Origin of the sequence: Actinomadura violacea (genome assembly GCF_017573465.1) — a bacterium.
Taxonomy (GTDB): Bacteria; Actinomycetota; Actinomycetes; order Streptosporangiales; family Streptosporangiaceae; genus Spirillospora; species Spirillospora violacea.
On sequence record NZ_JAGEPF010000013.1, the window covers coordinates 227,663 to 285,333 of the forward strand.

42 protein-coding genes and 1 tRNA gene (1 of these 43 cut by a window edge) are annotated in these 57,671 nt (G+C 69.0%); 19 read left to right on the forward strand and 24 right to left on the reverse strand.

The genetic code is table 11. The features are described 5' to 3' along the window. Window positions 1–160 carry the 5' end (the start) of a crotonase/enoyl-CoA hydratase family protein gene (locus J4709_RS22160; protein ID WP_208243688.1) on the reverse strand. It extends 605 nt beyond the left edge of the window, so the window shows 160 of its 765 coding nt (coding positions 1–160); its start codon is at window positions 158–160; its stop codon lies beyond the left edge, outside the window. Between the two features lie 8 nt (window positions 161–168). Further along, entirely contained in the window at window positions 169–942 is a 774-nt protein-coding gene (locus J4709_RS22165) for an SDR family NAD(P)-dependent oxidoreductase (protein ID WP_208243689.1), read from the reverse strand. Window positions 943–1,106: 164 nt separating this feature from the next. Between J4709_RS22165 and J4709_RS22170 the strand changes: the two genes are divergently transcribed. Further along, window positions 1,107–1,955, forward strand: coding sequence for an SDR family oxidoreductase (locus J4709_RS22170; protein ID WP_208243690.1), 849 nt, complete (start codon window positions 1,107–1,109; stop codon window positions 1,953–1,955). 7 nt (window positions 1,956–1,962) lie between these two features. Next, window positions 1,963–2,976 (forward strand): DNA topoisomerase IB, encoded by a 1,014-nt coding sequence (locus J4709_RS22175; RefSeq protein WP_208243691.1) that lies wholly within the window; start codon window positions 1,963–1,965, stop codon window positions 2,974–2,976. A gap of 133 nt (window positions 2,977–3,109) precedes the next feature. Here the strand turns inward: J4709_RS22175 and J4709_RS22180 are convergent, their stop codons facing one another. From J4709_RS22180 to J4709_RS22200, 5 genes are all read right to left on the reverse strand, one after another. After that, window positions 3,110–3,880, reverse strand: a complete 771-nt coding sequence (locus J4709_RS22180; RefSeq protein ID WP_208243692.1) for a metallophosphoesterase family protein — start codon at window positions 3,878–3,880, stop codon at window positions 3,110–3,112. Continuing rightward, window positions 3,877–4,113 (reverse strand): BON domain-containing protein, encoded by a 237-nt coding sequence (locus J4709_RS22185; protein WP_208243693.1) that lies wholly within the window; start codon window positions 4,111–4,113, stop codon window positions 3,877–3,879. The genes J4709_RS22180 and J4709_RS22185 overlap by 4 nt, the downstream gene beginning before the upstream one ends. Continuing rightward, window positions 4,110–4,751, reverse strand: a complete 642-nt coding sequence (locus tag J4709_RS22190) for a nucleotidyltransferase family protein (protein ID WP_307801428.1) — start codon at window positions 4,749–4,751, stop codon at window positions 4,110–4,112. Before J4709_RS22190 ends, J4709_RS22185 begins: the two co-directional genes overlap by 4 nt. Window positions 4,752–4,924: 173 nt before the next feature. Continuing rightward, window positions 4,925–5,320 carry an SCO5389 family protein gene (locus tag J4709_RS22195; RefSeq protein WP_208243695.1) on the reverse strand — a complete coding sequence of 132 codons (396 nt, stop codon included), beginning with the start codon at window positions 5,318–5,320 and terminating at the stop codon, window positions 4,925–4,927. A gap of 135 nt (window positions 5,321–5,455) precedes the next feature. Beyond that, window positions 5,456–6,805 (reverse strand): glycoside hydrolase family 1 protein, encoded by a 1,350-nt coding sequence (locus J4709_RS22200; RefSeq protein WP_208243696.1) that lies wholly within the window; start codon window positions 6,803–6,805, stop codon window positions 5,456–5,458. A 960-nt stretch (window positions 6,806–7,765) separates the two neighbouring features. On the opposite strand from J4709_RS22200, the gene J4709_RS22205 reads away from it, so the two are divergent. After that, on the forward strand, window positions 7,766–8,206 hold the full coding sequence (locus J4709_RS22205) for a C40 family peptidase (RefSeq protein ID WP_232383857.1): 441 nt from the start codon (window positions 7,766–7,768) through the stop codon (window positions 8,204–8,206). A gap of 115 nt (window positions 8,207–8,321) precedes the next feature. Here J4709_RS22205 and J4709_RS22210 read toward each other — a convergent pair whose 3' ends face one another. Then, the gene (locus J4709_RS22210; RefSeq protein WP_208243697.1) at window positions 8,322–9,395 is read right to left on the reverse strand and encodes an alkene reductase; all 1,074 of its coding nucleotides are present in this window, start codon (window positions 9,393–9,395) and stop codon (window positions 8,322–8,324) included. A 101-nt stretch (window positions 9,396–9,496) separates the two neighbouring features. Between J4709_RS22210 and J4709_RS55665 the strand changes: the two genes are divergently transcribed. Further along, entirely contained in the window at window positions 9,497–12,130 is a 2,634-nt protein-coding gene (locus J4709_RS55665) for an ATP-binding protein (RefSeq protein ID WP_208243698.1), read from the forward strand. Beyond that, entirely contained in the window at window positions 12,127–12,984 is an 858-nt protein-coding gene (locus J4709_RS22220) for an ADP-ribosylglycohydrolase family protein (RefSeq protein ID WP_208243699.1), read from the forward strand. Before J4709_RS55665 ends, J4709_RS22220 begins: the two co-directional genes overlap by 4 nt. On the opposite strand, the gene J4709_RS22225 is transcribed toward J4709_RS22220, so the two are convergent. Continuing rightward, window positions 12,981–13,679, reverse strand: coding sequence for a dienelactone hydrolase family protein (locus J4709_RS22225; protein WP_208243700.1), 699 nt, complete (start codon window positions 13,677–13,679; stop codon window positions 12,981–12,983). The two genes, J4709_RS22220 and J4709_RS22225, sit on opposite strands and share 4 nt — an antisense overlap. Before the next feature lies 1 nt (window position 13,680). Next, window positions 13,681–14,133, reverse strand: a complete 453-nt coding sequence (locus J4709_RS22230; protein ID WP_232383858.1) for a PaaI family thioesterase — start codon at window positions 14,131–14,133, stop codon at window positions 13,681–13,683. Between J4709_RS22230 and J4709_RS22235 the strand changes: the two genes are divergently transcribed. The 3 genes from J4709_RS22235 to J4709_RS22245 all read left to right on the forward strand — a co-directional run bounded on the left by J4709_RS22235 (window position 14,113) and on the right by J4709_RS22245 (window position 16,662). Continuing rightward, a complete protein-coding gene (locus J4709_RS22235; protein ID WP_232383859.1) occupies window positions 14,113–15,399 on the forward strand; it encodes a cytochrome P450 in 1,287 nt (428 codons plus the stop codon). The genes J4709_RS22230 and J4709_RS22235 overlap by 21 nt on opposite strands. Before the next feature lie 43 nt (window positions 15,400–15,442). After that, a tRNA-Lys gene (locus J4709_RS22240) sits at window positions 15,443–15,518 on the forward strand. Between the two features lie 982 nt (window positions 15,519–16,500). Continuing rightward, the gene (locus J4709_RS22245; protein ID WP_208243702.1) at window positions 16,501–16,662 is read left to right on the forward strand and encodes a hypothetical protein; all 162 of its coding nucleotides are present in this window, start codon (window positions 16,501–16,503) and stop codon (window positions 16,660–16,662) included. Window positions 16,663–17,383: 721 nt separating this feature from the next. On the opposite strand, the gene J4709_RS22250 is transcribed toward J4709_RS22245, so the two are convergent. After that, complete coding sequence (locus tag J4709_RS22250) at window positions 17,384–17,755, reverse strand: hypothetical protein (RefSeq protein ID WP_208243703.1); 372 nt, start codon at window positions 17,753–17,755, stop codon at window positions 17,384–17,386. A 66-nt stretch (window positions 17,756–17,821) separates the two neighbouring features. Continuing rightward, entirely contained in the window at window positions 17,822–25,084 is a 7,263-nt protein-coding gene (locus J4709_RS22255; RefSeq protein ID WP_208243704.1) for an RHS repeat-associated core domain-containing protein, read from the reverse strand. Between the two features lie 426 nt (window positions 25,085–25,510). Between J4709_RS22255 and J4709_RS22260 the strand changes: the two genes are divergently transcribed. Next, entirely contained in the window at window positions 25,511–29,782 is a 4,272-nt protein-coding gene (locus J4709_RS22260; RefSeq protein ID WP_208243705.1) for a ricin-type beta-trefoil lectin domain protein, read from the forward strand. Window positions 29,783–31,333: 1,551 nt separating this feature from the next. Here the strand turns inward: J4709_RS22260 and J4709_RS22265 are convergent. The 4 genes from J4709_RS22265 to J4709_RS22280 form a co-directional block, all read right to left on the reverse strand. Then, window positions 31,334–32,956: a tyrosine-type recombinase/integrase gene (locus tag J4709_RS22265; protein ID WP_208243706.1), complete on the reverse strand. Its 1,623-nt coding sequence runs from the start codon at window positions 32,954–32,956 to the stop codon at window positions 31,334–31,336. Beyond that, window positions 32,957–33,262 carry a hypothetical protein gene (locus J4709_RS53490; RefSeq protein ID WP_232383860.1) on the reverse strand — a complete coding sequence of 102 codons (306 nt, stop codon included), beginning with the start codon at window positions 33,260–33,262 and terminating at the stop codon, window positions 32,957–32,959. Between the two features lie 481 nt (window positions 33,263–33,743). Next, window positions 33,744–34,622, reverse strand: coding sequence for a TRM11 family SAM-dependent methyltransferase (locus tag J4709_RS22275; protein ID WP_208243707.1), 879 nt, complete (start codon window positions 34,620–34,622; stop codon window positions 33,744–33,746). Then, window positions 34,619–35,491 (reverse strand): hypothetical protein, encoded by an 873-nt coding sequence (locus J4709_RS22280; RefSeq protein WP_208243708.1) that lies wholly within the window; start codon window positions 35,489–35,491, stop codon window positions 34,619–34,621. The genes J4709_RS22275 and J4709_RS22280 overlap by 4 nt, the downstream gene beginning before the upstream one ends. 733 nt (window positions 35,492–36,224) lie before the next feature. Between J4709_RS22280 and J4709_RS22285 the strand changes: the two genes are divergently transcribed. The 8 genes from J4709_RS22285 (at window position 36,225) to J4709_RS22320 (ending at window position 46,371) form a co-directional block, all read left to right on the forward strand. Beyond that, window positions 36,225–36,554: a pilin gene (locus tag J4709_RS22285; RefSeq protein ID WP_307801429.1), complete on the forward strand. Its 330-nt coding sequence runs from the start codon at window positions 36,225–36,227 to the stop codon at window positions 36,552–36,554. Window positions 36,555–36,964: 410 nt separating this feature from the next. Then, a complete protein-coding gene (locus tag J4709_RS22290; RefSeq protein ID WP_208243709.1) occupies window positions 36,965–38,404 on the forward strand; it encodes a TrbL/VirB6 family protein in 1,440 nt (479 codons plus the stop codon). Beyond that, window positions 38,401–39,411, forward strand: a complete 1,011-nt coding sequence (locus J4709_RS22295) for a PrgI family protein (RefSeq protein WP_208243710.1) — start codon at window positions 38,401–38,403, stop codon at window positions 39,409–39,411. The genes J4709_RS22290 and J4709_RS22295 overlap by 4 nt, the downstream gene beginning before the upstream one ends. Further along, window positions 39,411–41,270, forward strand: a complete 1,860-nt coding sequence (locus J4709_RS22300) for a VirB4 family type IV secretion system protein (RefSeq protein WP_232383861.1) — start codon at window positions 39,411–39,413, stop codon at window positions 41,268–41,270. The genes J4709_RS22295 and J4709_RS22300 overlap by 1 nt, the downstream gene beginning before the upstream one ends. Next, window positions 41,267–43,789, forward strand: coding sequence for a DUF8128 domain-containing protein (locus J4709_RS22305; protein WP_232383862.1), 2,523 nt, complete (start codon window positions 41,267–41,269; stop codon window positions 43,787–43,789). Before J4709_RS22300 ends, J4709_RS22305 begins: the two co-directional genes overlap by 4 nt. 56 nt (window positions 43,790–43,845) lie before the next feature. After that, entirely contained in the window at window positions 43,846–44,712 is an 867-nt protein-coding gene (locus tag J4709_RS22310) for a replication-relaxation family protein (RefSeq protein ID WP_208243711.1), read from the forward strand. After that, window positions 44,712–45,671, forward strand: a complete 960-nt coding sequence (locus J4709_RS22315) for a C40 family peptidase (RefSeq protein WP_208243712.1) — start codon at window positions 44,712–44,714, stop codon at window positions 45,669–45,671. Before J4709_RS22310 ends, J4709_RS22315 begins: the two co-directional genes overlap by 1 nt. 13 nt (window positions 45,672–45,684) lie before the next feature. Beyond that, window positions 45,685–46,371 (forward strand): DUF2637 domain-containing protein, encoded by a 687-nt coding sequence (locus J4709_RS22320; protein ID WP_208243713.1) that lies wholly within the window; start codon window positions 45,685–45,687, stop codon window positions 46,369–46,371. Between the two features lie 28 nt (window positions 46,372–46,399). Here the strand turns inward: J4709_RS22320 and J4709_RS22325 are convergent, their stop codons facing one another. From J4709_RS22325 to J4709_RS22360, 8 genes are all read right to left on the reverse strand, one after another. Beyond that, a complete protein-coding gene (locus tag J4709_RS22325; protein ID WP_208243714.1) occupies window positions 46,400–46,822 on the reverse strand; it encodes a hypothetical protein in 423 nt (140 codons plus the stop codon). Between the two features lie 545 nt (window positions 46,823–47,367). Continuing rightward, window positions 47,368–47,571, reverse strand: a complete 204-nt coding sequence (locus tag J4709_RS22330) for a hypothetical protein (RefSeq protein WP_208243715.1) — start codon at window positions 47,569–47,571, stop codon at window positions 47,368–47,370. A gap of 114 nt (window positions 47,572–47,685) precedes the next feature. Further along, the gene (locus tag J4709_RS22335; protein ID WP_208243716.1) at window positions 47,686–48,081 is read right to left on the reverse strand and encodes a winged helix DNA-binding protein; all 396 of its coding nucleotides are present in this window, start codon (window positions 48,079–48,081) and stop codon (window positions 47,686–47,688) included. A 510-nt stretch (window positions 48,082–48,591) separates the two neighbouring features. Further along, window positions 48,592–50,556, reverse strand: a complete 1,965-nt coding sequence (locus J4709_RS22340; protein ID WP_208243717.1) for a VWA domain-containing protein — start codon at window positions 50,554–50,556, stop codon at window positions 48,592–48,594. Between the two features lie 82 nt (window positions 50,557–50,638). Next, window positions 50,639–51,901: an AAA family ATPase gene (locus J4709_RS22345; protein WP_208243718.1), complete on the reverse strand. Its 1,263-nt coding sequence runs from the start codon at window positions 51,899–51,901 to the stop codon at window positions 50,639–50,641. An 83-nt stretch (window positions 51,902–51,984) separates the two neighbouring features. Further along, the gene (locus J4709_RS22350; RefSeq protein ID WP_208243719.1) at window positions 51,985–53,025 is read right to left on the reverse strand and encodes a MarR family transcriptional regulator; all 1,041 of its coding nucleotides are present in this window, start codon (window positions 53,023–53,025) and stop codon (window positions 51,985–51,987) included. A gap of 813 nt (window positions 53,026–53,838) precedes the next feature. Continuing rightward, the gene (locus J4709_RS22355; protein ID WP_372442128.1) at window positions 53,839–54,423 is read right to left on the reverse strand and encodes an ATP-binding protein; all 585 of its coding nucleotides are present in this window, start codon (window positions 54,421–54,423) and stop codon (window positions 53,839–53,841) included. Window positions 54,424–54,544: 121 nt separating this feature from the next. Continuing rightward, complete coding sequence (locus tag J4709_RS22360; protein ID WP_208243721.1) at window positions 54,545–54,940, reverse strand: ATP-binding protein; 396 nt, start codon at window positions 54,938–54,940, stop codon at window positions 54,545–54,547. Between the two features lie 340 nt (window positions 54,941–55,280). On the opposite strand from J4709_RS22360, the gene J4709_RS22365 reads away from it, so the two are divergent. Together J4709_RS22365 and J4709_RS22370 are read left to right on the forward strand one after the other, a co-directional pair. After that, complete coding sequence (locus J4709_RS22365; protein ID WP_208243722.1) at window positions 55,281–56,492, forward strand: NsdA family TPR-like regulatory protein; 1,212 nt, start codon at window positions 55,281–55,283, stop codon at window positions 56,490–56,492. 85 nt (window positions 56,493–56,577) lie between these two features. Continuing rightward, window positions 56,578–57,417 (forward strand): aminoglycoside phosphotransferase family protein, encoded by an 840-nt coding sequence (locus tag J4709_RS22370; protein WP_208243723.1) that lies wholly within the window; start codon window positions 56,578–56,580, stop codon window positions 57,415–57,417. Window positions 57,418–57,671: the final 254 nt, after the last annotated feature.

The window sequence follows — 57,671 nt, forward strand, 5'->3', positions numbered from 1 at the left end:
TCAGGACGCCGATGGACAGGTCCTTGCGGGAGTCCAGCTCGTCCAGGGCCGCCGCGATCCCCTTCGCCACCTCGCCGTTGACCGCGTTGCGGGCCTCCGGCCGGTTGATGGTGATGATGAGGACGGCGCCGTCTTCCTCCGTCAGAACAGCGTCGGTCATTCAGTGCCTCACTTCGGCTGGAAGCGGATGCCACCGTCGAAACGGATGGTCTCGCCGTTCATGTAGTCGTTCTCGACGAGGGACTTGACCAGGTGCGCGAACTCCGACGCCTTGCCCATCCGCTTGGGGAACGGGACCGGCGCGGCAAGCTTGGCCTTGAACGCCTCGGCGGCCTCGCCCTCGCCGTAGATCGGGGTGTCGATGATGCCGGGGCAGATCGTGTTGACCCGGACGCCGATCGCGGCGAGGTCGCGGGCGGCCGGCAGCGTCATGCCGATGATGCCGCCCTTGGAGGCCGAGTAGGCGATCTGGCCGGTCTGGCCCTCCAGGCCGGCGATGGACGCGGTGTTGATCACCACGCCGCGCAGGCCGTCGGCGTCGGCGGGCTCGGTCTTGGAGATCGCCGCGGCGCCGATGCGCATCAGGTTGAAGGTGCCGATCAGGTTGACCCGGATGACGGTCTCGTAGGAGGCCAGGTCGTGCGGGGTGCCGTCGCGGCCGACGGTGCGCGAGGCCCAGCCGATGCCGGCGCTGTTGACGATGACGCGCAGCGGGGCGCCGGTGTCGACGGCGGCCTGGACGGCGGCCTGCACCTGCTCCTCGCTGGAGACGTCGGTCTTGACGAAGACGCCGCCGACCTCTTCGGCGACCTTCTTGCCCTTGTCCTCGTTCATGTCGGCGACGACGACCTTGGCGCCTTCGGCGGCCAGCGCGCGGACGGTGGCCTCACCGAGGCCGCTCGCGCCACCGGATACGACGGCGGAAACTCCGTTCAGGTCCATAAGCAGCACCTTACGTGAGGGACCGAATGTGGTTCGGGATGATGTTACCCAGACGTCATCCCGACGTTCTGCTCACACCCCGGCGGATTGCCCGGGCGCGATGTTACTCGGGAGTCACAATACGGCGGGCGTTTGCCCCGGGAAGCCCCGGGCACCCGTCCGGCATGACCGAACCTCCGGCACAGAGCCAGCCCTACCCAGGCCGCACGGGGGACATGACGCCCGAGCCCCGCGACGAGATGCGCGGCCACACCGGCAGCGGCCTCCTCGACGGCAGGCGCGCGCTGGTCACCGGCGGCGACTCCGGCATCGGACGCGCCGTCTGCGTCGCGTTCGCCAAGGAGGGCGCCGACGTCGCGCTCACCTACCTCGAAGAGGACGACGACGCCCGGCACACCGCGTCCCTCGTCGAGGCCGAAGGCCGCCGCTGCTTCACCTTCGGCGGCGACCTCGCCGAGGAGCGGCACTGCCGCGAGGTCGTCGAGCACGCCGTCCGCGACCTCGGCGGACTCGACGTCCTCGTCCTGCACCACGGCACGCAGACGCCGGTCAAGGACGTCCGCCAGATCGACGACGCGCAGCTCCAGCGGACGTTCGCCGTCAACGTGTACGCGCTGTTCTGGACCGTCCAGGAGGCCCTGAACCACATGGGACCCGGATCGTCCATCGTGTTCACCGGCTCCATCAACGGGCTGCGCGGCAACAAGACGCTGATCGACTACGCCGCCAGCAAGGCCGCCGCGATGACCCTCGCCACCTCTCTCGCACAGAACCTCATGGACCGCGAGATCCGCGTCAACTGCGTCGCCCCCGGCCCCGTCTGGACGCCGCTGATCCCCGCCACCTTCGACGCCGAGCGCGTCGAGGGCTTCGGCGGCCAGTCCCCGATGGGCCGCCCGGCGGACCCCGACGAGATCGCCCCCTCCTATGTCTTCTTCGCCGCGAACCGGCAGTCGTCCTACTACACCGGCCAGACGCTGGTGCCGGCCGGCGGCGAGATCCATCCGGGCTGAGGCGCCCATGGAACTCCAGCGCAGCGACCCCTCCGAACCCGGCTTCGCGCGGCGCAGGTGCGGCAGGGGCTTCACCTACCTCGGCCCCGACGGCCGCGCCCTGGCGGACCCCGCCGAACGCGCCCGGATCCGCGCCCTCGTCATCCCGCCCGCCTGGCGGGACGTGTGGATCTGCCCCGACGCCGACGGCCACATCCAGGCGATGGGCACCGACGCCGCCGGCCGCCGCCAGTACCTGTACCACGAGGCGTGGCGCGAGCAGCGCGACCGCGAGAAGCACGACCACGTCCTCGACCTGGCCGAACGGCTGCCGGACGTCCGCGACACGCTCGCCGGGCACCTCGCCGGGCGCGGCCACCGCCGCGACCGCGTGCTGTCCGCCGCCGTCCGCCTCATCGACCTCGGGTTCTTCCGGATCGGCAGCGAGGAGTACGCCGCGGAGAACGGCACGTTCGGGCTCGCCACCGTCCTGCGCGAGCACGTCACCTGCCGGCGGGGAGAGGTCGCCTTCGACTACCCGGCGAAGGGCTCGAAGGACCGGTACCAGTCCGTCGCCGAGGAGAACGTCTGCAAGGTCGTCACCGGCCTCAAGCGCCGCAAGGACGACTCGCCCGAACTCCTCGCCTACCGGACGCGCACCGGCTGGCACGACGTCACCGCCTCCGACATCAACGCCTTCATCCGCGAGGTGACCGGCGGCGACTTCACCGCCAAGGACTTCCGCACCTGGCACGCCACCGTCCTCGCCGCCGTCGGCCTCGCCGTCTCCACCCGCGCCGGCACCGGCGAGACCGCCCGCCGCAAGGCCGTCGTCCGCGTCGTCAAGGAGGTCTCCGCCTACCTCGGCAACACCCCGGCCGTCGCCCGCGCCTCCTACATCGACCCGCGCATCATCTCCCTCTACGAGGACGGCCGCACGATCGCGCCCGCGCTCAGCAAACTCGGCGTGGACGCCTCCCCCGGCGAACTCGCCACCCAGGGGCCCGTCGAGCAGGCCGTCATCGATCTCCTCAGATCCTGACCCCGCTCATCACAGCCGCTTATCACAGCCGCTCACGACCGGGCGCTCACGACCGGGCGCTCACCACCGGGCGCTCACCACCAGCCGTTCATCACCAGGCGTTCATCACCAGGCGTTCATCACCAGGCGTTCATCACCAGGCGGAGACGCGCTCCTCGGCACGTCCCGCTCCTGCCGCGCCGGCCGCCTCCGCTGCGTCCAGGCAGTAGAGGGCGTAGGCGTGCTGGATCACCGGGAGCGCGACGTTCCGGACCCGGACGCCGCCCTGCGTCATCCCCTTCTCCGTGCCCTTGTGCGCGTGCCCGTGGATCGCCAGCGCGGGGCCCGCCGCGTCGATCGCCTCCCCCATCAGGTAGCTGCCGAGGAACGGGTAGATCTCCGGCGGCTCGCCTTCGAGCGTGTCCTCGGCCGGCGCGTAGTGCGTCAGGCTCACCAGCACGTCCGCGTCCAGCTCCAGCAGCGCCGTGCCGAGCCGATCGGCGAACGACTTGGTGTGCCGCACGAACGCCTTCATCTCCGGCTCGCCGAAATCGCTCGCGCACCTGCCCTCGAACCCGCCGCCGAACCCCTTGCCGCCCGCGACGCCCAGCCGCATCCCGTCGCACTCCACGACCGTCCCACCGCCCTCCAGGACGGTCACGCCCGCGTCCCGCAGGACCTCGCAGATCCCGTCCTCCTGGTCGGAGTGGTAGTCGTGGTTGCCCAGCACCGCGACCACCGGGACGCCGAGGTCCCGCAGCTCACCGGCCGCGACCAGGCCCTCCTCGACCGTCCCGTGCCTGGTCAGGTCGCCCGCGACGAGGAAGACGTCCGCCTGCCGGGCCAGCTGCCCGAGCCGCGCCCGGTACGTCCCGGCCATGTCGGCCCCCACGTGCAGGTCCCCGGCCGCCGCCACACGGATCATGACAGCCTCTCCTCCCCGTCGGGCTCCGGCACCGCGACGACGTGCACCTCGTTGCAGATCTCGTGCCCCTCCGCGGCCACCCGGGCGGCGTCCTCGACCTCCCGGCGCTGCTCCTCGCTGGCCACCTCGCCGCGCAGATGCACCACCCTCCCCCGCACGTCCACGCGGATGCCGAGCTCGTGCGCCCGCGCGGCGAGCGTCTCCTGGATGTGCGCCGGCAGGTACTCGGTCACGGCACGCCCCCTTCGATCACGCCGAGCCGGGACAGCAGGGTCAGGAACGCGTACGCGTACGGCGACTCCGCCGTCTCCTCGGCCACGTGGCGCCAGTCGACCTGCTCGCGCAGCGACCGGCTCACATGCAGGAACCCGCTGAAGTCGCAGGCCGTCTCGCTGAACGCCAGCACCCGCATGACCACCAGGTCGGTCGCCGGCAGCACCGGCATGTAGACCGCCCCGACGGCCATCTCGGTGGCCCGGCCGAGCAGCGCGCCGTCCACCGGACGGCCCGACGGCGTGTGGATCAGGTCGATGAGGTGCTCCCCGTCGAAGACCTTGGTGAGCCAGTTCTCCGGGCTGTCCAGGTGCCCCATGCCCGCCCCGGCGAGCGCGGCCAGCGCGTCCTCGACGTCGCGCTCCCGGACGACGAAGTCCACATCGTGCGTCGACACCGCCGCGCCGTGTGCGTACGCCGCGAACCCGCCCGCCAGCGCGTACTCGATCCCCGCGTCCCGCAGCGCGGCGGCGGCCCGCTTGAGGCTCAGCAGCAGCCCGTCCCCGGCTCCGCCCGGGCCCGGCGACCCGCTGCCCCGCACGACGCCGAGATTCGGCACGCTCGCGGCGCGCCTCGTCCCGGCCTGCACATCCCCCACGCGAATCCCCTGGTTCCTAGCACTCACCGCGCCGGTACCCAAGTTTCCCCAGCTCATACCCCTGCCCGCCTCTTGCCCGCCCCCGCCGCCCGCAGCGGCCGGCCATGCCTCTCACGGCAGGGCCGCTCCAACCGCCGGCCGCTGCGGGGGTGCGGTGGGCGGGGTGGGGCGGGTCAGCAGTCGACGAGTTCCGGGGACTGGTTCAGGAGCTGGGCGCGGGGCGAGACGAACCGCGCGTGGCGATCGGCGGCACCGGCGGCGCCGAGGTCGAACGCGGCGACGCGGTGGCAGTTCTGGAACGCGAGCCGGACACCGAAGTGCCGTTCGAGGGCACCGCGCATCGCGTCACTGGCCAGGACGCGCAGCAACTCGCCGCGCGCCCGCTCGTCCGGCGGCGGGGTCCGGTTGTCGGCGAACCCGTCACCGCCCTCGCGCATCCGGGCGACGACGCCGCTGACGACCTCCCAGGCGTAGGGCAGCGAGTCGCGGACGCACGCGACGAACGAGGCGTCGTCCACCTCCCCCCGCATCGCCTTCTCCAGCAGCCGGTCGTCGACGGTCAAGGACATGGCCGTGCTCCCTTCCTCCATGGTGCGGACGGATTCAGGGTCGCACGAAAACGATTATCATTCCAGCGCGCGGCCGGATTCAGCGCACCGGGTCCAGCGCACCGGGTCCAGCGCACCGGACTCAGCGCGCCAGGTTCAGCGCGCCGGGGCGGCGTAGGCGGCGGGCGGGGTCGGGGTGGTGCCGAAGCAGGTGGCGACCGGGTCCTCGACCGAGCACCAGGCCGGGCGCCGGACCGGCACGTATCCGGCCGGGACCCCGCGGTTCGCGATGATCGAGCGGTAGGTCGCGACGGCGTCGGTCGGCCGGCGGGCCAGAGACGGGTCGGTCAGCGCGTCCACCGTGTAGAGGCCGAAGCGCGGCCGGTAGCTGCCCCATTCGTAGTTGTCGGTGAGGCTCCAGTAGTTGTAGCCGATCACCTTGACCCCGTCGGCCATCGCCCGCTGCACCCAGTAGACGTGGTCGCGGAGATGCTCGCTGCGGGTGTAGCCGTCCGGGCGCGGCTTGCCGTTGTCGGTCGACATGCCGTTCTCGACCACGTACACCGGCAGCTTCGGCAGCCGCCGCTGGTAGCTCTTGAGGACGTAGTACAGGCCCTCCGGCTCCGGGTCGATCTTCCAGAACTCGCCGGTCGCCGCGTAGGCGGCGGTGAGGTTCTGCGCACTGGCGCCGTAGTAGTAGTCGATGCCGATGAAGTCGAGCTTGTCCGTCACGTCGTTGAACAGGGCGGCGTCGAAGATGCCGTTCAGCGCCGTCCCGTAGGCGACGTTCGTGGAGACCGGGGCGCCCGGGTCGATCTTGTGGATCATGTCGTAGGCGGCGCGGTGGGTCCTGGTGAGCGCGGTCCGCATGGCGGCGAGCTGCCCGAGGTTCATCGGCCGCATGGTCAGCTCTTTGAACATGTAGGCGCTGGCCTCGTTGAAGGTGATCCAGAGGACGCCCTGGTGCTTGTAGCGGTTCACGATGAACCGGGCGTTGCGCAGCCAGTCCGCCTGGGTCTTCGGGTCGTCCCAGGCGCCCTGGTCGGCCACCCATCCCGGGTACACCCAGTGGTCCAGCGTGATCATCGGCCGCATGCCGGCGGCGCGGATCCGCCGGATGAGGTCGTCGTAGTAGGCGATCGCCTTGGGGTCGCGGACGCCCCGCTTGGGCTCGATCCTGGCCCACTCGATCGAGGTGCGGAACACCTTCACGCCGAGCTTGCGCGCGAGCTCCACGTCGCCCGGGTAGCGGTGCAGGAAGTCGACGGAGTTCTTGTACGGGTCGCTGATCCCCGGCGCCTTGCGCTTGATGTAGCGCGTCCAGTTGCTGTCGGGGAAGGAGCCCTCGCCCTGGAAGCCGGACGTGGCGACGCCCCAGAGGAATCCGGGCGGGAACTTGGCCGTCTTCGGGGCGGACGCGGCGGGAGCGGTACGGGCTTGGGCGGTGGGCGAGACGGTCACCGTCAGGGCGACCGAGAGGGCGAGAGCGGGGAGAGCGGGGAGCACGCGCGCGAGGCGCGTTCTGCCGGACCTGCGGAACACGGGACTCCCTCCGGGCACCGGACATGAATCTCCCTCGGACTACAGGGCCGGGAGGGGCGGGAGTCAATCCCCGGCAGCTGGCCGGATCCGGCAACGCAGCGTCCTCGATCCGCCACACATTGGTGGGAGGTGATGCAACTAACACAATTCCGACCATTGATCGTTCTCCTTCCGGATGACGGAAACCGCCCTCGGATCCGGCGGCCACTCCAGTCGAGCACCGCCGTCCGGAGACCGGAAGTGGAACCGCGTTCTGTGGATAACCAGGTCCCGAGACGCCCGTCCAGAACGGCTGTTCACCCGCGTTTTCGCAGGTTGTGACCCACTTCACAATTTTCCGAAAATGATCTCGATTTGCGCAGGCCGCACCACGGTCGCCCCTTCCGTCGCGTCCGTCCGGGAAGGTTCGTGATCTACCTGAGATTTGCCTGAGCCGCTGGAGTCTGGCTACGTTCCTGCCCGGTTCATGCGGCACGACGGGCCGCTCGGACAACAGAACACGCAACCGACGCGCGGCACGCGGCACGCGTCCGGTCTCTCGCCAGGGGCCGGCACCGTCCGCCAGGACGCCCATGCGGCGCCGCCGAACGAGCACGCCCGCGTCGATCGCCTCATCCGTGCAGACGAGAAGCACGGAGCCGGCAGCGGCCCCGGCCGCGGCGCCCTCCCATGGCGCCGCGCGCACCGGACGGCCGCGGCGCATCCCGAATCCCTGAGCGTTCACGCGCGGGGGTGACGGCTGCCCGGTAGGCACCAACCGCGAGGTCTGGAGTCATCCTGCATACCCCCCGAAACCCCCTGAAGACCAGCATCACCGCTGGTGGCCTCATCCTCACGACGACCGCGGCGCTCGGAGCCACGCTCCTGACCGCGGGTCCTGCGGGAGCCGCCACGAACGCACCACAGCGCACCGCGCTCGCGGCGTTGGCCACCAAGGCGACGACCAGCAAGGCGACGGCCACCAAGACCGTGGCGACCCAGTCCCGTGCCGCCAAGCAGAACAAGCGCGCGACCGCCGCCGTCAAGTACGCCTACAAGCAGATCGGCGACCCGTACCGCTACGGCGGTTCGGGACCGGGCTCGTGGGACTGCTCAGGTCTGGCACAGGGATCCTGGCGCAAGGCCGGAGTGAAGCTTCCGCGCACGACCCAGCAGATCTACCGCGCGGTGAAGCACAAGGTCTCCTGGAAGGGCGCCAAGGCGGGCGACCTGCTCTTCTTCTACAGCGGCCGTACGCACGTCGGCATCTACGTGGGCCACGGCTACATGATTCACGCACCCCACTCGGGCTCGCACGTTAAGAAGATCAAGCTGACCCACTACTACAAGAGCCAGTTCAACGGCGGCGTCCGCCCCGGCTACTGACCCGCCCACAGACGAACGCAGGCGGACACAGCGACGCCTGCGTGAAGGCGGCACGCACAGGCGAGGGCCCCGTACCGGACGTCACCGGCGCGGGGCCCTCGGCCTTGAGTGCCGCCTAGGACAGCACCGGGTAGTCGGTGTAGCCGCGGTGGTCGCCGCCGTAGAAGGCGGCACGGTCGGCCTCGTTGTACGGGCCACCGGCCTTGATGCGGGCGGGCAGGTCCGGGTTGGCGAGCCACAGTTCGGCGAAAGCGACCGCGTCGGCGACGCCCTCCCGCAGCGCTTCCACACCGTCCTCCGGCTTGGACGGGAACGACGCCGGCGTCGGGTGGGGGTTGAGGATGAGCGTGCCGGGCCAGGCGGCACGGATCCGGCGCGTCTGCTCCCGGTCGCCCAGTTCCATGATGTGCAGGTAGGCGAGCCCCATAGGCGCCAGTGCCGCCACGAGCGCGTCGTACAGTTCGCCGGTGTCGCTCTCGCTGATGCCGTTGGCGGGGCTACCCGGCGACACTCGGAAGCCGACTCGTTCCGGTCCGATCGCGTCCGCGGTCGCCTTCGCCACCTCGACGGCGAAGCGGATGCGGTTCTCGATAGTGCCGCCGTAGGCGTCGGTCCGCTTGTTACTGCCGTCCGCCAGGAACTGCTGGATGAGGTAGCCGTTGGCGCCGTGCAGTTCCACGCCGTCGAAACCGGCGGCGATGGCGTTGCGCGCCGCCGCGGCGAAGTCGGCGACCGCCTCGGCGATGTCCTCCAGGGTCATCTCACGAGGCTCGGGGTGCTCCAGCATGCCCTCCGGCGACCACATCTGCTCGCCCGTCGCGATCGGGGACGGCCCCACGGGCAGCCCGCCGTCCGGGTAGAGGGAGGGGTGCCCGACGCGTCCCGTGTGCATGAGCTGCGCGAAGATGACGCCGCCCTCCGCGTGCACGGCGTCGGTGACCGTCCGCCACGCTTCCACTTGCTCGTCGCTGTGCAGTCCCGGCGTCCAGACATAGCCCTGGCCCCGCACGCTGGGCTGCGTCCCCTCGGTGATGATGAGGCCCGCGCCGGCCCGCTGCGCGTAGTACTCGGCCTGCAGCGCGGTCACCTTGCCGTCGTGGACGGCCCTGCTGCGCGTCATCGGGGCCATCACCAACCGGTTCGACAGCTCCAGCTTCCCGGCCGACAGCTCCTCGAACAGTTCGTCCATGACGTCCTCCTAGTGGCGTTCTCGCTGGTGAAGAAGCTACGAGCGGGGAGGTGCACGGCGAATCAGTAAGGTTTCGGTAGTACGCCCCGTACTTTGGATTCGTGCTTTACGGGCGGAACGACGAACAAGCGCGGATCTCCGCGCTCCTCGCGGGCGCGCGCGAGGAGGGGCGCAGCGGCGCGCTGCTGCTGCGCGGCGAGGCGGGCATCGGCAAGTCGGCGCTCCTGGACCACGCCGCGGATCTGCTGTCCGGCGAATCCGGCGCGCGCGTCCTGCGGGTGACCGGGATCGAGGCGGAGTCGGGCATCGCGTTCGCCGGGATCAACCAGCTGCTGTGGCCCGTCCGCGACCGCCTGGACGGCCTTCCCGGACCGCAGGCGGCGGCCCTGAACGCCGCGCTGAGCGGTTTCGGGCCGTCCGGTGACGTCCCGCCCGCCCGGGACCGGTTCACGACCGGCCTCGCCGTCCTGACGCTCTTGGCCGACCTCGCCGAGGACGCTCCCGTGCTCTGCCTGGTCGACGACGCCCAGTGGCTCGACGGCGCGACCGCCGAGGCGCTGCTGTTCGCCGCCCGGCGGCTGGCGGCCGAGGCGGTGGTGATGCTGTTCGCGGCGCGGGACGACGCGTTCACCGGCACCGGCCTCCCCGAACTGCCGCTTGAGCGGCTCGGGCGCGACGACGCGGTGCGGTTCCTCGCCGAGCATGGCCTGTCGCCGTCCATCCGGGATCGGATCCTGCACGAGTCGAGTGGAAATCCGCTGGCGCTGCGCGAGTTCGGCATGGCCGGGGACCGGTTGCCGGAGGAGTCGCGGCCCCTGCCCGTCACCGACCGGGTCGTCACGCGGTTCCAGAGCCGGATCGACGAGCTTCCCGATAAGACCCGCCTGATGCTGCTCATAGCCGCCGCCGAGGGACGCGGGTACATGCCGAGCCTGCTCGGCGCGGCGCGCGAAATGGGTGTCGGCCTAGCGGACCTGGAGCACGCGGAACGGGACGGGCTTGTGGAGGTGAGCGGCCGGTCCATCACCTTCCGCCACCCGCTGATCAGAGCCGCCGTCTACCAGGGTGCTGTGGCGGCGTGCCGTATCGCCGTCCATCAGGCATTGGCGTCCTCGTCCGAAGACGCCGATTGCCGGGCACGGCACCGTGCGTCAGCGGCCATGGGGCCGGACGAGGACGTCGCAGTCGATCTGCAGGACGCCGCAGAGCGCGCGCGGAAGCGCACCGGGTACGCCACGGCGGCGAGGCTCTTCCAGCAGGCGGCGGACCTCACCCCTGCCCGGGACGTGCAGGCCGCGCGGTTGCGCGCCGCGGCCACCATGACGCTCCAGGCCGGTCGCCCCGACGAGGCCGAGGATCTCGCGAGCAGAGCGGGCACACTCACCGACGATCCCGCAGAGCTCGCCAGGCTCGGCCGTGTGCGCGCGGTGGTCGAGTACGAGCGCGGCAACCGGCGCACCGCCGCTCGCATGATGGTGGAGCACGCCGCCTACGCGGAGCCGGATGACAAGACGGCGATGCTGCGCACGGGCGCCGCCTACGCATGGACCTCCGGCGAGGCACCCGCCCTGCTGCGCGCCGCCAGATCTCTGCCTGACGACGCGCTGGTCGGCGGCCTCGCGCATCTGGCAGGCGACGACCTCTCGCGCGGCGTTCCGCTGCTCGCCGGGCTGGTCGCGCAGGCGCGCACGACCACGCCGGAGCCCGCCGTGGCCGCCGGCCTGGACGAGGCGGCGCGGCTCGCGCTGATCCTCGGCGACGACGACGCGGCGCTGGAACTGGCCGCCGTCGAGGCCGCGCGCTGCCGGTTGAACGGCCTGATCGGAGCGCTGCCGGGCGTGCTGCGCACGCAGGCGCAGGCGCAGGTCGCGGCGGGCCGGCACGCGGACGCGGAGGCCACGCTGATCGAGGCGATCTCGCTGGCCTGCGACACCGGCCTGCCCAGCGGGGACTGGCGGCTTTCCGCCGTGTTCGCCCAGGTAGCGGCCGTGGAGGGCGACGAGTCCCGCTTGCATGACATGCCGGAGAGGTCCGACGCGGCGATGGGCCTCCTCGAACTCGGGCTCGGACGGTACGACGACGCGCTCCGCCATCTCGAAGCCGTGCCCCGCCAATACAGCGCCGATGCCATGCTCGCCGCGGCCGACCTCGTGGAGGTGGCCGTACGCGCCGGACAACCGGAACGCGCCCGCGCACCGTTCGACCGCTTCCGCGCCTGGGCGGACGCCGTACAGCAGCCCTGGGCGATGGCCATCGCGCTGCGATGCGAAGCACTGCTGGACGACTGCGAAGACCCGTACGTACAGGCCGTCCGCCTACACGAGAAGTCCACGCGCCCGTTCGAGAAGGCCCGGACCGAACTGCTCTACGGAGAATGGTTGCGTCGGGCACGACGCCGCTCCGACGCCCGTACGCCGCTTCGCTCCGCCATGGAGGTCTTCGAGCGGCTCCATGCCAAGCCCTGGCTGGACCGCGCGCGCGCCGAACTGCGCGCGACCGGCGAGTCCGGCTCTGCTTCGACACCCACCGCGCCGGTGCTGCTCGATCGGCTCACCCCTCAGGAACTCCAGGTCGTCCGCCTCGCCGCCGAAGGCATCAGCAGCCGCGAGATCGCCGCGCAGCTGTTCCTCAGCCGCCGGACGGTCGAGTACCACCTCTACAAGGCCTATCCCAAGCTCGGCATCTCCTCCCGCAAGGAACTCTCCCGCCTCGCTCTGGAACCATCGGCCACATGACCGCATCCGCCGCGGAACGCTCGCACGGCTCGCTTCTGGCCCTCTCCGTAGGGGACGCACTCGGATCCCAGTTCTTCGTCCCGGAGAACCGCCCCACCTACGAGGCCCAGACGCTTCCCCCAGGGCCGTGGCAGTGGACGGACGACACGGAGATGGCCGCGTCCATCCATCTCGTCCTGTGCGAACACGGCGCCATCGACCAGGACGCCCTAGCGGCGAGCTTCGCCGAGCACCACGACTTCGACCGGGGCTATGGCCCGTCCACCGGACGTCTGCTGCGGCTCGTCCGGGAAGGCGGCGACTGGCGGACGCTCGCCCGCGAGCCCTTCGACGGCATGGGCTCCTGGGGGAACGGAGCCGCGATGCGTGTGGCCCCCGTAGGGGCCTGGTTCGCAGGCGACCCGTCCGAGGCCGCTCGCCAAGCTGCCCTTAGCGCGGAGGTGACACACCCCCATCCGGAGGCCGTCGCAGGCGCGATCGCCGTAGCCGTGGCCGCGTCGATCGCGCCCGGCAAGCCGTCACCGGGCGCCTTCCTCGACGAGGTCCTAGGACGCACACCACAGGGCACGGTCCGCCAAGGCATCACCGAAGCACGCAAGCTGCTGACCATCGGCGACCCGGCGACCGCCGCAGCGGTCCTCGGCAACGGACGCCAGGTCGCCGCGCACGACACGGTGCCGTTCACCCTCTGGGCGGCGGCCCGGCACCTGGACGACTACGAACGGGCGTTCTGGACGACGGCGGCCGCAGGCGGCGACATCGACACCACGTGCGCGATAGTCGGCGGCATAGTCGGACGCCCGCCCGCAGCCTGGCTCAGCGAAACCGAGCCGCTCCCCAGGTGGTGCTACTAGGCGGGCAGGTAGCGACGGAGGAAGTCCTCCGTGAGGCGCCACGCCCGGTCCGCCGGCTCCGGCTGGTGGAACATCGGGGCCTTGCGGTTGTGGAAGGCGTGGCCGCCGTCCTCCTGCACGTGGATCTCCATCCGGTCCCGTCCCGCAACGGCGCGCTCCACCGCCGCGACGTCCTCCCTCGGGATGTAGTCGTCGGACCCGCCGAAGTGGAACTGCAACGGCGACCGCACCGCGTCCAGCGCACCGAGCGCCGCCGGGACACCACTGCCATAGAACGACACCACAGCGTCCGCCTCCGCACGTGTGGCGAGCAGATACGCCAGCGTGCCGCCGAAACAGAACCCGAGGACGCCGACGCGACCGTCCACCTCGGGCAGCCCCTTGAGCGCCTCTAGCGCGGCCTCCACGTCCTCCGGGCCCTTGCCCCAGTCGAACTGGGACACCATCGAAAGCCCCTCGGGCAGGGCCTCCTCGCTGTGCGCCGTCGTCCAGTTCGGCTCGATCCGCCAGAACATGTCCGGGGCGGCCACCACGTAGCCCATGGCCGTCAGGTCTTCGGCCACGGCCTCCATGTACTCGCCCACGCCGAAGATCTCCTGGATGAGCAGGATCCCCGGCCCGCGCCCGCGCTCGGGCGTCCACACGTGCAGCCGGAACTCGCCCTCCGGCACCTTCACCGTCTCGATTCGGGTCATGTCACCCGATGATCGCGTAAACGGCGCTGGCCTGCGCGACCGTCGCCGTGTCCGTCGCCATCACGACGTCGGCGAACGCCAGCGTCCGCCCCACTTTGCCCAGCTTCACCGTCACCAGGACGTCCGTCCCCACCACAGGCCGCATGAACGCCGTATTGAGCTGCACAGTGGTCATGGGCACAAAGCCGCCCTTGGCCCCCGCTACAGCGATGACTACGGCGGTGTCCGCGGCGGCCATCAGCGCCTGCCCCGACATGGCGCCGCCCTCCCGCGCCAGCCGGTCCGACCATGGCAACCGCAGCACCGCGGTCCCGTCCCCCACCTCCTCTACGACGAGCCCCAGTTCCAGCACCCAGGGCGCGAAGTTGTCACGAAGGATCCCGGCAGCGTCCGCAGGCTTCACCGTCACACCGTCATGATGCACGCTTGGGGCATGCACGAGGAGATCTTCCATCCCGCCACTTACGCCACCGGGGTCCCCTACGACGCGTTCCGGGACATGCGCGCCGGATCGCCGGTCGCCTGGATCCCCGAACCCGCCGTCGGCTCCTGGCCCGCCGGCACCGGCTACTGGGCGGTCTTCTCGCATACCGACGTGAAACACGTTCTACGCTCCCCGGAGCTCTTCTCGTCCAACCTCGGCGCCACCCAGATCCGCGACCCCGACACGCCTGAGGACCTCGCTTTCGTCCGCGCGATGATGCTGAACCAGGACCCGCCCGACCACTCCCGCCTGCGCCGCATCGTCGCCGCCGCCTTCACCCCCCGCGCGGTACGCGCTCTAGAGCAGACCATCGACGAACGAGCCCGCGCCCTCATCGCCTCAGCCGTCCGCAAGGAGACCGACTTCGTCGAGCTGGCCGCCGACCTGCCCGTATGGACGCTCGCCCACATCATGGGCGTCCCCGACGAGGACCGCCGGCTCCTGTACGACTGGGCGTCCCGCGTCATCGGCTACCAGGACGACGAGTACGCGGGCCTCTCCACAGCCGACGTCGCCTCCATGAGCCCCATGGCCCAAAAGGCCATGCAATACCGCCCCACCACGTTCACCCACCCCGACGGCCGCCCCGTCAACCCGCGCTCCTACGCCGCGCTGGCGGACATGTTCGCCTACGCCCACGCGCTGGCGGCGGTCAAAAAGGAGAACCCGACCGACGACATCATGTCCCGGATGCTCGAGGGCGGACTCACCGACCACGAGTTCGAGAACATGTTCTTCCTGTTCGCCGTCGCCGGGAACGAGACGCTCCGCAACGGCATCCCCGGCGGCCTCCTCACCCTCCTGGACCACCCGTCCGAACTCGCCCGGCTGCGCGCCGACCCGTCCCTGCTGCCCACGGCCGTGGACGAGATGCTCCGCTACTGGCCGCCCGTCATGGACTTCCGCCGCACCGCCACCCGCGACGTCACCCTCTCCGGCCGCGAGATCAAGGCCGGCGAGAAGGTCGTCGTCTACCACGCGTCCGCCAACCGCGACGAGACCGTCTTCCCCGACCCGGACCGCTTCGACGTCGCCCGCACCCCCAACGACCACGTCAGCTTCGGCTTCGGCCCCCACTTCTGCCTCGGCGCCCACCTCGCCCGCACCCAGATGCGCGCGGTCTTCCGCGAACTCCTCCCGCTGCGCGTCGACCGCACCGGCCCGCCCGTCCGCCTGGCCTCCAACTTCCAGAACGGCCTCAAGCACCTCCCCGTCCGCCTCACCCCGGCCCGGTAACCCCGTCGCGAACCCCTCCCCGCTCTCGGTACGCTTGCGGGACGGGTCGCTAGCTCAATTGGCAGAGCTCCGGACTTTTAATCCGTAGGTTGTGGGTTCGAGTCCCACGCGACCCACCACCCCTGACCAGGGCAAACGCGAGAACGCCCCGGTTTGCCCCCTGCCCTGGATGCCCCGCTTCGTTCCCCTGTTAGCTCGATGTTGGCTCGCGGGCTCGCCGTGGGCCTTCAAGCACCCCGGCCAGGCCCGAGACTCGCCACCTTCGAACAATGTGCCTGCCGAAGATTACGTCCGTGCAGGGGAGTGGGTTTTGGTGCGGGGCTTGATCAGTTCGCAGGGACGAGGCGTGGCGAGGCGGTCGTCGCGAGCTGATGAGCGGCTGTGGTGTTGCGACTGGCCTACTTGACCGTGGTGAACACCTTCGCGGCCCTCTGCCTGCCCCCAATGACCGATCGGAACAAGGACGCTGAGAGCCTGGTGCTGCGGCATCAGATCGCCGTGCCGGGGCGCCGGCCAGTCGGAAGAGGAAGCGGTTCACTGCGGCGGATCGGGCGCTGCCGGCGGCGTTACTGCACCGGGTTGCCTCTCGTGGCGTTGCGGCGGATGCGGTTGCTGGTACGGCCGGACCCGGTCTTGCGTCGGCACCGCGACCTGATCGCTGGTCGGCATGGCGCCCGCTCGAAACCGAAACGTCCGGGTCGGCCACCGACCGTCCGTTCCATCCGGCTGCTGGTCCTTCGCCTGGTGCGGGAGAACCCTAGGCGTGGCTGCCGGCAGGTGCACCCGGGTTCCTGCGGAACCAGGCTGAGGCGCTGCTGGCGTCTGACTCTTGGAAACCGTCACGCTTACAGGTGCGCGGATGTACGTCCTGGCGGTCATCGAGCATCACACCCGCCGGATCCGGGTTCTGAGCGTCACCGCTCACCCGAACGCAGCGAGGCTGAGCCAGGCGGCCCGGAACCTGGTCATGGGCCCTCAGGACGCCGGCTGCCGGGCACGGTTCCTGATCCGCGGCCGCGATGGCAGTTCCCCGACCTGGTCGACGCCGTCCTGGCCGATGCTGGCATCCAGCCGGTGGTCACGGGAGTGCGGGTGTCCAGGATGAACGCGGTGCTGGAGCGGTGGGTGCTGACCTGCCGCCTTGAGCTCTTGGACCGCATGTTGATCTGGAACCAGCGGCACCTGCTCCACGCGCTCCGTGAGTTCGAGGTCTTCTCAGCGAGCATCGCCCGCATCAGAGCATCGCTAACGCTCGCCCATTGAAGCCGCTGCCTCCGCCGATCAACGAATTAGACCAGATCGCCTACCTGAACGTCCGAAGAAGGCAACGTTTGGGCGGAATCCTCAACGAGTACGAACATGCCGCTTAACCCGCGTGGACGAGGTTTTCGGCAGGGACAACGCTCACACCGAACCCCGCGGGCCAACGCCCCAAGTGCTGTCGCTGATCTGCAACATGTGATCGCAGCTAATGCCGCCCAGCCATACACCAGCAACTTGTCACCCTATCGAGGGATTGCAACTCGACCAATTCTCACATCTCATCGAAAATCAGACGACCTGCACGATCAGGCGGCACGATCCAGCAGATCCGCGCACCAGGCGATATACGAAACACTCTAACGCCCGACCGAGGCAGTCAGCACACCCAGCGAGATCTGATCGGTCAACCGCCCGCCCGCAGGCGCCCTGTCCACAGCCACGATGCGACCGTAAACAACCACACCCCCACAATCCCACAGACCCGCCGGACACCCACAAATTCGCAAATCACAATCTTGATCAACTCACGCTAAGTGGCATTTCGCCAGGAAGGCAAACGTATTCTGGTGGAAGATTCTCGCTTCCCGAGGACAGGAGAAACGGGTCTCCTACCCCCTCCACGTATAGCACGCCACTCATGTTTCCCGGTTTTTCGAACTTACTAGCAGCTCCCGCAGTCGCCGCAATCGCCTGTTCGTCCGATACGGTGATACCTTCCAGGTCACGGCGTCCCAAGCATGTGCCCGAACCAGGACGGATCACTCGTCCCGCCCTCATCTTCATGCCATTGCATCCGGCCCGAGATAATAAAGCTCGGGCGACTTCCTTCAATAAGGTACACATGCGCGCCGGATGGAACGTCACCAGAGAGTTGCGCGACCATTTCCAGCTCTTCAGAATCCGGATGGCGAATCCTCAGCCCATCATAGAATGGATAGAGCAGCACAAAGGAGACGGCGCCGAAATGTAGATCAATGCGCGTATTCGGCGGGCGTTCCCTACTGCTACGCAAAAGCAGTCGCCGGTGACTGACCGTATACTGCCAGACTTTGAAGAAGCGAGCCGACTCAAACAGCACTTTCTGAGAACTCATACACATTCACTTTCATCGGAATAGCAGTTCCGGTACATGACACTATCATATCGCCTGACGGCACCTTCACCACCCCTCGGGCTTAGGGATATCCACAACCTTCCCTCCTTCATAGAAGGTGACGTTCTCCCAGTCAAGGTACCCTCTTTGCACCATTGACCCAATTTGCCCCATCTCCCATTCCGTGGCTCTCCAGTCATTCCCTCTTCCAGCCTTGTATGCCGCCATAAATTTTCCTGAAGGGTCGTCACCGTCAAATCCATCGAGCGCGACGGCGACCCGCGAGTTGGCTTTTAGTGATCCTGTGACGTTCGCCATCCATTGAGCATAAGGCTTTCCCCCGACCTGTCCGATGATCTCTGCGTATTCTGGACCATTAAAAGTATGACCGCCGACTTTCACTGCCAGCGCATCGGAGTGCTTTCCGATACCGAGCACCAGTGGTCCGTCACAGCCCACGTTGTTGTGAACCAGTACGGAACTGCCACCGGCAGCCGCCACAAAGTAGGTATGCAGCCCGTCAACGGTGAGGTTGTAGGTGACGGCTCGGTCGTTGTGGTCGCGCACCTTAAGGATACGGACCGTGGCGCCGGAGCCGGACTGGAGACGGTGGCCAGCGTGGAGTTGGTCAGCCCTCGTCCATGCGCGGGTCGTGGCGTCCCAATAGAGGTGGTTGTTCGTACCCTTGATCGCACGGGGGCCGTTCGGCGTGGCGATTGTGACGTCCGTGTAGTGGCGATCCGTGTAGGTGACGTGGATCGCGGTCACGGTGTGGACTTGATCGCGCTCGCCCGGGGACGTCCCTGGAAGAGCGTCGGCGATCTCGTCGCCAACTTTGATTTTGTTGATCGCCTTTTCGGAGCCGTCGGCCATCTTGACTCTTGTAGGTCCGACGAAACTCATGCAGCCGGCCGCGTCTCTGAGCGCCTGCAGAACCTTCTGCGCCTGGCCGAGGTCAGACTCGATTTCCCCTATATTGCCATCAGATAGATGCACCTTTCCCAGGATGGCCTTTTCTTCTTCTACTGCCGCTTCGGCCTCTGGCTCCAGTTCGTCGGTATAGGGATTTCCTGTGAGTTGGCCTGCTAGTTCACTGAGGGCTTCGAAGGCACTAATTACCCCTTGGAGGTCATCGTCGCTGAGCCGCAGTCCCCCGCAGCCAGCCGCCTTACTCGGGCTGGCGTCGGTCATGTCGTTGCAGTTGTAGAAGCTGATCCGCTTTTTAAGAGCCGTAATCTTGGCGAGCTGTGCAGTAATTTTCGATTGGAGAAGCCTCTTGCGCGCGGCGGCCTCAAGCAGTTCTAGGTACCGGAGTGCGGCTTGGCCGAGCTCATTTTGCCGTCGCCCGGATGCGGTATTTTTCGCACCACCATGGACGTTTGTGTCACCGCAATAGGAGTTGCAGCGTTGCGAACCGGTGGGCCAATCGGGATGTTGAATCTTTTGGATGCTGCAGTCATGGTTGACTTCGCAGCCGTCTGTGTGGAGGCCCGAAGGATCACTGCCCGTGATGGGATTAGAGGATGCGTAGGTGTAGCCGTTCTGTTGCTGGGTGTCGGTAGCTTCGAAGAGTGGGTCGAGCGATTCGAATGCTCCGACGGAGGGGTCGTACCAGCGGGCTCCGAGGCTGGTAAGACCAGTGGAGGTGTCGTTGGGCTGGCCGAGGAAGCCACGGTTGTCGGGCCAGACCGCGGGGGTGGTGCCACGAGGGTTGCCGTAGGGGTCCTGCTGTCGCCACGTAGGGGTGGTCAGCGTGGAGTCGAGAGTGAGGGTGGCGGTCCCGTGCTGATCGCTGGCCTGGAAGGTGTAGGTGCCGCCGGTGCGGATGGCTTGTCCGCCGCCGGGGAGGGCGTAGTAGCGGGTTCCGGTGATGGTGCCGGCTTGGGTGTCGAGGGCGAGTTGTTCGCCCGGGAGGTACAGGGTGGTTTTCCCGGGGTCTTTCTGGAGGAGGAGTCCGCCGTCTGCGGTGTAGATGTAGCTGGAGCCTCCGGATTCGCCGGTGACGGCGGTGAGTTTTCCGGTGTCGTCCCAGGTGAGTGCTTGCTGACCTTGGTCTGGTGTGGTTCTGGTGGCGGTGTTGCCGTCGGCGTCGTAGGTGTAAGAGGTGGTGGCGTCGCTGGTACCGCCCGTGGTGGTGGTACCCGTGAGGGTGTGAGGCTGGCTGGCGCTGTTGCCGTCGTAGGCATAGGTGGTGGTGTGGTCGGCGCCACCGGTGAGGTTGTGCTGGATCTGGGCCTTCCGCTGGCCGAGGGCGTTGAAGGTCCAGGTGGTCCAGTAAGTGCCGCCGGCAACGCCGTCACCGATGGTGGAGGTGTCACCAGTGGATGGGTCGTTCTTACAGCCGTCGGTCGCGGTCCACGCCTGGATGAGGCGGTCCTGGGTGTCGTAGCCGAAGCATTGGGTTTCGGATTGGGCACCTTGGCGGACTTCGGTCTGTTTGGTGGGGTTGCCGGCTGGGTCGTAGGTGTAGCCGGTTTCGTCAATCGGCGTGTTGGAAACAGCGGTGTTGACGATGTTGCTGTCGGTGAGCGCACCCGTGTGTGCGTCGTAGGCGTTGGTGAGGAAGGCGTGGTCACCGGTGTTGGCGCCGATTTCTTCCTGTGAGACCTGGCCGTAGGCGGTGTAGTCGGTCTTGTCGGCGTAGTGGGCGGCGCCCGCGAGACTGGTCGGCAACCACAGCGAACCGGTGTAACCGTGGGTGACGTTCTCGGCCGGGAGCGCGCTTTGGGGTGCAGCCGGGAAGATGTCCTGGATGGGCAGGCCGGTGTTGGTGGCGTACCGCTCCCGGAAGGTATAGGTACCGCCGAGCGCGCCTTCACTTGTCGGGATGGTGATGGTGGTGCCGAGTGGCTCACCAAAAACGTTGAAGCCGGTGATCTGGCTGGTGTAGGCGTTGCCGCCGACGTAGGAGGCGGTGGTGGTCAGTTTGCCGATGGCGCGTGCGATGCCGGTGACGGCGTTGTTGCTGTTGTCGTAGGCCCAGGATGCGAGTTGGTTGGCGCCGCTGGTTCCGAAGTCGTGCTGGTCAGTGGTGGCCGCGTCGTACTCTCCGGTCTTGCGGTTGAGCGCGTCGTAGGTGAAGGAGATCGTCTTGTGGCGCGCGTCGGTCGTTTGGGCGATGTTGCCAACCGCGTCGTAGATGATGGTGGAGCTGCCTGCGTCAGGGTCGTCTTTGCTGGTGATCTGGCCGAGGAGGTTCTTGGTACTCGACCAGTCATGGCCTGTGGAGTCCTTGACGTCGGTCTGTCGGCCGGCCTTGCTGATGGTGAAGGTAGTGGGCTGGACGGTGCCGCCTGTGGCCGAGACCGTGGTGATCGGGGCACCGCCGCTGATGGCGACTTTGACGGTCGGCAGGGTGGTGTAGTCGTCGGTCTCGACAGTGCGGCCCAGGGCGTCGGTAACGGTGGCCTTGGCACCACCACCGGCGAAGGGCGTCCCGTTGCCGTCCAAGGGGACGGTAATGGTCTTGTTACCGCCGGACGAGCCGGTGGACTGGTCGTAGACGGTGGCAGTCTGCGACTTGACGTGGTTGTCGTTGCCGTTGGTGTTGTCGTAGGAGATCGCCAGTACATTGCGACCCGCCCCGTCGAAGGCGTTGACGGTCTGATTGGCGATCTCGGAATCCGCAACTCCAACCAGGGTGGCGCCGGGGGTAGTGCCGTCATCCCACCAGCCATTGTTGGTCTTGGTGGTCCACCCGCGGCTGTCGTAGAAGGTGTCGGTGACCAGGCGTCCGCCAGCCGGTGTCGGCGCTTGGCTCTGCCGAGGTCGCATCAGCGCGTCGTAGATCAGGGTGGAGGTGTTGTGACCCTGTGCCTCGTTCATCACCTGGGTGGTGACCACGGTCGGGTCGGTGTTGGACACCTGGTAGGAGAACGTCGCGTTAGCCGGGGCGGAAGTGGGCCGTTCATTGCCCCATTGGGCGATGATGCGCCCTAGGCCGTCGTAGTGGACGGTCGTGGTGGTGTTGTTAGTGCTGTTGGCGGTGTTGACAGCGCTGGTGTTGGGGTCGGTGGTGGAGATGGTGAGGCCACGTAGCGGATCCAGTGCCGCGCTGCTCACCTGGCCAAGAGGGTTGGTGACGCTGGCACCGGTCGGGAGTCCGCCAGGTGAGGCCGTGTAGGTGGTCTGCGTGTGTCGCCCTAGCCCGTCGTAGGCGTTGTCGGGGCGTCCGTACTTGTCGTAGGTGGCGGCTGACTTGGTTCGATAGGTGAACGCGCCGCGGGTGCCGCTTTCGGCGACCTGCACGACGGAGATGTCACCCTTGGTTGGGGTGCCTTGCGGCCAGGTGGGGTTGGCTTGTTGGCTGAGCGAGGCCGCCATGGCCGGATTGTCATAGAAGGTGCGCTGGTCGGAAACCAGATCCTCGGTAGTGACGCCGGTGGGCGCGGTAAGGGCGTTGGTCTGGCCCGAGGTCGGGGCGCTGGCGCCGTCGGGGCTGGAACCTTCGCAGGCGACGCCGTCGACTTCGACTTCGGCGGGGAGAGCGGACACATTGTTGCCGGTGTTGGCGGGCGCGTAGGTGGTGATGCTGCATTGCCGCTGGTCGCTGCGAGTCAGATCGCCGTGGGCGTAGGCAACGAGGGGAAGGCCGAAGGCGGGCTTGCTGGGGTCGCTGCCGTAAGTGGTATCGGTCTCGGTCTTGCGCCAGGTGGTCGATCCAGTGGGGGTGGAGAGGGCCTGGCTGGTCCATTCCTCAACCTGGCCGGACACGTTCGCGGTTAGCGCGGGCAACCCAGTGCGTGAGCGGCTCGCGACCGGGTCTGACACCCAGTAGGAGTTGATCGTCGAGCCGGTGGATTTTCCGCCGGCATAGTTGTAGCCGGTACTCTCGAGTGTCTCGCCGGCGAGTTGGTCGAGGTCTTCGTGGACACCGCCCTGCGAGTCCTTCAAGTTGACCTGGTCGGAGGAGGTGAACGGACCAGGTCCGTTGTCGGACATGCCGCGGTAGTAGGTTGCCTCCTCCTCGGTCTGGGCGTCGGTGCCAGTGCCGGTGAAGGTCTGCACGTCGCCGAAGCCGCGCCATTGCCCGTAGGTGCGGTACTTGGCTTTGACGGACTCGTTGTCGTCGTAGTGCCAGGCGCCCCCGCCCAGGTACTTGTAGCTGGTGTAAAGCTCAGGCGCATGCCCAGTGGGGTCGGATTGAGCGACAGCGCTCACCTGGTATTTATTGAACCAGTCCAGGTATTGGCTGGTGTCACCAACCGGGGTCCAGTACACGGGGTAGCAGGTGGTGGTGTTGGACGCTGGTGTGGGCTTGTTGCCGGCTTGGCAGGGGTTGGCCTGGGTGTAGTTGACGGCGATCTTGGAGCCGGTCTCGGTGACGATCGTGCCGATGCGTTCGCGCAGCAGCGGTGGGAGACCGTCGTGGGAGGTGTCGAGCCGGTTCGGCAGAGTTTGCGTCGTGGGTGTGAAGGTGACAGGTGGGAGAGTGACGGCGTCGCCACCGGCGGTGGTGTCGGATCCGGTGTGGGTGATCGAGGACAGCCACAGGGTGGAGGCGGTGCCGTCACCGGTCGCGGGCATCGTTTGCTTGATGGCCCAGGAGTCGACGGGGGCGTAGGAGGTGCCGTTGTACTGCTGGGTCTTGATGCCAGTGAGGCGGACCGTGGACCAGAACGAGGTGCTGGCGACCAGGCATTTGACGCCGACGGTGCAGTTGAGGTCGTAGGGGACGTCCGGCCAATTCTTGGCGGTGTCCTTGGTCAGGGCGGGGCAGGTGCCGCCTTGGCTGCAGCGGCCGTCGGTCTGGAAGATGACCTGGTTGGGGGCGTGGCCGCCGTTCACCGAGTACGCGGCGCCGTCGGTGAACCCGTAGTCGATGTGGTCCAGGTGCGAGTCGCGCACATAGGTCTGGTTGGCGTTGGGTGCTTCGGTGAGCCCGGAGGCCATGTTGCGGACGTAGGCGTTGGTGTCCTGCTTGTAGTAGTAGGCCATCGCGTTGCTGTGGACATCGGTGACGTAGTCCAGATTCCAGCGGTAGGCCATCGTGCACCAGGAGGACGCCCAGGTGGCGTTGTAGCAAGGGTCGCCTGAGTGCGCGGAGAACACCGGTTCGGTGTCAACCGAGTTGGTGGCGGGCTTACCAGAAGCCCAGCCAGGCAGGTGGTTGCGGCCGAACTGGTAGACGGTGCCGTCGCGATCGGTGACGGTCCAGTAGTCGGTGTCGTGGGTACCGCTGCCATTGCCCGAGTTCGTGACGCGTTTGACGACCTCGCCGTTGTCGTCGGCCGGGGTGTAGGTCTTCTTGCCAGCGTCCCAAACCAGAGCGGTGGACGAGCCGTTGAGCGACAGGGTGAGGATCTGGCCGTCGTAGCACTGATCTGCCGTCGATTGTGGTGCTTTGGATCCCTCGGGCGAGTCCGAGCACGGCTTGAAGGACTGCTCGATGAACGACTGCGGGGTGCCCCATCCATCGCCGGCCCAGCTCGCCTGGGCCTGCGTCGCGACGGTCTGTCCGTCGATACTGGCCGAGTCGTAGGACAGCGCGACAGTCGGCGCCAGCGCTGAGGCCGCGGGCGGCACCTGGATCGGATAAGAGTAGTTAAACGACCCTGATGAGCCGCCACCGCTCCAGGAACCGGAGGGCTTCAGCGTGGTCGCCTGGTAGGAGCCGGCCGGGCTGCCGCCGTCGCCGCTGTCGGCGGGTCCTCCCACACTGCTGGCAGCCAGTACCATCGGGCCGCTGGACAGCGCTGTGGGCTGGGCGTACACCTGTTCGCCTGTCACGTTGTTGCCGACTCCCGCGACCGGCGTCTGTGTCTGGCATTGCGGGCGTTCGGGCGTGCTGAGCGCGCACGCGGGCAGCTGGGTCAGCCGCAGCCGGGAGCCGAAGTTACCGCCGTAGGCATGCGCGAAGTCGTGATAGTCCACACCGACGCGGACACTCCCCTGCCCACCGGCGCCTGTCGCGGCTACCGGTGCGGTAGGGGCGACGGCGAACATCGTGCCATTGACGTGGGCTTTGGTGGCCGTGGCGTGGGAGGCCATGGTCACTTTGATCTGGGAAGGCCCGTGGTATCTGCCGTCTTTGGCCAGAGTCGGCTGAACCCATACCGGCGTGCCCTTGGCTTTCACCTGTCGGGGATGCCCACGCCCGGTTCCGAGCGCCTGGCTACTGTCCAAGGTGGCAATGCTCTGATGGGCATCGGGCCAGCTGATCTTCCCGGCGGCGTAGGTCTTGACCTTTTGGGTTCGCTGCTGAGGAGAAGGCTTGATCTTGTGGACGCCGCGGACCGCCAGGGCGCTCAGGGCGTGCGGCGACCACGGGTCATCACTGAGAAATTCGATCGCCGCAAGCAGTGGGGCGAACAGCGCAAGAGCAGTCAACGCGCGAAACAGCCGTGACCGGGCCGTCCAAGCGACCCATCCTCGTCTCAGCCAACCTGTCCAGCCCGTAACGCGCACCGCGTCCCTACTTCCGACGGCCGGCACACGAGCCGGACGATGCGGATCACGCGCGAGCGGCCCGCACCGACGTCAGGCACGCCGGGAGCAAACAGCGGTAGTCAGAGCCCGACATCGAGGACGCCGGGCCAAGATCGTTGAGTTGAGCGGCGTAAGCATGCCACCGAAGAGCCAGATTTGAAAAGATCCCTGACAATACCGACTTGTTGTGACATGGATCACTGTTGACTGATCGTCGGACAGGGGGTTTATCTGGCGCGTGCGACATGCCAGGTGATCTCCGTTGGCACTGGTCACGGCCGGATCCCCGACCTGGTATGGCTGTTCGCTTCCCGGAAGGATCACTGCATGCTCGCGCGAAGACGCCCCCTGCGTCGTGCCGGCCTCCTGCCCACCGGCCCTTTGCGGACCACTGTTGCGGCCCTCACCGCGGGCGCTCTCACAGCAGCCTGGCTCTCGGCCCCACCCCCGGCACACGCCGCCGCTTTAAGAGTCAAACCGGCAGGTAAAAGGCGGTCCGAGCCGACGCTTGACGAGCTGCGCGACCGGGCGTCCGCACAGGCGAAGAAGACCGGCCGGCCGGTCACGGTGGACGGACTGACCACGGCGACCTCGATCACCATGGCCAACCCCAAGGGCGGCTACACCCTGGTGCAGAACCCCGAGCCCGTCCGGATGCGGCGCACGGGCGCGTGGGTACCGCTGGACGCCACCCTCAAAGCCAATCCGGACAAGTCCCTGTCGCCTGCGACGGTCACCGGTGGGCTGAAGCTGTCGGGCGGCGGGAGCGGACCGCTGGCCACCCTTACCGATCTCGGCCGCAGCCTCTCGATCAGCTGGCCCACACCCTTGCCCGCCCCATCGGTGTCGGGAGCGACAGCGACGTACGCCGACGTGCTACCCGATGTCGACCTGCTGGTGACGGCGACCAAACAGGGCGGATTCAGCGATGTGCTGGTGGTCAAGTCCCGCAAAGCCGCCCAAGACCCCCGGCTGTCATCCCTGCAGTTGAGCACGGTGACCACAAGTGGACTCACCCTGACCACCACCTCATCAGGCGGGCTGGTCGCCCGAGCCGGCCACGAGGACCCGTCCTTCACCGCACCGCCGCCGACCATGTGGGACTCGGCCACCTCGGCACCGCCGCCCACCACATCGGCCGGGCACGGCACGCCGCCGCCCGCGACGCGGTCAACCCCCTTCGACCCCGGAACCCGGGCTCACTTCGCACGAATGCGCACCGCGGTCAGCCCCGCCACCGCCGCCCCCAAGACCGGCACCCGCCACAACGCACTGACCATCACCCCAGACCACGACCTGCTGACCTCGGACTCGACGGTGTTCCCGGTGTACATCGATCCGAGCGTGGGCCCCAAGCCCCGGTACTTCATCTCGGTCACCAACAACGGATGGGATCCGCGCACCGACCGCCTGCAGGTCGGCTACTGCGGCTGGGCGAGCTGCGGATCGCCGTTCGTCGGCCGCTCCTTTGTCCGCGCCACCATCAGCCCGCAACTCAAGGGCGCGACGATCACCTCATCAACGATGCAGTTCCCCTTCGCAGCCAACACCGCATCCGGCTGCACCAGCGCGCAGGTCACCCGGCTGTGGTGGTCGGACTACATCTCCGGCTCCACCCGCTGGCCAGGCCCGGGACTCAACAGCTGGGGCTCCAACGGCTACATCGACGCCGCCAGCAGCCACTGGGGCGCCGACTGCACCGCCAGCCAGAAAGCGGCCGGCGCCGAGTTCGACCTGACCTCGTTCATGAAATCCGAGGCCACCGGCGGAAAGCACGCCACACTCAGCTTCGCGCTGCGCGCCTCCAGCGAGAGCGACACCGAGGGCTGGCGGCAGTACGACTCCGACTACACCATGAGCACCACCTATGACCACGCGCCCGCACTGCCCGGCCACGCCAACACCTCGCCAGGCGGAGCGTGCACGACCAACGCGGCCGCCTCGGTCATCGGCAACGACGACGTCACCTTCCAGGTCACCCCGACCGACCCCGACAACGACCACCTGACCACTCAGTTCGTCCTCAAGGACTCGGCCGGCACCACCGTGCTGGACACCAACACCGGCACTCTGCACTCCCCCTACACCGCATCCGGAGACGTCGCCCGGATCAAGGTCACCCGAGCCCAGCTCACCGCCTGGGAGAACGCCGCGGGCGGCAAGACCTTCACCTGGTACACCCGCACCCACGACACCTTCTCCCCCGCCGAGTACTCCCCGACCACCGGTCTGGGCTCCAGCGGAAGCCCGTGCGCGTTCACCTTCGACCCCACCGCGCCCCAGCAGCCCGACGTCCAGGTCCCCGACGACGACGTGACCTTCGGGCAACCGGCCACCTTCACCTTCGCCGCCTGCACCACCGTCCTGGACACACCGTCGCAGCCATGCGACAACACCACCAACCCGGTGCGCTACAGCTACCAGCTCAACGGAGGCCCCTCCACCCGCATCATGGTGACCGGCGCCTCCCAGACCGTCCAGATCACCTCCTCGCACGTCGGAGTCAACACCCTCACTCTCACCACCTTCTCCGCCGCGGGAAACCCGAGTAAGGCCGATACCGAGACCTTCACTGTCTTCCCACCCTCGGCCCCCTACCTCGACGCCGACTTCGACGGCGACGGCAACCCCGACGTCCTCACCGTCGGCACCACCGCCAGCAAGAACCCGGGCCTATGGCTATCCCTGGGCGACGGCGCCGGCGCGGTCGGACCGCCCACCGACATCGGTGCCCTTGGCCTGGGCATCAACAGCAGCCCATCCCCAGCCGAATGGACCGGAACTCAGGTCCTGCACGGCGACTTCACCGGCAACAACGTGCAAGACGTCATCGCCTACCATCCGATCGGCGCACCGTATCCAGCAACAGGTCAACTGCTCTACGGCAATGGGAACGCGTTGCCTCTCAACCCCACCACCTCCGGCGCAGGCCACGAAAGTCTTGTGGTCGAACTGATGGGTGACCTCGACATCAACGACGCCGCCAACAACTACAACGGTGACTACCCCACACAACTCACCGCGGCCGGGGACGCTGACCTGTCAGGCAGTCCCGTCGATGAACTGATCGGCGTCGCCGGAGACCCTGACCACGGCTACGAACTCAACCTCTACACCGGGTCCGTCATCGACGGTTACAGCCCCACTCACCTGGCAACCAGTCAACAGACGCCAGAGCCAGGCGTCACATGGGACAAATACGCTCTCACCACTGCCCAAGTCAACGGTCAAACCGTCCTGTTTGCCCTGGACACCAGCAACGGGAAACTTCTCGAGTCCACCAACCCCGATAAGGATCCCCAGAAAATAGTCGGCAGCTCCACAAGCACATGGACCACCATCACGGGCCCATCGACGACGTGGGCCACAGGCAGTTCACTGGTATCCGCCGATGTCCGTCCAGGAGCATCACCGACGGTAGAGCTATGGATGCGCAATGGCCTGACGCTCACTCCCTACACACTCACTGGGACAACCCTCACCGCTGGTACGCCCACCACCCTGATCGCTCCGGCACACTCCTGGCCGCTGACCGATGGCACCGCAGCCACCACCGCGGTCGATGCTTCAGCCGACTCCCCCGCCACCTTCAGTCCAACGGGCATAAACTGGACCACCGACGGCAATGACACCGTGCACCCGGTGGCACCGACCTTTGACGGCAAGTCGGGCTACCTCCGGCTGCCCGACAACCTCATCAAGGGCGTCGGGATCCTCACCATGAGCCTGAGGTTCCAAGCCACGCCCGGCACCAGCGGAATCATCCTCAGCAGCGGTAACGACACCCCGGACAAGGCCAACAACGCGGCAATGCCGATCATGTATATCGGCACCGACGGGCATCTGTACGTCCAATTCTGGAACGGCGTCGTCCGGCCGATCATCTCGCCGCAACCGGTCAACGACGGCCAATGGCACACCGTCACCCTCGAAGGCAACACCACCACCCAGAGCGTCTACATCGACAACAACATCCGCGTCGGCATGGCTGGCTCCCCCCAGATCAACAACCTCGACCCCCAGGTTTACGTCGGCGCCGGCGTGTTCCCCATCAACACCACCACCAAAGCCTTCATGAACACCCCCGGAGACGCCACCAAGACCCGGCCGAGCTACTTCTCCGGGCGCATCGCCGACGTCGCCTTCTACTCCCAGAACCTCGCCACCAACCACCTCGGAACACTCAATATCCCTAGCAAGATGACGGGATCGATCACCTCCACCATCAAGGGCGCCAACGGCAACCTCTGCGTGGACGACCCCAACAACCAGCAGACCGCAGGCGACCACGTGCAGATCTACACCTGCAACAACACCAAGGCACAACAGTGGTCGATTAACACCGACGGCACCATCACCTCCGCAGGGGGCCTGTGTCTCGCTGTCAGTGGCGCCCACACCGACAACGACACCCCCGTCATCTTGTGGACCTGCAATAACGGCCCGGAACAGCAGTGGCATCTCGACTCCGTCGGGGAGATCTGGAACCCCAACGCCAAACGCTGCCTCGACGACCCCGGCGGCAGCACAACCCTCAAAACCCAACTTCAGATTTATGACTGCAACTACAGAGACACCCAGAACTGGATGGCCCCCTGACCTACTCGGGTCGTCGATGATCTAAGAGCAAGAGCGGGCCGGCGCCACAAGACGGCGCCGGCCCGCACCACGTCCGCAGGCGCCATTCCGCTTACAACCGGGAAACGGAAAGCACTTCGCATGCCCTACAAGTCACATCCGTTCGTTGGCGGACTGGCACTGCTGGCCATCACGATCGCCGCACTCGGCGACTCCGGCACACCCGCCGCCCACGCCCAAACGCCGAGTAACCCCACCACTGCCCTAGTCGTCCATCCTGAGATCACCACAGCAAAAGCTCACAGCGGCGACACCCTGCGGGGAACCATCTGGGCGGCAGCCACTGGCCCCACCGCACACAACGCCAAACTCACCATCGCTACCAGCCTCCATGGCACCGCAGTCCACCCAACCTGCACACTGATCAAAACAAATCACTGTTCCCTCGGTGACCTCGGAACGGCCGGCATCACCATCCCCTTCGCCCTCACCACCCCGGTAGCAAACAAGAAGCTGAGCATTACGCTCACCGTCACGCTCACAGCTGACGACGTCCCCCAAAGGCAACAGGTCGAAAAACTCAGCCTAGCTCCGCCAGCTAAAGCAGCACCCCACCCCAAGACATCCACCAGCCCACGCCCGGCTCCAACTCACCCAACCCCGACAGCGACACCGGCGCGCCCCTCGGCAATCACCGCCAAGCCGCCCACACCAGACGTTCCTAGCCGGCCGTCAAGTCCATCAGCTACACCGAGCCCAAGCATCGCGCTGCCAGAGATCGCCCCCAGCACGCCCGAGCCAACCCCGCCGTCAGCGGAACCGACCTTGTCTCCGTTCTCCCGCACCGCCCTGATCGCCGCACCCCACTCACACTCATCAACGATCCCCCTGGGACGCAGCACCTGGCTGATTCTCTTGCTGGTCATCCTGGTGGCAGCCGCCGCCCTCCCCAAACGTCGCTCCAAAACAGCCGGCTTGTCCGCCACGGCCACTACCGGCACGGCCTCGACCACCGCCCCGGCAGCGACCACCCACAGGCCTCAACGGTTCCACCGCCGTGGGCAAGTCCAGCAAGCCCTGACCATTCCACGCCACCGCCCCCGCAGGCTCTTCCCACCCCGCACTCGCCGACCCCGCTCATCGCCTGGCAAGCCCCCACGTGCGCCCTAACCGCACTCGCAAGACTCGCCGGTCAACCAGGCGCCCTGCTCGAGCGGGCGGGGCTACGAACATCTCTCACACGACAACCGGCGACTGCGCCGACTGGTCTCCATCGCCACACCGGCTGAGCTGGCCGGGCCCCGGACGGGCACCTGGCAGAGCGACCTGCGGCGCGTCCGGAAGGCGCAGCGAGGTGGTCGTAGTGAGTGAGCGCGAGTGCCGTCGGCAGTCTGGGCGGCCGCACCCGTCAGACATCTCGCACCTCCGCCCTGCACGGGTATTTCGACTAAGCGTGTTCGGCCGAAATACCCGTGCGAGGGGCCTTTACGGCATGGGTGCGGGGCCCGGGCCCTGTTATCCGGCGGTGCCGCCACCCGCAGCCGGACCACCGCGGTCACCGTGCCCGGCCGTCTAGCGGACCGCCTCCTGGACCTGTGATGGCCGAGTGGGTTGGGGGTGGCGTCGGGTGCGGCGCGGGCGGTGGCTACCGAGGACGATGGCAGCGGCGTCTTCGGCTGATTGGCGGGCGAGTTGCGGTAGGACGCTGGTGTAGATGTCGGCGGCGATCGTCAGGGACGACAGTCGCAGGGTCTGTTGGACGACTTTCATGTCGTATCCGGCGGCGAGGAGGAACGTTGCGGCGCCGTGCCGTAGATCGTGCAGGCGTATCGGCGGCAGCCCGGCTTCCATGGAGAGTTGTTCGAACTGGTCGGAGACGTCGTTGGGCTCGACAGGGGTGCCGGTGGGGGTGGCGAAGACGTACCCGGTCTGTGTCCAGGTGTCGCCGGCGGTGAGGCGTTCGGTGTTCTGGCGTGCCTTGTGGGCGCGGAGTTCTTGGACGGTGGTGGTGTCGAGGTTGATGGTGGCCTCTCCGGCGTCGGTTTTGGGTTTGCCTTCGAAGGTCTGGGTGCCGTTCTGGGTGATCTGCCACCGGATGGTCATGGTGCCGTTGTCCAGGTCGAGGTCGGCCCAGCGCAGCCCGCAGGATTCGCCGCGCCGCAGCCCGCGGAACGCGATGAGGTGGAACTGGGCGTAGAGCCGGTGTCCGCGGGCGCGTTCGAGGAACCGGCGGGTGAGGGCGGGTGTCCACACCATGACCGGTGAAGGGCGTGGGGTGCTGATGTAGGCGGTGAGGCGGCTGACGTTGGTCCCGATCCGCTTGTGTGGTTCGAGCCGGGCTTGGCGTCGGCGGCGGGCGTTGGTGGTGGCGGTGTGGGTTGCGAAGTCGGCGCGCCATTGGGTGATGCGTTCATCGGTCCACACCAGGGCTTTGGGTGCTTTCCCGGACGGGAGTTCGACCAGGGCGGCGATGTTGATGTCGATGAGGCGTTCGCGGACCGCTTTGCTGAGGGCCGATCGCAGGGTCGCGCGGATGCGTTGTTTGGTGGCCGCGCTGACCATGCGCTGGCCTTTGACCTTGGCGCGCAGGTGGAGGTCGACGGTTTCGCGGGCGCGGGCGATCAGCTGGTTGCGTTCGTCGATGGCGTCGAAGAGCCGGTCGATGTCGCGGACCCGGAGCCGTTCCAGTGGGATGTGGCCCAGGTGGGGTTTGAGGTAGAGGCGGATGTGGTCGGCGTAGGAGCGGCGGGTGCCGTCGCGGAGCGCTTTGCGTCCGGCCAGCCATGCGTCGAGGTACTCGCCGACGGTCACCGACCGGTTCAGCTCCTGGCCGGTGCGGATCTTGCGGCGCACCTGCTCGGGATCGGGCAGTTCCTTGACTGTTCGGACCGTGGCGACGATCAGGTCGGCGATCTGGACGCGGGCGGTCTTGTCGTCCCCGGCGATGGCCAGCAGTTCTCGTGCTTGCCGTAGTTCGTCGGCGGCCTGGTCCTGGGAGGAGAACCCGCCGCGCCGCAGCGGCGCCCGCCGCGTCCCGGCGGCGGTGGGCGGGAGTTCCAGCTGGTAGCGCCAGGTGCCGTGGGTGCTGCTCCAGCGGCCGTCGCCGCGCCGCAGCTTCGGGCAGTTCTTGCCGAGCAGCTTGCCGTCTTGCCCGCGGCATCCGCAGCTCTTGAGGGTGCTTCCTTGAGCGACCATTCAGACGTTCTCCTGTGGTGCGGGCTGCCCGCCCGGCCCCGGCCGGTCCACGCACGCGCATTCGCGGCCGCGAACAGAGCCCGGTTTGAGGCCGGAGTTGAGGCCCTGGTTGAGGCCGAGGGCGGTGATCAGGTCGGCGGTGGCCACCCGGTAGTTGCGGCCGACCCGCAGGACCCGGCAGGGGAAGTCGCCGGTGCGGGCGAGTTGGTAGGCCTTGGTGCGTCCGACCCCGAACACGCGCCCCGCGGTGACCAGATCGATCGTGGCGGGCAGCGAACGGATCTCCGCTTCGGTCAGCCCTTTCACCGCCCGCCCCCAGCGGCCCATGCCGCGGCGCGGCGTGCCTGCCGCCCCACGGGGCCAGGGGTGATGCGGTCACGGGTGTCCTCCAGCGGATCGGTGGCGCCCCGGCGGGATCGGCGCGGCGCATCCTGCGGACCGCCGCGCCGGTGGAATCCGGAGCGCCGGTATGCACGCTCGTCTCCGCGTCGCCGGTCAAGCCCCCGCCGCCCGGGCTCCGGTGGCCAGGGCCGGTTGAGGGCCTGCACGCTCGTGACCGGCGGCGTGATGACCTGTGGTGCGCCCGCGGGTGAGGTCAGATGCCAGACGTCGCCGCACCGGTAGGCGTGCAGCCGGGCACCGGGTGCGGCAACCCGGGCGGCGCGCCGGGCGTCGCGGCGGGTGGCGTAGCGCGCCCGGCCGCAACGACCGCACAAGCCGCACTGCAGGATGAGCAGCATCTCCCGAACCCGGCTGCGTCCGGTGCTCTGCTTTGGCCCGCGCCCGGTCATCGGCTGGTCTCCGTTCTGGGGTTCTGGAAGACCAGGAGGTCTTCGTGTGCTGAGGCGCAGGCGGGGATGCCGCGTTCGCGGGCCCGGCGGGTTTCCAGCATCTGGAAGAACGAGCCGCGATTGACCAAGGCACCGTCACGGAGACCGGCCAGCAGCGCGGCATACCGGCCGGCCAGTGCCAGGCCGTGCCGCTGGGCGGTGTCGATGACCAGACCCGGCAGATCGAGCAGTTCACCCTTGACACGAATCGGGCGGACGGTGACGGCGATGACTCCTCCCGGCCGCAGCAGCGCAGCACTGCCGGCTAGGATGTGCCCGAACCCGTCCAACAGGCCATGCAGGGGTTGGTGGGCGAGGTTGCCGCGGTCGGTGGAGTAGCGATGGTGGCGTTTGAGGACTTTGCCGCCGCCGTTGTCGCGGCTCGAACGGATATGCCCGTGGGTGTGGGACCCGTACGGCGGTGAGGTGAGTACGAGCGCCGCCTTGCCGCGGAGGTTCCGGTAGATGGTGGCGATGTTGCGAGCGTCACCGCAGGCCACCTGGGGTGTGCCGATGGCGCCGCGGGCATGGGCATGGCGCAGGTTGTTCACGGTGAGGTGGACGAAGTCGGGTTCGTACTCCATGCCGGCGGCGTCGCGACCGAGGTGGATCGCTTCGACCAGAGTGGTGCCGATCCCGCACATCGGGTCGATGACCAGGTCGCCAGGCCGGGTGAAGGCGTCGATGACGGTGGAGGCGATGGCGGGCAGCATCTTGCCCGGATGCCGCATCGACTCGGGCGTGTAGCGGCCGCGGCGCTGCAGCCGGGACGGGCGCTGCCCGGTCACCAGCACCGAGGTCAGAAACTCACGGCGGGAGAGGGCTTCGTGGTTCATCGAGCCCTCCCGCCGGACGGACTGCCGGGGCCAGGCGGACTCGCGGATTCTTGGGGTTTGGTGAACAGCGACACGGTGGCGTGGACTCCGACGGTCGGCGGCAGGGCGCTGGAGCGGTAGTCGCGGAGTTGGGCGAGGTCGGTGGGACTGGCCTGCACGACCAGCTCGTCGCCTTCGATCGGGACGCGCAGCGCGATGACGTGCTGGGCGTACCGGAATCCCAGGCCTTGGGCGTGCCGGATGATGCGCGGTGCCGGATCGATCAGCCGCCCGGCCTGCTGGCGGGCGGTCGTGGTGACCGCCAGGACGCCGCCGGGAGCCAGCACCCGCCACGCCGCGGCCAAGAACAGGCCGAGTTGTTCGCTGGAGAGCATCCACAGGTCCGCTCGACACGCCGGACAGCCCGTTGCCGGAATCCGCCTCGGACTGCGGCCGCCCGTCTCGTACGGCGGCGGGGCACCGATGACCAGCGAAATCTGGCCGAGGTGATCCGCCAGGCCTTTGGCCATCTGATCGGGGCGGACCGGACGCATCTGCACCCGCGTCAGCTGCTGCTGGTCCAGGTTGGCGCGGAGTCGGGTGCCGATGTGCTGGGCGAGCGGGAAGTGCGGGACCAGCGCGATGCCACGCCGGTCGAGTTCGGCTGCCGCCACCAGCGTGGCCTCGCTGGTGGTGAAGCCCTCGGCGACCAGGTCGCCTTCGCGGGTGCAGGTGCTGATCAGGTGCCGAGCCAACTCGCGGCCGATGCGCTGGCGGTGCCGGACGCAGATCGCGGCGCCGGGCTTCGCTCCGGTCGGGCGGGCGCTCGGTCCAGGGAGCGGTTCCTCACTGTGAGGGTCCGAGCACAGCCAGACGGTCAGCGGGACCATCCGACGGCGGTCGGCTGAGTTGTTGGCGCTGGTGGATGAGTGGTTCGGGTTGGACGGTATGTGGTTCATGTGCTGGGTGACCCGAGACGGGCACCCGATCCCCGTGCACCGATAAAGCACCGTCGAGCGGCCTCGTTTTCACGATCAACCGGGTCATGATCCCGTCAAGGACGGGCGACCAGCCCATGACCCGGCGTTGTCGTCCAACCAGGCATTGAAGGAGTCGGAAACCCCTGCCGGCTCGGGGCTCGGCAGGTCCCCTCATGCGGGAAAACGCCCTTCAGGCGAGCCAAGCCTTGATCAAGGATGGCGGCTGAACTGTGAATTCGGGCCTGCTCGACGGTGCTTCATCGGTGCCAGTCGAGATCACCGGTAAACGGTGCGGGCCTCGGGCGGACGGTCAGAAGCCCGGTCCCCGCCGCAATCATCCGTCTCGAATGTCTCCTCAAGGAGGACACCCGCAGCCCGAGGGCCGCACCGTTCCCCGCTGATCACACGGCTGGCAGCCAACTCCGTCCATCGACGTTCCGGAGGCGCTGCCATGCGCACCTGCAACTCCTTCCATCGGGCCATCCACCGACTCGGCTCCAGCCGGGCCGGCGGGAACCTCGGTGATAGCCAAACCGACGCCGGGCTGGCCGGCGCCAACTCGTCCGCGACCAACTGCAGTTCTTCCTGCTCTGGCCCGTCGCACTCTCGACCCTCTCGTCCTCAGCCCTCTCGACGACAGCTCGTGGCCGCGTCGCTGGCGTGGACGGCCGGGTGCGCGGTGACCGCCGTCCTGGTGCCTGGCGTCGCAGCCGCCAGCACCCATGTCGTCGCGGCCACCTCGCTGGACGAAGTGATCAACAACCTGCGCAACGTGATCGTGGGCTTGCTGGTCGGGCTGGCAACGCTGTTCGCGACCATCGGCGGGGTCCGCTACATGCTGGCCGGCGGCGACCCCGGCGAGGTCGAGGCGGCCAAGAAGACGCTGCGGTACGCCGCGATCGGGTATTCGGTCGCGGTGCTGGCGCCGTTGCTGGTCAAGATGCTGCAGGGCATTGTCGGCGCGCCCTCGTGATTCCCATCGCGAACTCGCCCATCCGCCCGCGCAGACTCATGTCGACCATGGTGGCAGCGCTGCTGGTAGTGCTGATAGCGGGTGGAGTCCTGTGCGCGGGGGCCGAGCCGGTCCTGGGCGCCGCCGATCCGGCTCCACGGCCGACGACGAACCCGTCACCCGAGGCACCCGTCGAACTGCCTACCCAGCCGCCGGCACCCCCGCCCGCCGCTACGCCGTCGCCTCGGTCGGCGACGCCGTCCTCGCCTTCTGGCGGGGCTCATCCTGCGGGTCCGACGCCTTCGCCGAAACCGGGGCCTTCACCGGCACCGGCGACTCCGGGCGGACAGAGCCCGGCCAATGGCAGCGGGGACGGCGGCGGAACCGGTGGCGGGGGCGGGTCGGGATGCGGGTTCATGGACATGGCGTGCATGGCCGAGCAGGCGGTGAACGGCTGGTTCGCCGACCTCGTCACCAACGCGGCCAAGCCGATCTTTCATCTGCTGTCGCAGACCGTGCTGGGCACCCCGCCCACCGACTCGGCGGACATGGCCCGTGCCAGGGACCTGTGGAGCGTGTCGCAGACCATCGCCAACACCTGCTACGTGCTGATCATCACCGCCGGTGGGGTGCTGCTGATGGCCGGGCACTCGCTACCCGGTAGCGAGTTGACGCCCGGGCAGTTGGCAGCGCGGCTGGTGGCGGCGTTCGCAGCCTCCAACCTCAGCCTCCTGCTCATCGGCTACGGCATCACCTTCGCCAACGGCCTGTCCGGCGCGTTCCTCAATGCCGGCGCCGAAGCGATGGACCCCAGCCGGGTCGCCAAGGCGATCGACGCCTACCTCCTGGCGAGTCTGGTCCCCAATCAGCCGTTCACGATCTTCATCGGGCTGGGCGTGGTGGTCCTCGCGCTGTGCGTGGCGTTCATCTACATCATCCGGGTCGCGTTGACCATGGTGCTGATCGCCGCAGCGCCGGTGGCGTTGATGTTCCATGCCCTGCCGATCACCGATGGACTGGCCAGGCTGTGGTGGCGCAGCATCACCGGCGTGCTGGCGATCGGGGTGTGCCAGGCCCTGATCCTGGCGACAGCGTTCCGGCTGCTGTTCGCCGGCGCCAAGCACTCCGGCGGCGATTCCGGTGGCCACTTTCCTGGGATCGCCTCGGGCACCGGGATCGATCTGCTGCTGGCGCTGTGTCTGCTGTGGCTCATGGTCCGCGTCCCGTCCTGGGTCGCCCGCACCATCTGGCGCGCCGCCCAACCCAGTGCCCTGACGGGGCTGGTCAAGAGCCTCATCCTCTACCGCAGTCTGGGGGCGCTGACACGACGCCGCGTCCCCACTGCCAAGTTCTGGCACCCGTCTCCGCCGCCTCCACCGCCGCCACCACCTCCGCCTCCGCCGCCTCCGCGGCTTTTCCGCCCGCAGTTGGCATTGCCTGCCCGGTCCCGCCTGGCTCTGACGACTGGCGCCTCGCGTCCATCTCTGGAACTGCCAGGTCCGCCCGATTCGCCGCCTGCACTCCCTACTGGAGTGATCCCAATGCCACCTGGAGCGATCCCGATGCCGCCAGGCCAACCGTTCGGCCCCGAGCCCGACAGCGATGGGCCCGGCCGCCGCCACCCGATGCAGATGACGTTGCCGATCCCCGCCACCAGCAGGCCCGGCACGCGTCGGCCGACGCAACTGGCGTTGCCGATCCCTGTCACGCGCGTGCCCCGGTCGCCGTCCTCCGGCGGTGCGGCGGCAGGGGGCGAACGGGCGCGGGTGCGGTCACGGCAGCTGATGCTGCCCGGCATGCCCAAACGGCCTACCCCACGCCGCCAACTGCCCCTGTGGACCGACCCTCCCAAGGCCAGGAGGCGCCGATGAGCACCCGCCATCAGCAGCACATCGAGGCACCGATGAGCGTGAAGATCCCCGCCGACGTCGACCAGCCCGACAAGATCCTCTACGGCCTCACCACACGGCAGTTGGGCATCCTGGCCGGCACCGCCGCGACCGGCATGTGGGTCTTCCTCACCTTCAGCCCGCTGGTGCCGTTTCCGGCGCTGGTCGCGGTGCTGGTGCCGGTCACGGCAATCGGGATCGTGCTGGCGGTCGCCCGCCATAACGGCATGAACCTCGACCGCTACGTCCTGGCCGCCCTCCGCCACTGGCGCACCACTAAGGAGCGCGTCACCACTGCCGGTACGCCGGTGCAGCCGCCGCCCGCCTGGTGCCGGATGCGCGGGGAGCTGCCCGCGCCGTTGCGGCTGCCCGTCCGTGCCATCCGGCAAGACGGGGCGCTGGAGGTGGCCGAGGGCGGAGTCGCCGTCATCATCCGTACCGGCACCCTCGCCTTCGGCTTGCGCACTTCAGGCGAGCAGGCCGGGCTGGTGGCGGTGTTCGGCCGCTGGCTCAACTCCCTCGACGCACCCGCTCAGATCTTGGTCCAGGCGCGCCCAGTCGACTTGACCGGACTCGCCGAGCACATCAGCCGGCACGCCCCCGCACTACCGGACCCGGAACTGGAACGCGCCGCCGGCGAGCACGCCGCGTTCCTCACCGACCTCGGCGCCGAACATGAACTGCTCATCCGGCAAGTCCTCATCGTCATCACTGGCCACACCTCCGGCGCCTCCCGCGCCGCCACACCGGCTCTCCCCTGGCGGCACACCGGGCGCCACCGGGTGGGGCGTGACGCGGCCGCGGCAGTCGCGATGCGCCGCGCGGAAGAAGCCGTGCAGTCGCTGACCGCTCTCGGCGTCCCGGCCGAGGCCCTGGACGCCAAAAGCGCCACCGCCGCTCTGGGCGAAGCCCTGTCCCCAAGTGAGCCCCATCTTGTGGACAACTCGCTTCTAAACGACGTGATCATTCACCAGCAGGAGGCCTTCTGATGCGCTCTTCAATCGGTGCGGTCACGCGCATGTTCGGTCTCACCACCCGACCCGAACCACCAGGCTATGACTTCGCGGCGGATGGTCATGAAGACGAGCTGGGGCTAGGTCCGTCGGCGCTGCGCGTCAGCGCCCGGACGCTGGAACTGCCCGGCGGGATGTGCTCCTCGTTCGCCGTGACCGGATATCCCCGGGTGGTCGGGGCGGGGTGGCTCGAACCGCTGCTTACCTTCCCCGGTCGCCTCGACGTGTCTCTGCACATCGCCCCGATCCCGCCACTGATCGCAGCGCAGCGGCTACGCCGCCAACTCGCCCGCCTGGAGTCGGCGTCACGCTCCGATGCGCAGAGGGGGCGGCTGGCCGACTTCGCCGCCGAAGCCGCAGCCGACGATGCCGCCGAACTCGCCGCATCCCTGGCCCGCGGCCACGGCCGCCTCTTCCGCGTCGGGCTTTACCTCACCGTCCACGCCCCCGACGCGAGCACGCTGGAAGGAGACGTACAGCGGGTGCGGGCGCTGGCCGCGTCGCTGCTGCTGGACGCCCAGCCCACCACCTTCCGCGCGCTGCAAGGCTGGACCACGACTTTGCCGCTGGCCTGCGACAGCATCGGGACACGGCGGGTGTTCGACACCGCAGCCCTCGCCGCCTCGTTCCCCTTCACCTCGCCGGACCTGCAGCCGGTGCTGGGTGACACGCCGGTGCTGTACGGGCTGAACGCCTACTCCTCCGGAGTGGTGGTGTGGGACCGGTTCGCCCAGGACAACTACAACTCCGTCACCCTCGCCCGCTCCGGTGCCGGCAAGTCCTACTTCACCAAGCTCGAGACCCTCCGGCTGCTCTACCAAGACGTCCACGTCGCCGTCATCGACCCCGAAGACGAATACCAGCGGCTGTGCGACCACGTCGCCGGCACCCACATCGCCCTCGGCGCGCCCGGTGTCTGCTTCAACCCCTTCGACCTTCCCGAGAGCCAAGGCGAGGACACCCTCATCCGGCGGGCCTTGTTCCTGCAGACCCTGATCGGGACGATGCTCGGCGAACCGCTGACGCCGGCGGCGCGAGCGGTGCTGGACCGCGCCGTCCTGGCTACCTACCGGGCGCGCGGAATCGGGTCCGACCCACGCACCTGGGCGCGTCCCGCACCCGTCCTGGCCGACCTCACGAAGCAACTCGACGCGGTCGCGGAGACAGACGCTCCGGAGGCGAGCACAGCGGCTGATCTGTCGGCACGGCTTGCGCCGTTCACCTCCGGCTCCTATCGGAGCCTGTTCGCCGGGCCGACCACCACTCGCCCCACCGGACACCTGGTGGTGTTCTCGCTGCGGGACCTGCCCGACGAGGTCCGCACCGTCGGGATGCTCCTGGCCCTGGACGCGATCTGGCGGACCGTCGCCAACCCCGACGACCGGCGCCGCCGTCTGGTGGTGGTCGACGAAGCCTGGACGCTCATGCGCGAGGACGAGGGCGCCCGGTTCCTGTACCGGCTCGCCAAGTCCGCCCGCAAGCACTGGGCCGGGCTCGCCGTGGTCACCCAGGACGCCGGCGACCTGCTGTCCACCGACCTGGGGCGCTCGGTGATCGCCAACTCAGCAACCCAGATACTGCTCCGCCAAGCACCCCAGGCCATCGACCACATCGTCGATGCCTTCGACCTCACCGACGGGGAGAAGACCTTCCTGCTCGCGGCCGACCGCGGTCAAGGACTCCTGTGCGGGACCGGCACCGGGTCGGACAGGGCGGCCTTCAGCGCCATTGCCAGCCCGCACGAGCACGAACTCGTCACCACCGACCCCGCCGAACTCGCCACCCGCGCAGGCACCGAAGGCCACGACGTCGACAAGGAGCACGATCCGCGATGAACCAGATGATCTACAGCGGTGCCACCACCGAGCTGGACGGCCTGCCCGGACTCATCTTCGAGCTTGCGCATGTACCGCACCGATTCAGCGACCTGGCCGGCGGATACGGGCCGGTCATCGCGCTGGGCGCCGTCGGCGCCGCCACCGCCTGGGCGACCTTCCGCTGGGTGCTGTGGGACTGGCGCAACGGCAGACTCAAGCCCGGAGACCGGCTGATCGAGGTCGCGATACCTCCGAAGGTCGAGCCGGCCAGCGCTGCCGCCTGGTGGTCCCGCCTCATCGGCCTCACCCACCCCCGCTGGAAGCGTCTGGTCTTCGGCCAACCCCACCTGGCCTTCGAATACCGCGCCGACCACAATGGCGTCCGCTTCCACATCTGGGTTCCTGCAACTGTCCCGCCCGGGATAGTCGAGAAGGCCGTGCGAGCGTCCTGGCCAGGTGCAACCCTCACCACCCAGCCCGCCACACCACCACTGCCACTCGACCAGGAGCACCGAGCTGCGGGTGGACGGCTGGTGCCGGCTCGGCCCGAGCATTTCCCGCTCGCCACCGATCACGACGCCGACCCGCTACGCGGCCTGCTCGGCACGGCCTCTGGACTGGCCGAAGGCGAGCACCTCGCCGTGCAGATCCTTGCCCGCCCCGCCACCGGCCGCCGCCTCGGTAACGCACACCGCGCCGCGTCCGCGCTCCGTGGCGCCCGCTCCACCGCACCCCAACACCACCTGTTCGACCTGGCCACCCCAGGCATGTCCGGACACCACAATCCGAGCGAGCTCACCCGGCAGCACCCAGAACGCGCCGAACAGGTCCGCGCGATCCTAGGCAAAGCCGCCCAGCCGCGCTTCGAGGTCCAGATCCGCTACGGGGTCGCCAGCCGCCACCCGGACCAGATCGAGAACGGGTGGCTGCGCGCGCATGCGCATGAGACCGCCTCGACGTTCGCGCTGTTCACCTCCGGCCACCAGCACCTGCGCCGCCGCCGACTCCGCCGCCCAGCCCAACGGCTCGCCGAACGGCAACTGCACCGCGGCTACCTGCTCTCGGTGGCCGAACTCGCGGCGATCGCGCACCTGCCCTACGACCTGGCCGCGCCCGGCGTCACCCGCGCCGGCGCCCGCCCCATCGCGCCCTCGCCCGCCATCCCCGTGTCCGGACCAGGCATCCGGATCCTCGGCGACTCGGAGGCGGGAGCTCCGCGCCCTGTCGGACTCATGGTCGCCGGCGCCCGGCAACACCTGCATGTCCTCGGTCAGACCGGCGTCGGCAAGTCGACCTTCCTGGCCAATCTCATCCTCTCCGACGCCGCCGCCGGACGCGGAGCCCTGGTCATCGACCCCAAAGGCGACCTGATCGCCGACGTCCTGCAACGCCTCCCCGAACGTGCCATCGGCAATACCGTCGTGTTCGACCCCGCCACACCAGGCCGACCACCGTGCCTGAACGTCCTCGCCGGTCACGATGCGGCGTTCGCGGCCGAGTCGATCGTCACCACCTTCCGCCGCTGCTTCACCTCCGCCTGGGGACCCCGCCTGGACGACCTACTCCGCTCCGCCTGCCTCACCCTCACCCGCGTCAACGGCACCCGGGCCGCCCTCGGCGACATCCCCAAACTCCTCATCGACACCGCCTACCGCGCTCGCCTCACCGCACGCCTCACCGACCCGCTCCTGCAAGGCTTCTGGGCCTCCTACGACGAACTCACCCCCGCCGCCCGCGCGTCCATGATCAGCCCGGTCATGAACAAACTCCGCGCCGTCCTGCTACGGCCCTTCGTCCGCGACACCCTGTCGGGGGCCACCTCCACCGTCGACCTCGCCGACACCCTCGCCACCGGCGGACTCATCCTGGCCCGCCTGCCCAAAGGTGTCCTCGGCGAGGACGCCGTCCGCCTGTTCGGCTCGCTGCTGCTGGCCCACACCTGGCAGGCCATCACACCCCGCGCCACGCAGAGCGAGCACGAACGCCCCGACGCCGCCGCCTACATCGACGAGGCCCACAACTTCCTCAACCTGCCCGGCTCGATCAGCGACATCCTCGCCGAAGCCCGCGCCTACCGCTTCAGCCTCACCATCGCCCACCAGCACCTCTCCCAGCTCCCCAAAGACCTCCGCGAAGCCGTCTCCGCCGACGCCCGCAACAAGATCTACTTCGCCACCTCACCCGAAGACGCCAACGACCTCGCCCGCCACACCACACCGCTCCTGGCGCCCCACGACCTGTCCCACCTGGGCGCCTACCAAGCCGCCGCCCGCCTCATGGACGGCAACACCCCCACGCCGCCCTTCACCTTCCGCACCCGACCGCTACCCGCCCCCATCCCCGGACGAGCGACCGCAGTCCGCCATGCATCCCGCGACCACTTCTCACCACAACGCATCACGCGCTCGATCCCCGAGGTCGGTCTCCGAGACCTTGACTCCCCCGCACCGGCGCCGTCCTCGCCGACCGACGCACCCGATGGCTCAGCTGCGTTGACCGCGGATGCCCTACCGCCCAGGCAAGAGGAGGGACGATGACCCGACCTCACACGACCGGCACTCGCTTGCGCGGAACCCAGATCCGTCCGCCACGTATGTCCGCCGAGATGGTCGCAAATCTCGCCTATCGGCTGACTGGCCGCGACCGGGACCTGCTCGCCCTGGTCTGGGAACACCGCGTCCTGACCACCGCCCAACTGGCCACGCTGTTCTTCCCCAGTCCCGAACGTGCCCGGCAGCGTCTCAACCATCTGCACCGCCACCACGCACTCCTACGGTTCCGTCCTTGGACGCCCGTCGGTTCCAAACCCTGGCACTGGGTCCTCGGCCCCGCCGGCGCACACGTCCTAGCGGTCGAACACGGCCAGACTCCCACCGAGTTCGGATACCGACAGGACACCGCCACCGCCATCGCCGTCTCACCGCGCCTCGCCCACCAGATCGGCGTGAACGAGTTCTTCGTCGCCTTGCACGCTCACGCCCGACGCCACGAAGGCACCGTGGAGCAATGGTGGTCAGAACAACGCTGCGCGGCCCTGTGGGGCGACCTCACCCGACCGGACGCCTTCGGCCGCTGGACACCGCGCCGCGCCGACGGCCCACCGACCACGCTGGACTTCTTCCTAGAGCACGACACCGGCACCGAAACCCTCGCCCGCGTCACCGCCAAACTCGGCGGCTACGCCGACCTCGCCGAGGCCACCGGCATCACCACACCCGTTCTGTTCTGGCTTCCCTCGGCCAAACGCGAAGCCAATCTCCGCCGACTACTCGGCGCACCCGAGGTACCGGTCGCGACCGCCGTCCACACACCCGCCGTCCACACACCCGGCGGCCCTGCCGGATCCGTCTGGCTGCCCGCCGACGCCACCGGCCCTCGGCGGAGCCTCGGCGACCTCGCGCTCCTGTGGGCAACCGTCCCCCGGCATGATCGGGCAGACGACGACTCGGCAGGCGCCTGATGCCGCTGGTCATCGGAGCGTTCGTCGGCATCCTGGTACTGATGGCCGTGCTCGTCGCGGTGATCGGCGCCGTCATCCCCGGTTCCGGCAACGCAGGCGCAACGTGCCAACCCCAGGCTGGACCAGGTACCGAAAGCATCCCCGCCACATATCTGGCGCTCTACCGCAAGGCAGGGGCCGAGTACGGGATCGGCTGGAACGTGCTGGCCGCCGTCGGAAAGGTCGAGTCCGATCACGGGCGCGGCCCCGGATCGGGCATCCGCACCGGCACCAACTCCGCCGGCGCCGCCGGCCCTATGCAGTTCCTCGCCGAAACCTGGAAGGCGTTCGGGGTCGATGGCGACAATGACGGACGAAGGAACATCTACGACCCGGCCGACGCGATCCCGGCCGCCGCCCGCTATCTCCACCACAACGGCGCACCCGACAAGATTCGCGCGGCGCTCTTTCAGTACAACCACTCCGACACCTACGTCGACTCCCTTCTGGCTCAGGCCCGTGCCTACGCCGGGCACGGAGCCGCCCCGGATAGCGATGGCTGTGCCGACCCCGGGGTCTTCACCGTGGTGCCGCCGGGGAAGGCGGCCGCCGCGGCGATCGCGTTCGCCCGCGCGCAGCTCGGCAAGCCCTATGCCTGGGGCGCTGCCGGCCCTAACGCCTTCGACTGCTCCGGATTGGTCTACGCCGCATACCGCGCCGCCGGGGTCACCATCCCGCGCGTCTCCGGCGACCAATGGCGCCACGGCCCCCACATCCCCACCGGCCACGAGCAGCCCGGCGACCTGGTGTTCTTCAACTCCGGGCCCGGCACCTCCGCCCGCAACCCCGGACACGTCGGGCTGGTCATCGGCGCCGGGAAGATGATCGCCGCACCCCACACCGGCACGGTCGTGCAGATCCAGCCGTACACCCGCCCCAGCCTGCTCGGTTTCACCCGACCCGCCGCAGCCCGCCCATGAGAGAAGCCCGCGCATGAGAGATGAAGGTGCGGAGGGGAGTCCGGTGCGCAGCGAGAAGGCCCGGCAGGTGACAGCGTGGGCGGATCGCCTCACCCGGGCCACGGCCGCCCTCGCTGTGATCGCGGTCGCCGGCGTCGCCGCGACCATCTCCTACGCACACATCCTTGAGCTCACCCGTTCGCATGGCGAGGCCGGTCTGACGGCGCGGCTGGTGCCGGTCACCGTGGACGGACTGATCTGGGCCGCGTCGATGGTGGTCCTGGACGCCGGGCGCCGCAGCCGCCCCGTGCCCGCGCTGGCCCGGTGGAGCCTGGCAGCGGGCATCGTGGCGACCATCGGCGCCAACGTGGCGCACGGCGCCGCTCACGGCGTCACCGGCGCCCTGGTCAGCGCCTGGCCCGCCCTCGCCGTCATCGGCTCCTTCGAACTGCTGATGACCCTGATCCGCAACGCCATTGAGCCCGGCGCCGGCGCCGAAGCCCAGCAGCGCACCACGCTGGAGCAACCAGGGGCCGCGCGCACCACGGTGGAGCAGAGCATCCAGTGCACCCCGGCGCAGGCGGTCCTCATCGAGTACCGGGCGAGCCTGAAGGGCCCCGGCCGCCCTCTGTCACAGCGGTATCTGGCGGAGAAGTACGGCATCGACCGCCGCAAGGTCAAGCAGATCATCAACGCCGGGAACCAGCCGCCCTCCGACTGAGCCGGATGGCGGCTGGTTCAGCTGCTCGTCATCCAGGATGGTGAGTCTTTGGCGGGCTCGCTGCCGATGGCCCGGCTGGGGTGGGGGCCCATTCGTCATAGACGGGGCCGTAGAGGGCACGGCCGAGGTCGTTGTAGGTGTCGGCGACGTCCAGACCGACGGCATGGCGACCGCACCACTCGACGGTGCGGCAGTCGGCGCAGACGTCCGGCGCGGCGGGCCGGGCGGTGGCGGCCTCGCGCAGCGCGGTGATGAGTGCGGCGTCCCGGTCCAGGACGGGTCCGGTGGCGGCGGCGACTCGGTGAGCGGCCGCGATCAGCTTCTGGGTGACCGCGTAGCGGTCTCGGGGGTTGGAGTCCAGCTCGGCGGTGATGTCGATGAGGCCGCACAACTCCTGGATGAGCCAGGCGGTTGCGGGCTCGGCCGGTACGGCGAGTGCGTTGTGGTTCATGGATCGGTCCCTTTCGGTGCGGGCGGTCGATACGACCCCGGGCAACGGTGGTGCGCTGCGGAGAAGAGACGGGGCGATCTCCAAGAGCGCCCCCTCGGCGAGACTTTGGCAGTTGGCGGCTGGGCGGCGCGGGACGCGGCCCGGGGCCCGCGTGCCGCATCCTTCCGGCCGCGTTCAAACCGCAGACGCGGGTCCGAAGTGCGCGGATGGAGCTGCTCGTTGTGGGTCCACCTGGCCCGCCCGTTCGCGTCGGGCGGGCCAGGCAACCTCGTGGGAACCGGGCGGCGAGGTGGCGGGCTATGTGTTGCGGAGGCAGCACTTGGCGGCGCCGGTGGCGTCAGCCCTCACACGTGGCCGATCGTCCTCGTCCTCCTCCTCTTCGACCCTGTTCCACGTCTTGCCGCCGTCGTGGGACACCATCACGACGCCGCCGTGCACCCGCTGTTCCCAGCGGGCACCCGCAAGACTCAACCGAAGCCCGTGCCGTACCCGCAGCGGTCTTCCACGTCGCAGATCGGCTCATCGCGCGTGTTTCAGCCCATGAGTCACTCCTTGTCCTCATCGCGGTGGCGGACCGCATCGGTGCCGGTCGGGCGGTCCCGTAGCGGACGGCGGATCAGTTCGAGCGCCTGCTGCCGGGCGCGCTCCTCGGACCGCTCCCGCATGCGGATCAGCAGGGGCCGGACCTCACGGAGCCAGTAGTCGAGTTGCTCCGGTGTCATCGACGCGAACGGTTCCGGTGCGGCCACGTCCCGGCCCTCCTTCTCTCGCGTGGCCATGCCTGGGTCAGAGAACTGGGGAATCTTCATGACGCTCCAGAGGCCCGCGATGCACGGCCCAGCTCGGTGCCCGTCGGCGCGCGGTCAAGACATCTCCCAGGAGGCGGCGCCGGGCGAGGCAACGGGTTCGGGGGCGGAATGAGGCCGGTTGGCCAGGAGCCATTCGTAGTGCCAGCGGCGGGTGGCGTCACCAGGCACCCGGTGCCGGATGGCCAGCCCTTCTCGTTCGAGGTCGTTGAGGGCCTTTCCGGCGGTCGAGACGCCGATTCCGGCCGTCGAGGCGATTTGCGTGACGGTCTGGGCCTGGTCGGGGCGCAACGCCGCCAAGGCGGCGTCCTGCACTCTGGTCAGGGACTCCACGGGGTTCGGGCCGAGGCCGATCAGGCGGCGCAACACCGTGTTAAGGGGTTCGCCGGTGTACCTTCTACGGCTTTCGAGGAAGGTCTTGATGTTGTTGTCAACGGAGATGACGCGAGACATACGAGCTCCTTCACGGGTCGATCACGTTGGGCGGTTGAGGCGGGCCCGCTGTAGCGGGCGGTTGGGGTGAGCTATTGAGGCCGGGCGGGGGGACCTCGGCTTCGTGCCTGGCAGGTCCGGGTGGGGCGTGGGTCGGCCGTGAGAGGTGCGGGCGGTCGCGGGGGTGTGTGTGGTGCTGGTCGGGTGGCTGGGTGCTGGTCGGTGTTCTGCTGATAGCGGGTGGTGGCGTGCAGCGGGCGGGACCCGGCGCCATCGGGGGCAGGGTGCGGGGCGGCGGTGGTCAGGTGGTCCGCCCGTTCCCACGGGCGGCGGACGTGACGCGAACGGCACGGGGGACGCCGGGATGCGATGCCCGGGCTCAGTGGCGGGTTGAGAAGGACGTCGAACTCGCCGGCCACGGGAACTCCTTTCAAGGGTGCTTTCGAAAGAGTGCGAATTGATCTGCCGGGTCGCGCGGTCCGCCCGGCCCGCCCGTTGGCACCGGGCAGGCCGGGCGGCGCGGTGGCGTGGCTAGGCGTTGCGGAGGGCGCGGGTGGCGGCGGCGCCGATGGTGTCGGCGGTGCGGGTGGGGTCGGTGAGGGTGAGGCGGTGGGCGCCGTCCAGGACGGTGGCGTGCCGGTCGGGGGCGAGCCACAGCACGGCGCATCCGGTGGTGGTGAGCCGGTCGAGGCGCTGCTGCCCGAGGGTGGGGTGGGGGTCTTTGAATTTGCCGTCGGAGACGATCACCAGGAGGCGGGCGGCGCCGGGGCGGGACAGGTCGAGGGCGGCGTCCAGGGCGTCGAGTGCGGTGGTGAAGTCTTCGCGCGGGTCGGTGGCGGCGAATTCCGGGACCTGTGCGGGTGTGTGTCCGGGGCGGGTGAGGGCCCGCACCCGGGCGCCGAAGATGACCGAGGCGGAGATCGCGTCGGGGACGTGTCCTGCGGCGCGGGAGATGATCCACGCGGCCGAGGCGACCGGTCCGGCGAAGGCGTTCATGGATCCGGACACATCACAGGCGATCCCGACGCGCAGCGGCGGGGCGGGCACGTGGCGGCGAATCGTTTGGGTGAACGGTTCGGCGGTGGGGGTGGTCCCGGCGGCGCGTTGGGCGTCGGCTGCCAGGGCGCCGCGCATGCTGAGGCGCCCGGGCGGGGTGGCCGAGGTGGTGCGGGTGGTGACGCGGTCGCGGTGCGCGGCGGCGCGCAACTGCCGGGCCAGGCGGCGGGCGGCGGCCTGCTCGGCCGGTTGCGGGGGGCGGGTGCCCGTGATGGCGGTGGGACCGCGCCGGGTCGTGGGGGTGGTGCTGGGCGCGAACACCCGCCGCGCCGCCCGCTGTGCCTCTTCTCGCGCCTTCTTCTCCCGCCGGCGTTCTTCTCTACGGTCGGTTGGGGCGGCCGGGTCGGCGGCCGTGCCGGGTGCGGTAGCGGGGGTGTCGCTGGAATTGTGGACGGCGATCAGGGTCTCCCCGATCGCCTTGACCAGAGGCGAGGGGTCACCGGAGGCACCGGGGGTTCCGGGCGGCGGGGCAGGGACGGGCTGGTCGGGGCGGGTGCCGATGATCCGGCACCACCGCCGCCCCAGGTCCAGCATCGCCTCGCCGTCGGTGTCGGCGGTGGCGTGGGCGATGTGCCACAGCGCCGACAGCGCACTCAACCGCGACTCACCCAGCACCCCGACCACCACCTCGCGCAGGGACGCGGTCTCAGCCGAGGTCAGGATCCCCGCGTCGGTGCGGGCCAGCAGCAGCGCGGCGGCGTATCCGGCGTTCCACGGCGTCATCGCCCCGCCCGGCGTCGCCACCGCCGCACCGGCACCGGCCGCACCGGCCCCGGACGGCGCGCCGCTTCCGCTGGTCGTGCCCGAGGGACCGGTCGGGCCGGTAGCAGGCGGGGCGCCGGGCGATGAGGTGGCGGTGGCGGGGGTGAAGAAGCTGGGAAGGACGAGGCTGCTGGCGGTGACGCGCAACCAGGGCCGGTCGGCAGGGCGGCGGCGAATCTGTGCCGCCTCGATCCGCGACTCCTCCAACGCCATCGCGGCATCGATCGCGGCGGCGGGCACACCGGTCAGCGCACCGGCGGAGGGTTCCCAACGGGTATGGGTGGCGTGCGCCGCCTCGTGCACCAGCACACCCCACAACACCGGATAGCGGTAACGGTCGGCGGGCCGAGTGGGGTCGCACGTCTCGGGCCGGTGCCGCAGGTGCGCGCCGTCGAGTTCGATGGTGGCCAGCGCTGGCATGAAACACCCCGGTGCGCCTTGGCCGAGGCCGGGCGCGCACTGCACGGTGAGATCCTGGCGGTCGGTGAGGTCGGCCACGGCGTCGGTGAACGCCGCCGACAGCGGCAGCCACGCCCCACGCAACCCCGCACCCGCCACACCGACGGGCGCGGGCACGGCGCCGGGCGCCGGGGCGGCGGTGCCCGTCCCAGTGGCGGGTGCGGTGGCGGTGGTGGGGCCGGTGGCGGGTGCGGGTGTGGCAACGATGTGCGCGGTCATGATTCCCCCGGTGTGTGTGGTGATGGGCGCCCGGACGGGCGCGGGCAAGCGGGCGGCGCGGGTGGCGCCGGGGTGGCGTGGGTCAGAGTTGGCGGCCCAGGGCCAGCGGGGCGACGGCGCGCCCGTAGACCGAGCCGATGACCTCGGCGACCGCGTCGCGGTCCTCTTCGGGCGCGATGCCGACCAGGTTCGCGACCGCCGCCTCAGCCCCCAGGACCCTGGTCATCTTCTGGAAGGCGATCAGCTCTCGCAGCTGCGGCGCCCACCCGATCTCGCCGGACTCCTTGCGGCGGGCCAGGTTGCGGGCGACGCGGACCGCGCGCGGGTCGATCTTGAGCGTGATGGCGAGGTCGTAGTCGGTGGACACCTGGATCTGCGCGGCGAACCGCGACGCCAGCGCCTCGGTCAGCACCGCCCCATGCACGCCCGGGTTGTGACCGGCGACCACATAGAACCCCTCAGCGGCAGTGACCGTCTCGCCCTTGTGGGCCTTCACGGTGATCTGACGGCGGCCATCCATCGCCGGATACACCACCGCCAGCACCTTCGGCGAGATGAGCGTGGCATCGTCGATGAACAGGCACCGGCCCTCGGTCATCGCCGCCACCAGCGGCCCGTACACGAACTCATAGCCGCCGCCGGGCGCCTGGGTGTACTCGCCCACGAAATCGGCGACGGCGGTGTCCCCGTCCCCCGCAACCGTGATCAGATCCGGGAACGCCGCCTCCACCAGCGACGTCTTCCCCGTCCCCGGCGGCCCGTACAACAGCGCCGCGATCGACGCCTCACGCAACCGCCGCAACGCCCCAACGTCCGGCAGGTCCGCCAACCGGCGCGGATGATAGGTCTGACCGTTCGGACGCACCACCGGGCCCCGCACGTTCGTCCCCGCCGCCTTCCTGGTGCCCTTCCCCGATGCGGCCGTGGCCGTTGTGGGCGTGGTGGCCGTGCCGGACGGCGGGGTAGCAGGTGCGGGCGCGGGCGGTGGCGTACGGCGCGCCGTCCGGGCGCCCGCACCGTCGCCCTTGGTGGCGTCGAGGGTGGTGGCGGTGGCGCGATAACGGCGCGGCCGCCCCGCCACCCGTTCGGCCTGTCCCCGGTCGGTCAGGGTGTCCAGGGCGTTGGCGACCGCACCCGCCGACCGGGCCAGCTCCTTGGCGATCTCACCGGGCGTGAGTAGATCCCCCGGACGGTCGGCCAGCACGGCGGCGACCCGGCGCCGCAACTCACCCTGCCCGAGCCGCCCGCCCGATGATGCGGGCGCGGCCCCCGGGGCGGTACCCGATGCGGTGGCGGGCAGGGTGATGGATGCGGTGGTGGTCGGGTTGGCGGGTGCGGTGGTCATGGCGTGCCTCCTGCAGGTGTGTCGGTGGTGGTCGGGCGCCGGGGGCGGGCGGCGGTGCCCGCCCCCGATGGCGGTCGGTACGGTCAGCGCGCGGCAGGAGCGGCCGCCTTGGCGGCACCGGTGGCGCGGTGGGTGGTGGTGAACCGGCGGGGACGTTCGCACACCAGCTCGGCGTCACCGGCCTCGGCGAGCCGGTCCAGGGCGTTGGACACCGCACCCGCCGAATGCCCGATCACCTTCGCCACCTCATGCGGCGTGAACGCCGCCCCCGGATGCGCCTCCAGGTGCCCGGCGACCTTCGCGCGCATCACACCCGGCGCCGTCCGCAAACGCCCCGACGCCGTCCGCACCGGCCCCCGCGCCGCCGCACGCACCAGCCGCCGCACCAACCCCGACCCGCTGTAAGCGCCCTCAGCCGCCGTCAGCGCCCCCTCGCCGTCCCCGGCCTCCAGCGCCGTCAGCGCCGCCGTGATCCCGTCACGCAACGCCGTCAGCGCGTCCCGCGCCTCGGCCACCGCCGCCGGGTCCATCCCCGTTTCCCCGTCGGCACCGGTGTCCTCGTCGGCCGTGCCGGTGTCCGCGTCAGCCGTGCCGGTGTCCCCGGCGCCGTCCGCATCGGCGCCCGAGCCCCCGGTGGTGCTGTCCGCACCGGACGCGCCCGCGCCGCCCGTGGCGGTGCCGGGGGCGTCCACGGGACCGGACACCGCGTCCTGATGCGGGGTTGGGCCGGTCGGCGCCGTGTCGCCCTCACCGGCGTCCGCGCCATCGGTCACGGCGTCGTCGGTGGCGCCGGTGGTGGCGCCGTCTGTCGCGATGGTGTCGGCGGGGTGCCAGGTGTCGGGCTGCCGCTTACCGCCGTCCCGCCCACCGGGCGTCCGCACCGCCCGCCCGTCCGCCTCCAGCGCGGTCAGGGTCCGCGTGACCGTGGCCCGGCTGACACCCGCTGCCGCCGCGATCGCGGCGACCGTCGCACCGGGGTTGCCCGCCAGCGCGTCCCACACGTCCCCAGCCGCCCCCGCCGGACGCGTCCCGCCCGCGACACCGGCGGCGCCGTCAGCCGGGCCCTGCGTGCCGTTGACGCCGTTTCCGTCAATGACGTTGGCAGCGGCGTTCTTCGTGGCCATTTCGACTCCCATTCCATTCGGTTCGGCAACCGCGATTCGGCGCCGTTCCCGTTCACCGGGAGCTCGACCATTTCTCGATGCCATAACGGCAGGCAAGCACCTTCGGCCACTTTTTTAGTCACCTCAACGGCTGAACGATGTCACCATTCACGCACGCCGCACCCAAACCCAAGCAACGGCAAACACTGATTTCCCGTACCGAAACCGCGCGGACCGCCGACCGCGCCACCGCGCCAACGTCTTTTGCTGAATAGGTCTGGTCAGAGGCGCGACTATGGCTGGGTGATCCGCCGCCTCGCCCAGTCGGACACCTCGCCGTCACGGCCGGGCACGCCCGAGTCGACCTCCAGCGCGGACGCGAGCCGCCGGCACAAGCCGCTCCGGCGGGTTGTAGGGCGTTGAAGTAGAGCGGCAAGGAGACGTCGACATGTAAGCCCGCAGGGGAACACCGAACCCCAGCATCCACATACGCGCGGGCTATTACCAGGTGTCGTCCTGGAGACGAGTCGGGCCCACGAACAGAAGATGCAGCAGCGCACTGACCTGCCCGGACACACCTATCAAGGGCTTCTGGTCATAGACGGAACCCCGAGAAGAAGCCCGAAGAGAAGCCCGAACAGAACCCCGAAAAGACGCGGCCCGCAGCGTGGGCTATCTCCTGCAGAGAAAAGCGAAGAAGCGCCACAAATGGGGATAGGCTCCGTCCGCGGCCCGGTAAGCACCAGGGGCCGGGACGGAGCCTCGATCTCCAGGGGAGCTGTTCTACTCTGTCCCCTGAGGGGCCAGCCTGCTAGTCCCAGGCTGGGCCCTCCCTCATGACGCCAGCGGCGTGTCCTGCACCGGTGCCGTAGCCGTCTTGCTGCGCAGATCGACGTCGGCCCAGACCGTGTGACCGTTGTCCGGGCTGCCGTGTATCCCCACCGAGAGCGCGAGCCGGGACACCATGAGCAGACCGCGTCCGTTCACCCGCGGCTCGCACCCCGGCTGCTCGGAGCGGATTGTCGGGATGCAACCGCCTCCGAGGTCGGTCACCGCGATGTAGGCGACGTCCTGCAGCGTGACCTCCAGGCCGAACCAGCCTCCCTGGTAGCCCGACCGAGTGTGCAGGACGGCGTTACTCGCCAACTCGGCCACCACCACCGCGACCTCCTCCTCGCGGCTGGTGCCGGCGAAGAGCGCCGCCGTCAGTTGCCGGGCCACGGTCACCTGGTCCGCGCGGCCCGGGAACACCCGACGCCATCGCATCGGTTCCGAGCCCCACAGCCATTCGCCTGCAGAGCACAGGCCCCAACCTTTCGCTGCCACTTCCTCGTCCCTTCTTCTTTGGATGTCGGGTATGGGCGGACCGACCACAGGAGCGGCCCGCCGGAAACGCATTAGTGCTTGCCTCGTCGCCATTTGTCAAGTCGAGAACTCCCCCGGACCCATCGCGTATCGCGCTCAAAGGCGAGAAATAGCGATGCGTGACGAGCGCGAAGAACTCACTCGCGAGGTGCAACAGAAATCGAAGATATTGAAGTCAGCCGGGCAGCAGCGCCCAAACGGTTTTGCCGCCGCCTGGGAGCGGGCGCACGCCCCAGGCGTGCGCGAGCGCGGCGACGATCGAGAGGCCACGCCCTGAGCTGAGTGCATAGTTCGGTGGACGCAGGACGGGGCGTCCCACGCCCTTGTCCGTCACCTCGACCTTCGACAAGCAACTGTGCTCGTCCTGGAAGACGCGCACGACGATCGCGCCGGCACCATGAAGCAGCGCGTTGGTGACCAGCTCGGAGACCACGAGCTGCCCGTCGTAGTCGTCCAGCCCCCAGCGCGCGAAGCGGGTGCGCAGGAACTGGCGGGCGACTTCGGGAGCCTGAGGAGTCGGGTCCAGGATGAGCATGTCTCGGGTTTCACTCAGCATGACCACGGCCTTCATCAGAGTGGGGCGTTTCCGGCAGACGGCCACAGCGGGGCCTCGATCTCGACGGTGGCCCGCCTTCGGATCGTGGGTCGGGGCGGGCTGCGCAGCGGGTCTGGCGGCATCGGTCGCCGCCGCTCGGCCACGGAGCGGGACAGCGCAGGAGGTGCGATCTCCTCGGAGACTTCGGGCCTGCTGGCTGATGCGTCGAGCACTGGGACTGACCTCCCTTGTTAGTGACGATTTGGTCACTGCAAGTGAAGTCGTAGCCGAGGGTGGAGCTCTAGCCGACAATGTTCGACAGCTTGCGACATCTTCACGTTCAAGGGACGGCTGGCAGGTGGCGAGGTGCACGCTCATGGCTTATGAGACGACCCCACGGGTGCGTGCACGGATGCGCCGTGAGCGGCGAGCGCTGGGCTGGGACATCCCGCGCATGGCGCAAGAGCTCCGAAACGCCGCCGACCACCCGCACAAGATGCCGAGCGTCCGAAGCCTGCGCCGCTACATCGAGCGTTGGGAGCAAGGCGACGTCGTCCGGATCACCGAGCGGTATCGCACCCTGTACGCCAGGGCGCTGAACATGGACGAGGACGAACTCTTTCAGAGTGGCCCAGAGGAGCCGGTCGTCCCCAAACCGAGTGCGGGCGATGTCGAGGCGATCCGGGGCATGCTCACCGCGCTCATGACGTCCGACCGGCAGTTCGGCGGTGCTCGGATCCGTCAGCAGGCCACCGACTACCTGACCGACGTGATCGAGCCACGCCTGCACGGGCCTGCGCCCGACGCGCTTCGCCGTCGGCTGTTCGCCGTCTCCACCGAGTTCGCGATGCGGGTCTCGGCGATGAATCTGGACACCGACCGGCTGGACGCATCGCTGACGCTGCTCGGCCGGGCCGCGAGCATGGCCAACGAATCCGGCGATGTGTCCCTGACGGCCTGGGTGCTGTCTCGCCGCGGCGAGCACGAGATGCACCGGGCCGCGCTTGCCACCGGGAGCACACAGCGGGCAGACCACGTGCAACAGGCCCTGGCATACACCGAGGGCGCCGTAGGTGTCGCTCGCACTGCGCCGCCGCTCGGGCGCGCATTCCTGACGACCAAGTCCGCCCTAGCGTCGTCGCTGACGGGCGATCGGGCACGTACGCAGCGGATTCTCGGCAATGTCTGGGACGCCTTCCAGCAGGCCGGCACCGCCGAGGAGCCCAGTTGGATGGGCGCCTACGGCTGGGGGCATCTGCGGCACGAGGAGGCACGCTGCTATGTGAACCTCGGCATGGGGCGAGACGCCGTCCGGTCGGCTGAAGAGAGCCTGTCGGTGCGCTCGGACCTCCGTCCCCGCGCCTTCACACTCGGCATCCTGTCGATCGCCCATGCTCAGAGCCTGGAGGTCGAGCAAGCCTGCGCCCGCGGCCACGAAATGCTCGCCCTCGCCTCGCAGATCTCTTCGCGCCGTGTATGCGTCCGCGTCGCCGAGATGCTCACTGCACTCGGCCCCCATCAAGCCCACCCCGCCGTCGTCGAACTACGCGAAGCCGCGCGTCCGGTGCTAGCGGATTGCCATCGTTGAGCTCGGGAAAAGCAAGCCCATGCGTGATCTCCCCGCTGACGTCGCCGCGGCAGTGGATGCAGTCGGCGCCCGATGCCACGTCCCTGTGGACGATGCGCGCGTTATACACGAGCACAGCAACACCGCCGTGGCGCTGCCTGCAGCGCATCTGCTCGTGCGGATAGCAGGGAATCCGGACGCGTTCGACCGGATCAAGCAGTCGGTCGAAGTGACGCGCTGGCTATCCGCCGAAGGATTCCCCTGCGTCGAACCCGTCGACCTTGCCCCGTTCAGAGTGAAGGGCCGCGTCATCTCGGTCTGGCGGCTACTCGACGTCGTTGATCACCCACCGGGAAGCGGCACCGAACTCGGCCGGCTATTGCACGACCTCCACAACCGACCAGCCGCACCGATGGGCGTTCGGCGTCTCGACGATCCGTTCGCGAGCGTCGCCTCCGCCATTAACAGGGTTCAGGGCGCGATGGCCGATCAAGATAGAGCTTGGCTGCTCACCCGCATCCGCGAGTTGCGCACAGCCTGGAACAGCCTTGCCACTGCGCTCGAACCCGGCTTGGTCCACGGAGATGCACACCCCAACAACCTCATCCGCGTTCGCGGCGGCGACGTGGTACTGGGCGACTGGGACCACGTCGCTCACGGCCCTCGCGAGTGGGACCTTATACAGCCCTACTACATGCACCGCCGGTTCGGGCGGCACAGCACAGCGGAACTCCGCGAGTTCACCGACGCCTACGGCTGGGGCGTCAGCGGTTGGGGCGGGTTCGAGACGTTGATAGAAGTCCGCGAGATCACCGGGTTGAGCCCCTACATCCGCAGGGCGACCAACCACGCGCGGGCGCGCCAGGAACTGGCTCGGCGCCTGGCCACCCTGCGCAGTGGTGACTCCGCAGCCCTTTGGAAGGCTCCGGCCGCCCCCTCCGCATGACGAGCCAAGCCTTGCTCCGCTAACGCTTACTTCAGCAGGTCACCAGCCGCCGCACGGCGATGCCTGCGTTTTCCACAGCATTGTGGAAAACGCAGGCATCGCGGGTCACGTGAACAGGCTGGCCCCGCGGCGCGTGTGCGGGGCTGGGAGGGCGGGGCCTCTTCCGGAGGCCATCGCGCTGTAACCGCTGACCGGGGGCCGCACTGCCGTTGGCCCGAGCACCGCTGCGCCCCCGCAGCCCACTCAATGAACCT

Coding starts and splice junctions, on each gene's coding strand:
- J4709_RS22165 (WP_208243689.1), bottom strand. CDS start 942: ATGGACCTGAACGGAGTTTCCGCCGTCGTATCCGGTGGCGCGAGCGGC.
- J4709_RS22230 (WP_232383858.1), bottom strand. CDS start 14,133: ATGGAAGATCTCCTCGTGCATGCCCCAAGCGTGCATCATGACGGTGTG.
- J4709_RS22280 (WP_208243708.1), bottom strand. CDS start 35,491: ATGGTCCCGCTGACCGTCTGGCTGTGCTCGGACCCTCACAGTGAGGAA.
- J4709_RS22180 (WP_208243692.1), bottom strand. CDS start 3,880: ATGATCCGTGTGGCGGCGGCCGGGGACCTGCACGTGGGGGCCGACATG.
- J4709_RS22300 (WP_232383861.1), top strand. CDS start 39,411: ATGCGCTCTTCAATCGGTGCGGTCACGCGCATGTTCGGTCTCACCACC.
- J4709_RS22220 (WP_208243699.1), top strand. CDS start 12,127: ATGACCGCATCCGCCGCGGAACGCTCGCACGGCTCGCTTCTGGCCCTC.
- J4709_RS22305 (WP_232383862.1), top strand. CDS start 41,267: ATGAACCAGATGATCTACAGCGGTGCCACCACCGAGCTGGACGGCCTG.
- J4709_RS22320 (WP_208243713.1), top strand. CDS start 45,685: ATGAGAGATGAAGGTGCGGAGGGGAGTCCGGTGCGCAGCGAGAAGGCC.
- J4709_RS22210 (WP_208243697.1), bottom strand. CDS start 9,395: ATGGACGAACTGTTCGAGGAGCTGTCGGCCGGGAAGCTGGAGCTGTCG.
- J4709_RS22175 (WP_208243691.1), top strand. CDS start 1,963: ATGGAACTCCAGCGCAGCGACCCCTCCGAACCCGGCTTCGCGCGGCGC.
- J4709_RS22225 (WP_208243700.1), bottom strand. CDS start 13,679: ATGACCCGAATCGAGACGGTGAAGGTGCCGGAGGGCGAGTTCCGGCTG.
- J4709_RS22340 (WP_208243717.1), bottom strand. CDS start 50,556: ATGACCGCGCACATCGTTGCCACACCCGCACCCGCCACCGGCCCCACC.
- J4709_RS22345 (WP_208243718.1), bottom strand. CDS start 51,901: ATGACCACCGCACCCGCCAACCCGACCACCACCGCATCCATCACCCTG.
- J4709_RS22235 (WP_232383859.1), top strand. CDS start 14,113: ATGCACGAGGAGATCTTCCATCCCGCCACTTACGCCACCGGGGTCCCC.
- J4709_RS22315 (WP_208243712.1), top strand. CDS start 44,712: ATGCCGCTGGTCATCGGAGCGTTCGTCGGCATCCTGGTACTGATGGCC.
- J4709_RS22245 (WP_208243702.1), top strand. CDS start 16,501: ATGAACGCGGTGCTGGAGCGGTGGGTGCTGACCTGCCGCCTTGAGCTC.
- J4709_RS22365 (WP_208243722.1), top strand. CDS start 55,281: ATGGCTTATGAGACGACCCCACGGGTGCGTGCACGGATGCGCCGTGAG.
- J4709_RS22355 (WP_372442128.1), bottom strand. CDS start 54,423: ATGGCGACGAGGCAAGCACTAATGCGTTTCCGGCGGGCCGCTCCTGTG.
- J4709_RS22325 (WP_208243714.1), bottom strand. CDS start 46,822: ATGAACCACAACGCACTCGCCGTACCGGCCGAGCCCGCAACCGCCTGG.
- J4709_RS22195 (WP_208243695.1), bottom strand. CDS start 5,320: ATGTCCTTGACCGTCGACGACCGGCTGCTGGAGAAGGCGATGCGGGGG.
- J4709_RS22360 (WP_208243721.1), bottom strand. CDS start 54,940: ATGAAGGCCGTGGTCATGCTGAGTGAAACCCGAGACATGCTCATCCTG.
- J4709_RS22275 (WP_208243707.1), bottom strand. CDS start 34,622: ATGAACCACGAAGCCCTCTCCCGCCGTGAGTTTCTGACCTCGGTGCTG.
- J4709_RS22295 (WP_208243710.1), top strand. CDS start 38,401: ATGAGCACCCGCCATCAGCAGCACATCGAGGCACCGATGAGCGTGAAG.
- J4709_RS22290 (WP_208243709.1), top strand. CDS start 36,965: ATGGCCGAGCAGGCGGTGAACGGCTGGTTCGCCGACCTCGTCACCAAC.
- J4709_RS22350 (WP_208243719.1), bottom strand. CDS start 53,025: ATGGCCACGAAGAACGCCGCTGCCAACGTCATTGACGGAAACGGCGTC.
- J4709_RS22335 (WP_208243716.1), bottom strand. CDS start 48,081: ATGTCTCGCGTCATCTCCGTTGACAACAACATCAAGACCTTCCTCGAA.
- J4709_RS22260 (WP_208243705.1), top strand. CDS start 25,511: ATGCTCGCGCGAAGACGCCCCCTGCGTCGTGCCGGCCTCCTGCCCACC.
- J4709_RS22250 (WP_208243703.1), bottom strand. CDS start 17,755: ATGAGTTCTCAGAAAGTGCTGTTTGAGTCGGCTCGCTTCTTCAAAGTC.
- J4709_RS22310 (WP_208243711.1), top strand. CDS start 43,846: ATGTCCGCCGAGATGGTCGCAAATCTCGCCTATCGGCTGACTGGCCGC.
- J4709_RS22170 (WP_208243690.1), top strand. CDS start 1,107: ATGACCGAACCTCCGGCACAGAGCCAGCCCTACCCAGGCCGCACGGGG.
- J4709_RS22265 (WP_208243706.1), bottom strand. CDS start 32,956: ATGGTCGCTCAAGGAAGCACCCTCAAGAGCTGCGGATGCCGCGGGCAA.